This is a genomic window from Microvirga sp. GN3 (genome assembly GCF_055792825.1).
This window is the reverse complement of the sequence record NZ_JBVVAK010000001.1, coordinates 1-56116: the sequence shown is the minus strand read 5'-3', so window position 1 is coordinate 56116 and position 56116 is coordinate 1. Positions and strand designations below refer to the sequence as shown.

At 61.8% G+C, this 56116-nt stretch carries 51 protein-coding genes and 1 tRNA gene (1 of these 52 cut by a window edge); 17 read left to right on the top strand and 35 right to left on the bottom strand.

All coding sequences use genetic code 11. The features are described from left to right. Positions 1 to 1069 carry the 5' portion of a dipeptidase gene (locus ACS5Q1_RS00260; RefSeq protein WP_473096313.1) on the bottom strand. The gene continues 320 nt to the left of window position 1, outside the view, so the window shows 1069 of its 1389 coding nt (coding positions 1-1069); it begins with the start codon at positions 1067 to 1069; the stop codon falls past the left edge of the window. Positions 1070 to 1236: 167 nt separating this feature from the next. Between ACS5Q1_RS00260 and ACS5Q1_RS00255 the strand changes: the two genes are divergently transcribed. The 4 genes from ACS5Q1_RS00255 to ACS5Q1_RS00240 all read left to right on the top strand — a co-directional run bounded on the left by ACS5Q1_RS00255 (position 1237) and on the right by ACS5Q1_RS00240 (position 5871). Then, the gene (locus tag ACS5Q1_RS00255) at positions 1237 to 2430 is read left to right on the top strand and encodes an adenylate/guanylate cyclase domain-containing protein (protein WP_473096312.1); all 1194 of its coding nucleotides are present in this window, start codon (positions 1237 to 1239) and stop codon (positions 2428 to 2430) included. A 58-nt stretch (positions 2431 to 2488) separates the two neighbouring features. Beyond that, the gene (gene tam, locus ACS5Q1_RS00250; RefSeq protein WP_473096311.1) at positions 2489 to 3262 is read left to right on the top strand and encodes a trans-aconitate 2-methyltransferase; all 774 of its coding nucleotides are present in this window, start codon (positions 2489 to 2491) and stop codon (positions 3260 to 3262) included. A gap of 170 nt (positions 3263 to 3432) precedes the next feature. Beyond that, positions 3433 to 3990 (top strand): FecR domain-containing protein, encoded by a 558-nt coding sequence (locus tag ACS5Q1_RS00245; RefSeq protein WP_473096310.1) that lies wholly within the window; start codon positions 3433 to 3435, stop codon positions 3988 to 3990. 9 nt (positions 3991 to 3999) lie between these two features. After that, positions 4000 to 5871 carry a CHASE2 domain-containing protein gene (locus ACS5Q1_RS00240; RefSeq protein WP_473096309.1) on the top strand — a complete coding sequence of 624 codons (1872 nt, stop codon included), beginning with the start codon at positions 4000 to 4002 and terminating at the stop codon, positions 5869 to 5871. Positions 5872 to 5936: 65 nt separating this feature from the next. Here the strand turns inward: ACS5Q1_RS00240 and ACS5Q1_RS00235 are convergent, their stop codons facing one another. Further along, on the bottom strand, positions 5937 to 7817 hold the full coding sequence (locus tag ACS5Q1_RS00235) for a tetratricopeptide repeat protein (protein ID WP_473096308.1): 1881 nt from the start codon (positions 7815 to 7817) through the stop codon (positions 5937 to 5939). A gap of 168 nt (positions 7818 to 7985) precedes the next feature. Between ACS5Q1_RS00235 and ACS5Q1_RS00230 the strand changes: the two genes are divergently transcribed. After that, positions 7986 to 9056, top strand: a complete 1071-nt coding sequence (locus ACS5Q1_RS00230) for a GlxA family transcriptional regulator (RefSeq protein ID WP_473096307.1) — start codon at positions 7986 to 7988, stop codon at positions 9054 to 9056. A 50-nt stretch (positions 9057 to 9106) separates the two neighbouring features. Here the strand turns inward: ACS5Q1_RS00230 and ACS5Q1_RS00225 are convergent, their stop codons facing one another. The 8 genes from ACS5Q1_RS00225 to ACS5Q1_RS00190 form a co-directional block, all read right to left on the bottom strand. Continuing rightward, complete coding sequence (locus ACS5Q1_RS00225) at positions 9107 to 9319, bottom strand: hypothetical protein (protein ID WP_473096306.1); 213 nt, start codon at positions 9317 to 9319, stop codon at positions 9107 to 9109. Positions 9320 to 9455: 136 nt separating this feature from the next. Beyond that, positions 9456 to 10823 carry an FGGY-family carbohydrate kinase gene (locus ACS5Q1_RS00220; RefSeq protein WP_473096305.1) on the bottom strand — a complete coding sequence of 456 codons (1368 nt, stop codon included), beginning with the start codon at positions 10821 to 10823 and terminating at the stop codon, positions 9456 to 9458. Positions 10824 to 10827: 4 nt separating this feature from the next. Further along, a complete protein-coding gene (rhaM, locus tag ACS5Q1_RS00215) occupies positions 10828 to 11151 on the bottom strand; it encodes an L-rhamnose mutarotase (RefSeq protein ID WP_473096304.1) in 324 nt (107 codons plus the stop codon). Continuing rightward, the gene (locus ACS5Q1_RS00210; protein ID WP_473096303.1) at positions 11148 to 12194 is read right to left on the bottom strand and encodes an ABC transporter permease; all 1047 of its coding nucleotides are present in this window, start codon (positions 12192 to 12194) and stop codon (positions 11148 to 11150) included. The genes rhaM and ACS5Q1_RS00210 overlap by 4 nt, the downstream gene beginning before the upstream one ends. Continuing rightward, complete coding sequence (locus ACS5Q1_RS00205) at positions 12191 to 13210, bottom strand: ABC transporter permease (RefSeq protein WP_473096302.1); 1020 nt, start codon at positions 13208 to 13210, stop codon at positions 12191 to 12193. Before ACS5Q1_RS00205 ends, ACS5Q1_RS00210 begins: the two co-directional genes overlap by 4 nt. 30 nt (positions 13211 to 13240) lie before the next feature. Further along, the gene (locus tag ACS5Q1_RS00200) at positions 13241 to 14758 is read right to left on the bottom strand and encodes a sugar ABC transporter ATP-binding protein (RefSeq protein WP_473096301.1); all 1518 of its coding nucleotides are present in this window, start codon (positions 14756 to 14758) and stop codon (positions 13241 to 13243) included. A gap of 77 nt (positions 14759 to 14835) precedes the next feature. Continuing rightward, complete coding sequence (rhaS, locus tag ACS5Q1_RS00195; RefSeq protein ID WP_473096300.1) at positions 14836 to 15831, bottom strand: rhamnose ABC transporter substrate-binding protein; 996 nt, start codon at positions 15829 to 15831, stop codon at positions 14836 to 14838. 36 nt (positions 15832 to 15867) lie between these two features. Further along, a complete protein-coding gene (locus ACS5Q1_RS00190) occupies positions 15868 to 16680 on the bottom strand; it encodes a DeoR/GlpR family DNA-binding transcription regulator (RefSeq protein ID WP_473096299.1) in 813 nt (270 codons plus the stop codon). A gap of 244 nt (positions 16681 to 16924) precedes the next feature. Between ACS5Q1_RS00190 and ACS5Q1_RS00185 the strand changes: the two genes are divergently transcribed. Both ACS5Q1_RS00185 and rhaI read left to right on the top strand, forming a co-directional pair. Next, positions 16925 to 19030, top strand: coding sequence for a bifunctional rhamnulose-1-phosphate aldolase/short-chain dehydrogenase (locus ACS5Q1_RS00185; RefSeq protein ID WP_473096298.1), 2106 nt, complete (start codon positions 16925 to 16927; stop codon positions 19028 to 19030). A 130-nt stretch (positions 19031 to 19160) separates the two neighbouring features. After that, on the top strand, positions 19161 to 20456 hold the full coding sequence (gene rhaI / locus ACS5Q1_RS00180) for an L-rhamnose catabolism isomerase (RefSeq protein ID WP_473096297.1): 1296 nt from the start codon (positions 19161 to 19163) through the stop codon (positions 20454 to 20456). Between the two features lie 4 nt (positions 20457 to 20460). On the opposite strand, the gene ACS5Q1_RS00175 is transcribed toward rhaI, so the two are convergent. From ACS5Q1_RS00175 to coxB, 4 genes are read right to left on the bottom strand one after another with little or no spacing between them, the layout of a single operon-like run. Next, positions 20461 to 20988 (bottom strand): DUF421 domain-containing protein, encoded by a 528-nt coding sequence (locus ACS5Q1_RS00175; RefSeq protein ID WP_473096296.1) that lies wholly within the window; start codon positions 20986 to 20988, stop codon positions 20461 to 20463. Between the two features lie 25 nt (positions 20989 to 21013). Beyond that, entirely contained in the window at positions 21014 to 21367 is a 354-nt protein-coding gene (locus ACS5Q1_RS00170; RefSeq protein WP_473096295.1) for a hypothetical protein, read from the bottom strand. 1 nt (position 21368) lies between these two features. Then, complete coding sequence (locus tag ACS5Q1_RS00165; protein ID WP_473096294.1) at positions 21369 to 23936, bottom strand: cbb3-type cytochrome c oxidase subunit I; 2568 nt, start codon at positions 23934 to 23936, stop codon at positions 21369 to 21371. After that, the gene (gene coxB, locus ACS5Q1_RS00160) at positions 23933 to 24961 is read right to left on the bottom strand and encodes a cytochrome c oxidase subunit II (protein ID WP_473096293.1); all 1029 of its coding nucleotides are present in this window, start codon (positions 24959 to 24961) and stop codon (positions 23933 to 23935) included. Before coxB ends, ACS5Q1_RS00165 begins: the two co-directional genes overlap by 4 nt. Positions 24962 to 25006: 45 nt before the next feature. Between coxB and ACS5Q1_RS00155 the strand changes: the two genes are divergently transcribed. Both ACS5Q1_RS00155 and ACS5Q1_RS00150 read left to right on the top strand, forming a co-directional pair. Continuing rightward, entirely contained in the window at positions 25007 to 25990 is a 984-nt protein-coding gene (locus tag ACS5Q1_RS00155; RefSeq protein WP_473096292.1) for a cytochrome c oxidase assembly protein, read from the top strand. Continuing rightward, positions 25987 to 26529: a c-type cytochrome gene (locus tag ACS5Q1_RS00150; protein ID WP_473096291.1), complete on the top strand. Its 543-nt coding sequence runs from the start codon at positions 25987 to 25989 to the stop codon at positions 26527 to 26529. The genes ACS5Q1_RS00155 and ACS5Q1_RS00150 overlap by 4 nt, the downstream gene beginning before the upstream one ends. On the opposite strand, the gene ACS5Q1_RS00145 is transcribed toward ACS5Q1_RS00150, so the two are convergent. The 8 genes from ACS5Q1_RS00145 to ACS5Q1_RS00110 all read right to left on the bottom strand — a co-directional run bounded on the left by ACS5Q1_RS00145 (position 26526) and on the right by ACS5Q1_RS00110 (position 36563). Continuing rightward, complete coding sequence (locus tag ACS5Q1_RS00145; protein WP_473096290.1) at positions 26526 to 27476, bottom strand: hypothetical protein; 951 nt, start codon at positions 27474 to 27476, stop codon at positions 26526 to 26528. The genes ACS5Q1_RS00150 and ACS5Q1_RS00145 overlap by 4 nt on opposite strands. Further along, the gene (locus tag ACS5Q1_RS00140) at positions 27473 to 27964 is read right to left on the bottom strand and encodes a c-type cytochrome (RefSeq protein WP_473096289.1); all 492 of its coding nucleotides are present in this window, start codon (positions 27962 to 27964) and stop codon (positions 27473 to 27475) included. The genes ACS5Q1_RS00145 and ACS5Q1_RS00140 overlap by 4 nt, the downstream gene beginning before the upstream one ends. Continuing rightward, positions 27955 to 28494, bottom strand: coding sequence for a DUF3341 domain-containing protein (locus ACS5Q1_RS00135; protein WP_473096288.1), 540 nt, complete (start codon positions 28492 to 28494; stop codon positions 27955 to 27957). The genes ACS5Q1_RS00140 and ACS5Q1_RS00135 overlap by 10 nt, the downstream gene beginning before the upstream one ends. Further along, on the bottom strand, positions 28491 to 29804 hold the full coding sequence (gene nrfD / locus ACS5Q1_RS00130) for an NrfD/PsrC family molybdoenzyme membrane anchor subunit (RefSeq protein ID WP_473096287.1): 1314 nt from the start codon (positions 29802 to 29804) through the stop codon (positions 28491 to 28493). The genes ACS5Q1_RS00135 and nrfD overlap by 4 nt, the downstream gene beginning before the upstream one ends. A 4-nt stretch (positions 29805 to 29808) precedes the next feature. Continuing rightward, complete coding sequence (locus ACS5Q1_RS00125) at positions 29809 to 32712, bottom strand: TAT-variant-translocated molybdopterin oxidoreductase (protein WP_473096286.1); 2904 nt, start codon at positions 32710 to 32712, stop codon at positions 29809 to 29811. A gap of 5 nt (positions 32713 to 32717) precedes the next feature. Next, positions 32718 to 33368, bottom strand: coding sequence for a cytochrome c3 family protein (locus ACS5Q1_RS00120; protein WP_473096285.1), 651 nt, complete (start codon positions 33366 to 33368; stop codon positions 32718 to 32720). 91 nt (positions 33369 to 33459) lie between these two features. Then, the gene (gene fdhD, locus ACS5Q1_RS00115; RefSeq protein ID WP_473096284.1) at positions 33460 to 34254 is read right to left on the bottom strand and encodes a formate dehydrogenase accessory sulfurtransferase FdhD; all 795 of its coding nucleotides are present in this window, start codon (positions 34252 to 34254) and stop codon (positions 33460 to 33462) included. Then, positions 34251 to 36563 (bottom strand): FdhF/YdeP family oxidoreductase, encoded by a 2313-nt coding sequence (locus tag ACS5Q1_RS00110; protein ID WP_473096283.1) that lies wholly within the window; start codon positions 36561 to 36563, stop codon positions 34251 to 34253. Before ACS5Q1_RS00110 ends, fdhD begins: the two co-directional genes overlap by 4 nt. A gap of 257 nt (positions 36564 to 36820) precedes the next feature. Between ACS5Q1_RS00110 and ACS5Q1_RS00105 the strand changes: the two genes are divergently transcribed. After that, positions 36821 to 36896: transfer RNA gene (locus ACS5Q1_RS00105), tRNA-Lys, on the top strand. Between the two features lie 178 nt (positions 36897 to 37074). On the opposite strand, the gene ACS5Q1_RS00100 is transcribed toward ACS5Q1_RS00105, so the two are convergent. Then, the gene (locus tag ACS5Q1_RS00100; RefSeq protein WP_473096282.1) at positions 37075 to 38637 is read right to left on the bottom strand and encodes a 2-isopropylmalate synthase; all 1563 of its coding nucleotides are present in this window, start codon (positions 38635 to 38637) and stop codon (positions 37075 to 37077) included. A 437-nt stretch (positions 38638 to 39074) separates the two neighbouring features. Between ACS5Q1_RS00100 and ACS5Q1_RS00095 the strand changes: the two genes are divergently transcribed. After that, on the top strand, positions 39075 to 39404 hold the full coding sequence (locus ACS5Q1_RS00095; protein WP_473096281.1) for a hypothetical protein: 330 nt from the start codon (positions 39075 to 39077) through the stop codon (positions 39402 to 39404). Here the strand turns inward: ACS5Q1_RS00095 and ACS5Q1_RS00090 are convergent. From ACS5Q1_RS00090 to pdxY, 6 genes are all read right to left on the bottom strand, one after another. Further along, complete coding sequence (locus tag ACS5Q1_RS00090; protein ID WP_473096280.1) at positions 39395 to 40108, bottom strand: NUDIX hydrolase; 714 nt, start codon at positions 40106 to 40108, stop codon at positions 39395 to 39397. The two genes, ACS5Q1_RS00095 and ACS5Q1_RS00090, sit on opposite strands and share 10 nt — an antisense overlap. After that, entirely contained in the window at positions 40105 to 41010 is a 906-nt protein-coding gene (locus ACS5Q1_RS00085; RefSeq protein ID WP_473096279.1) for a PhzF family phenazine biosynthesis protein, read from the bottom strand. Before ACS5Q1_RS00085 ends, ACS5Q1_RS00090 begins: the two co-directional genes overlap by 4 nt. 178 nt (positions 41011 to 41188) lie before the next feature. Beyond that, complete coding sequence (locus tag ACS5Q1_RS00080; protein ID WP_473096278.1) at positions 41189 to 42211, bottom strand: ABC transporter substrate-binding protein; 1023 nt, start codon at positions 42209 to 42211, stop codon at positions 41189 to 41191. Between the two features lie 36 nt (positions 42212 to 42247). Continuing rightward, positions 42248 to 43039: an ABC transporter permease gene (locus ACS5Q1_RS00075; protein ID WP_203443123.1), complete on the bottom strand. Its 792-nt coding sequence runs from the start codon at positions 43037 to 43039 to the stop codon at positions 42248 to 42250. Then, positions 43039 to 43851: an ABC transporter ATP-binding protein gene (locus tag ACS5Q1_RS00070; RefSeq protein WP_203443122.1), complete on the bottom strand. Its 813-nt coding sequence runs from the start codon at positions 43849 to 43851 to the stop codon at positions 43039 to 43041. Before ACS5Q1_RS00070 ends, ACS5Q1_RS00075 begins: the two co-directional genes overlap by 1 nt. A gap of 140 nt (positions 43852 to 43991) precedes the next feature. After that, entirely contained in the window at positions 43992 to 44840 is an 849-nt protein-coding gene (gene pdxY / locus ACS5Q1_RS00065) for a pyridoxal kinase PdxY (RefSeq protein ID WP_473096277.1), read from the bottom strand. A 150-nt stretch (positions 44841 to 44990) separates the two neighbouring features. On the opposite strand from pdxY, the gene ACS5Q1_RS00060 reads away from it, so the two are divergent. The 3 genes from ACS5Q1_RS00060 to ACS5Q1_RS00050 all read left to right on the top strand — a co-directional run bounded on the left by ACS5Q1_RS00060 (position 44991) and on the right by ACS5Q1_RS00050 (position 46190). After that, entirely contained in the window at positions 44991 to 45512 is a 522-nt protein-coding gene (locus tag ACS5Q1_RS00060) for a DedA family protein (protein WP_473096276.1), read from the top strand. Between the two features lie 65 nt (positions 45513 to 45577). After that, entirely contained in the window at positions 45578 to 45733 is a 156-nt protein-coding gene (locus ACS5Q1_RS00055; RefSeq protein WP_203443119.1) for a hypothetical protein, read from the top strand. A gap of 109 nt (positions 45734 to 45842) precedes the next feature. Next, positions 45843 to 46190 (top strand): hypothetical protein, encoded by a 348-nt coding sequence (locus tag ACS5Q1_RS00050; protein WP_473096275.1) that lies wholly within the window; start codon positions 45843 to 45845, stop codon positions 46188 to 46190. A 24-nt stretch (positions 46191 to 46214) separates the two neighbouring features. On the opposite strand, the gene ACS5Q1_RS00045 is transcribed toward ACS5Q1_RS00050, so the two are convergent. Both ACS5Q1_RS00045 and ilvC read right to left on the bottom strand, forming a co-directional pair. Further along, the gene (locus tag ACS5Q1_RS00045) at positions 46215 to 47966 is read right to left on the bottom strand and encodes a patatin-like phospholipase family protein (RefSeq protein ID WP_473096274.1); all 1752 of its coding nucleotides are present in this window, start codon (positions 47964 to 47966) and stop codon (positions 46215 to 46217) included. 126 nt (positions 47967 to 48092) lie between these two features. Further along, positions 48093 to 49112, bottom strand: coding sequence for a ketol-acid reductoisomerase (ilvC, locus tag ACS5Q1_RS00040; protein WP_203443117.1), 1020 nt, complete (start codon positions 49110 to 49112; stop codon positions 48093 to 48095). A gap of 283 nt (positions 49113 to 49395) precedes the next feature. On the opposite strand from ilvC, the gene ACS5Q1_RS00035 reads away from it, so the two are divergent. After that, a complete protein-coding gene (locus ACS5Q1_RS00035) occupies positions 49396 to 49941 on the top strand; it encodes a DUF924 family protein (RefSeq protein ID WP_473096273.1) in 546 nt (181 codons plus the stop codon). A gap of 3 nt (positions 49942 to 49944) precedes the next feature. Here the strand turns inward: ACS5Q1_RS00035 and ilvN are convergent, their stop codons facing one another. The 3 genes from ilvN to ACS5Q1_RS00020 are packed head-to-tail and all read right to left on the bottom strand — an operon-like array spanning position 49945 to position 52986. Next, positions 49945 to 50490, bottom strand: a complete 546-nt coding sequence (ilvN, locus tag ACS5Q1_RS00030; RefSeq protein ID WP_203443115.1) for an acetolactate synthase small subunit — start codon at positions 50488 to 50490, stop codon at positions 49945 to 49947. Between the two features lie 28 nt (positions 50491 to 50518). Continuing rightward, positions 50519 to 51199 carry a glutathione S-transferase family protein gene (locus ACS5Q1_RS00025; protein WP_473096272.1) on the bottom strand — a complete coding sequence of 227 codons (681 nt, stop codon included), beginning with the start codon at positions 51197 to 51199 and terminating at the stop codon, positions 50519 to 50521. 14 nt (positions 51200 to 51213) lie between these two features. Then, entirely contained in the window at positions 51214 to 52986 is a 1773-nt protein-coding gene (locus ACS5Q1_RS00020) for an acetolactate synthase 3 large subunit (protein ID WP_473096271.1), read from the bottom strand. Positions 52987 to 53267: 281 nt separating this feature from the next. Here ACS5Q1_RS00020 and ACS5Q1_RS00015 point away from each other — a divergent pair, with 281 nt between their 5' ends. Beyond that, positions 53268 to 54095 (top strand): RMD1 family protein, encoded by an 828-nt coding sequence (locus ACS5Q1_RS00015; RefSeq protein ID WP_473096270.1) that lies wholly within the window; start codon positions 53268 to 53270, stop codon positions 54093 to 54095. On the opposite strand, the gene miaA is transcribed toward ACS5Q1_RS00015, so the two are convergent. Next, positions 54073 to 55005: a tRNA (adenosine(37)-N6)-dimethylallyltransferase MiaA gene (gene miaA / locus ACS5Q1_RS00010; protein WP_473096269.1), complete on the bottom strand. Its 933-nt coding sequence runs from the start codon at positions 55003 to 55005 to the stop codon at positions 54073 to 54075. The two genes, ACS5Q1_RS00015 and miaA, sit on opposite strands and share 23 nt — an antisense overlap. A 14-nt stretch (positions 55006 to 55019) precedes the next feature. Here miaA and serB point away from each other — a divergent pair, with 14 nt between their 5' ends. Beyond that, positions 55020 to 55928, top strand: coding sequence for a phosphoserine phosphatase SerB (serB, locus tag ACS5Q1_RS00005; RefSeq protein ID WP_473096268.1), 909 nt, complete (start codon positions 55020 to 55022; stop codon positions 55926 to 55928). The last annotated feature ends 188 nt before the right edge of the window (positions 55929 to 56116 follow it).

The following is a 56116-nucleotide window of genomic DNA, read 5'->3' as shown; positions in this document are numbered from 1 at the left end:
GGGCCCGCACATGGGCGCGGAAGGCCTCCCGGACCTTGGCCGGGTCCTGTCCCGTCACGAGGCGGAACGAAACCTTGGCGGAAGCCTTTGAGGGGATAACCGTCTTGAAACCCTCGCCCGTATAGCCCCCGACGATCCCGTTGATTTCGCAGGTCGGACGCGCCCAGACCTGCTCCAGCACGCTGCGCCCTTTCTCGCCGGCCGGAATGCTCAAGCCCACCTGTCCGAGGAAACCTGCCTCGTCGAACGGCAGGCGGTTCCATTGATCCTTCACTTCAGCGGGAAGCTCCTGCACGCCGTCATAGAAGACCGGCAGGGTGATGCGTCCATCGGCATCGCGCAACGTCGCGAGGATCTCGGTCAGGAGATGGATCGGGTTGCGTGCGGCGGAGCCGAACATACCGGAGTGGAGATCCTTGTCGGCACAGGTGATTTCCACCTCCTCCCCGACCAAACCGCGCAGCATGGTGGTGATCGCCGGCGTATCGTGGTCCCACATGTCGGTGTCGCAGACGAGAGCGACATCCGCCGCCAGTTCGTCTTTGTGAGCCTCCAGGAACGGCTTGAGGCTCGGGCTGCCGGATTCCTCCTCGCCTTCGAGAAGGACCGACACACGGACCGGCAACTCGCCCGATACCGCTTTCCAGGCCCGACAGGCTTCGATGAAGGTCATCAGGGCGCCCTTGTCATCCGACGCGCCCCGCGCGACGATCCAGGTATCGCCGTTGGGGGCTGCCACGAGAGTCGGCTCGAAGGGCGGCGTGTTCCACAACTCGATGGGATCGACAGGCTGCACGTCATAGTGGCCGTAGAACAGTACATGCGGCCCCTTGGCTCCTTGGGCCTGATGACCCACGACCATGGGATGGCCTTGTGTCGTGCGAGCCGAGGCCTCGAAACCCAGTTGCCGCAGTTCCGCCGCCAGCCATTCCGCCGCCCGACGGCAATCGTCCTTGTAAGCCGGATCCGTCGAGATGCTGGGGATGCGGATGAGTTCGAAGAGACGCTCGAGACTCTTGTCCAGATCGGCATCGATACGGTCGAGAACGGCAGGAAGCTGGTCGGTCACGGAAGGTTCCTCATGATACGCCGCGAAGAATTGGCAACAGCACCCGCGCTCAAGGCGGGACGCGCCGTTTTACCGCCTCCCCGTCGCAGGCAAAAGGGGAATCCTCGCGTCCACGTGAAGACATCCATCCGCCCGAATGTTTGCCAGAACTCCGTCGGGATGGTCAGATGGGTCATCATGGCGGGACAGGTACGAGCGCTATGGATCGAATTGATGGGATCGGGCGCTGGCTGGTCGATCAGGCGCCGCGCGAGAATGTGAAGGGTCTGTTTGCGGGCTTCTGCCGCGAGATCGTCCGGGCCGGATGGCCCGTCTGGCGCGCGTCCCTTGGTCTGGAGGTGCTGCATCCGGAAGTCAGCGGCTGGCAGCATGTCTGGATAGACGAGAGCCTTTCCGTGCGGGAATCCGACCGGGCCACGGCGGCAACATCACCGTCGTATCTGAACAGCCCGACCCGCATCGTGGACGAAACGAGCAGGCTCTTCCGTCGCAGGCTTGATGAGCCCTGTCCCGACATGCCACTGCTCGAAGAGCTGAGGCTATCCGGCGCGACGGATTACATCATGTATCCGTTGCCATTCCTCGATCAGACCCGCACGGCCGCCATCTCGTTTGCCACACAGGATCTGCAAGGATTCGATGAGGCAACCATCGACAACCTCGAACGCGCGGCGATGATGCTGAGCCCCTATCTGGAGCGCCATGTGCTGCGCCGCATCGCCATCGATCTGCTCGACACCTATGTCGGGCCTCGAACAGGTCAACGCATCATCGAGGGTCGGGTGGATCGCGGCGCGGTGGAGTTGATCGAGTCTGCGATCTGGTTCACCGATCTTCGCGGCTTCACCCGTTTGTCGGAGCAGGCACCGATTCCGGATGTGCTGGCCGATCTGAATGCCTGGTTCGGCATCATTGGGGAAGTCGTCGAAGCCCATGGCGGCGAGGTGCTCAAGTTCATCGGCGACGCCGTACTGGCAATCTTCCCGACGTCACCCGAGCAGGACAGCACGGCTGTGTGCCGGAACGCCCTTGCCGCTGCACGGGAATTCTGCCTGAGAACGGATGCCGAAAACCAAACCCGCGGATCGGCAGGCAGCGCTCCTCTGAGACATTCTCTCTCCCTGCATTTCGGAGAGGTCGCCTACGGCAATGTGGGCGCATCTCATCGACTGGATTTCACGGTCATCGGCCCCGCCGTGAACCGAGCAAGCCGGCTTTTGGATCTGGCGAAAGAACTTGATCGAAAGGTGATTGTCTCAAGGGCCTTTGCACGGGAGGTCGATCTGCCCCTCGCCGATCTCGGTCGCCATCGGCTGCGAGGCATTGATCGCCCTCAGCAGGTTTTCGCTCTCCTTGAATAGAGTTTTGCTGTAGGTGTCACATCCATGCTTTGCAGACTGGAATGAGGAGGGCTTTCCGTTGGCGGACTGGAATGCGGGACTATACCTGAAATTCGAGGACGAGCGCACAAGGCCATCCATCGATCTGCTCGGGCGCGTGCCCTTGGAAGAGGCCACGAGTTGCGTCGACATCGGATGCGGCCCCGGGAACAGCACGGAGTTGATCGCCAAGCGCTATCCGGCAGCACGCGTCCTTGGAATCGACAATTCGCCGGACATGTTCGCCAAGGCACGAGCACGGTTGCCGGATCTGCGCTTTGAGGAAGCAGACATCGCGAATTGGCAGACCGATGAACGTTTCGATCTGATCTTCGCCAATGCCGTCCTGCAATGGCTACCGGGACATCCCGGTCTTCTCAAACGCCTCGTCTCCTTCTTGAAAGACGGAGGATGTCTTGCCGTTCAAATGCCGAACAATCTGAACGAGCCCTCCCACCGGCTTATGGCGCAGGTTGCGCAAGAAACACCATGGGCAGAGAAACTGTCCTCCGCGATTAAGGCAAAAGAGACGATCGGATCGTTCGAGGATTATTATGGCTGGCTGCGGCAGGCCGGGTGCGCTGTCGATATTTGGCAAACGACCTATGTTCATCCCCTCGATGGCACCGAAGCGATCGTCGAGTGGTTCAAGAGCACCGGGCTGAAGCCTTATATCGACCCGCTATCGCCAGAGGAGCGCTCCGAGTATCTGCACCGATACCATGCTGCGATCGCGCAAGCCTATCCCACTCAGCAGGACGGGAAGGTCTTGCTGCGCTTTCCACGCCTCTTCTTTGTCGCACGGCGTCAATAGATAGAGGATCGGTGGACAAGAGAGGCGCCCTGCAGCATCCGTGGCTGGTCCAAGGCATGCTCAGGGCCTGTCCTTCCCTAGCCCTTCGCAAGCCTTCATAGTATTATAACCCATCAAAATCTGTATGCCTTTCACGATGACGGCCGGTCCTTTGGCGACGGAGTTACATCATGGCATGGGATCGGACAGGTCGTCGGGTGAGCGGCCTTGCAGTTATCGAGTACATCCTGCCTGTTCTTCTTGCTCTCTTTCTGTTTCCCGAGAAAGCACAGGCGCAGAATGCCGGGTGCGCGCTGCAGGCTGCAGCGGCGCCACAGAGGCAGATTCTTCGCTGTCGTGACGGGCTGACCATCGAGGCCGAGGCAGGAGCCGAATACAGTCTCGTCGATCGGAACAGGGATAACCAGCCCGATGCGATCAGCCTGCGGAGCCGCGCCATTTTCATCGACGCACCGGCACGAACCAGCAGGCAAGGATTCGAGACCCTGACCCCTCAGGCCATCGCAGCCGTGCGCGGCACGCAGTGGGCCGTCGATGTGGCTGGGGGCAAGACAGCCGTTTTCGTCGTGACCGGGCGCGTATCCGTCAGGCGGCCGAGCGGCAGAACGGCCAGCGTCAATCTCGGTCCGGGGGAAGGCGTGGATGTGGAACCGGGGACGGCACCTCTGGTCGTCAGACGATGGCCCGCCGCCCGCGCGTCCGCTCTCTTGGCACGCTTTGGGCGATAGAATCCGAAAATGGGTCGGCACCATGTCTTCACCCTGATCGCGGCGGTTTTGGCCGGTCTCTGGGGTGCAGGGCTTGCGCTGTCGCATTGGCAGGGCCACGCGTCCTTCCTCGACCGCGTGGAAGCGCCCCTCACAGATTTGCGCTTTCTGATCCAGGGCCCTCGCCCGGCTCCGGACGCGGTCACCATCATCGCCATCGATGACCAGACGGTTCACGATGCAGGGTCCTATCCCCTCTCCAGATCCACCATGGCCCGTCTTGTTTCAGCGCTCGGGCGCATGAAGCCGAAGGCGATCGCTCTCGACATCCTGTTCATCGATCAAGGTCCGGCAGAAGGCGACCTTGCACTCACCGGTGCCCTTCGCGAAACGCCGAGCGTTCTCGCCGCTGCCGGCCTGTTCAGGCGCGGCGCGCAGGATTCACCCAATTCCACCGGTGATAACCTTGAGGGGCTTCCTGCCGCGCAAAGTCTGCTTCTGCCGCTTGAAACACTGGCGAGTGTCGCGGCTCTCGGGTTTGTCAACATTGCGACGGATGCATCGGGCGTTCCGCGCCATATCCCTCTCCTGCTGCGGTCGGCCGGTCAGATCCTGCCATCCTTTCCTTTGCGGACCGTTTCCGTTGCCGTGAAGCAGGATCCTGTTCTTCACCAGGACGGTATTGACATCGGCGGTATACCGACGAGCACCGAGAGAGGGTACGCCCTGCCCCTGCGCTTCTACGGCCCTGGCGGCACTATTCGCACGATCAGCGCGGGTCATATCCTGAACGGCAATGTTCCGGACGATGCGGTTCGCGACAAGATCGTCGTGATCGGCGCGACGGTCACGGGCGGTGGCGACACTTTTCCGACCCCCTTCGATCCAGTCATGCCGGGTGTCGAGGTTTTGGCAACAGCCATCACGCATCTGATGGAAAGCGACGGGCTCGTGCGTGACCGTCACGTTCGCTTCGTCGATGCCATCATGGCGGTCATTCTGCCGGTTCTGTTCGTTGTCCTTCTCTCCTGGCATCGCAGCATCTGGGGATTTGCTCTCATCGCCGGCGTCGTCACTCTATGGATCGGAGTGACCGTCGTGGCATTCACACGCGGCATCTGGCTCAGTGCGACTCTGCCTCTTGCAGCAGCTCTGCCTCCTGCCATTCTGTTTGGAGCAGCGTGGCTCTGGCTTGATCGCAACCGGGCGGAGTTCTTGAGCGTACAAAGCAGGACCCTGCAGAGCTTCCAGCCGCCGAGTCTGACCGAGAGGCTGACAAAGGATCCGACCTTTCTCGTAAAACCAGTCCGTCAACAGGCCGCGTTGATCTTCATCGATCTGTCGGGATTCACAGGTCTGACCGAAATCCTTCCTCTCGACCAGACACGCGAGGTTCTTCGAAGCTTCCACACCCTTGTCGACCAGGAAACCGTGCGCAATCACGGCATCGTCGCCAGCTTCATGGGCGATGGCGCCATGATCGTGTTCGGGCTTCCGGACCCTTCTCCTCAGGATGCCGGCCATGCTCTGGCAGCCTGCGTTGCCCTTTGCATGCACATGGAGAGTTGGCTTGCGGCGCTGCCACAGCCGATCGCATCGCGGATCGGCTTCAAGATCGGCGCCCACTACGGACGGATCATCGCATCGCGGCTCGGAGGCGACAGCCACCAGCACATCACGACGACCGGCGATACGGTCAATGTGGCAAGCCGGTTGATGGAAGTGGCAGCCTCTCATCACGCCGATCTTGCTTTGAGCGATGCCCTCTACCAAGCCGCGGGGCCGGCGCGCTCGGTTCTTGCATCCGGGGTCCTCGATGGGCCATTTCCCACGACGATCCGCGGCCGGGCGGGCTTGCTTCCCGTCTGGTTCTGGCGGAGAGACACATTACGGATGACCTGATGGAGAAAGGCTCCGATGACATCCACCGGAGCCTTTCTCCATGATCGGAATCCGATGACGCTGGTTCAGAGTTGATCGGGTACCGGCATATCCGTGCCGAACCAGTTCTTCTGCATCAGCGTCTGTGCTTCCTCGACCGTTTTCTGATCACCGCGCGCCTTTGCAGCGAGAAGCAATCCGGCGGCTGCCCAGCCGTTGTTCGGTGAGCGCTGGAGCGCTGCACGGAAAGCGTCCTCGGCCTCCGCGGGCTTTCCCTGGGCCATCAGCGCCGCCCCGAGGGACTGATGCACCGGATAGTACCAGTATGGCGGCTCCATATAGGGCAGCCGATCCTGGATGGTGGCGGCCTCCGCGAACAACGTGGCGGCCTTGGCCTGATCGCCCGCCGCCTGTGCGATCCGCGCCTCGACCTCGCGGGCTGCAATGGTCAACACGTCAGGTCCGGGCACGCCGGCATCGGGCAGAGCCGTGACCTCCGGTCTCTTCGCCAAGGCGTCAATTGCAGCAGCTTCCGCACGCGCTTCATCCGCACGCCCGAGACGGGCCAGAGCAATCCCGCGCGCATAATGCCAAGCGGCCTCGACTAGGGGAAAGTCACCCTGCGGCCTAGGAAGTGCCAGCACATCCTCGGGCTTCGAGAACAGAGCATGGGCGTTATATGGCGCAGCAGCGATCGGCTGCGTCCACGGAACTTCCCGCTTGGCGCGATCCGAAACGATGCCGGACAGTTTTTGCGCTGCCTCGATAGCTGTCTTTCCATCGCCTCCCGTCAGGGCTGAGACCATGACGAAATGAACATTGTGAGCGTAATAGGCCTCGGAATAGAGGAGGCTCGCACTGTCCTGCTTCAGGAAAGCTTCATCGGCCGCCGCCGCACGCACATTCGCGTCGAGACTCTCGCGCCAGCGTCCGAGGCGATACCAGATATGGCTCGGCATATGCACCAGATGCCCGGCGCCCGGAATCAACTTCTCCAGCCGTTCCGCATGAGGCGCCGCCTGCTCCGGATGGTCCGAGGACTCGATGGCATGGATGTAGAGATGGATGGCGCCCGGATGATCGGGATCTGGCTCCAAAGGTCCGAGTTGCTTCGTCCCGAGAACGCCCTCGATCAGGGCAACCATCCGCTCCGTCTTTCCTTTCGGCGTCTTGCCGCCATCCGCCCAGTAATCCCATGGCGTGAGATTCATGATCGCATCGGCCGTGAGTAGTGCCACATGCGCATTCTGCGGAAAGCGGGCCTGCACGGCTTCCATGGCATCCGCATAAGCCTGGTCCAGCGCCTTGCGATCGGCCTTGGGATCGGGCGAGTGCCGCTTTGAAAGCGCTTCGATTAACGCAACCTGCAAATCGCCGCCGTTCGGTGCGAGGCTCCGCGCTTTCTCGAGCACGACGACCGCGCGCGCATTCGCATCGGCATCCATCGGATAGTTGATATGCGGACCGAGCACCCAGGCCTCACCCCAGAGACACATGGCGCAATTCGGATCGAGGTCCTGCGCGGCCCGGAAGGCGCGCGCCGCTTCCGCATGATTGAAGCCCCAGCCCAGCCGATAGCCCTGATCGAAATAAGCCTGAGCCTGCCCGTTATTGTCCTTGGTCACGGCCCAGGAGAACTGGCCGAGATTATCGTAAAGAGGCGGCTTCCCATCCGAGCGCGGGGCGGCAGCTCCCTTTGGCAAGTCACGGCTGTAAGTGCCGAGCTCTGTGCGCTTTGGCTGAGCCGCCTGCGGCTGCGATTGCAGTTGCGCGACATTCATATGATGTCCGGCGCCATGCTGGCCCGGCTTCTGCAGGGCATGCAGCATCCGCACGCGCGGGCTGTCGTGACTTCCGAGCGGACAGGCCGCGGCCGGCCCTGCCGCGAGAATGGCCAAGATGGCAGTTGCGGAGAGAAGGACGGATCTTGCTGAGAGACGGCAGCGCTGAGCGATGAAGGTCGTCATGAGCACAGATTCCCAGGTTGATGGAAAGGCGGAGCGCCCGCAGGCGAGATCGTCCGACGCCGGGCGACGAACGCGACCAACTCAGCCCGATTGTGCCTTGAAGTTCACTTGCTCAGGAGAGGCGATCATGACAACGTGAGAGGGCAAAACTGCCAAGGAGACACGCCGATGCTCCACGTGGTCGTTCTGTTCCTGAATGGCGGATGCGCCTCGACGGCCCTTCTCCCGATGGAGATCTTCCGCAATGCTGGCGTCCTTTGGAATCTTCTGAGCGGCAGAACCCCGGAACCCCGTTTCCGTGTCACAACGGCATCGCTCGGTGGCGGCCCTGCCGTCACCGATCAGCTGGTCTCACTTCTCCCGTCCTGTGCAATCGAGCGCGTCGAGCAACCCGATATCGTGTTTGTTCCCGCAGGCGGATTGCCGCTCGATACAATGATGCAGAAAGGTTATTCCATCGATGCCGTCATCGAGCGTAATGCCGGCATCATTCCGTGGCTGAAGACATGGGCCGATGCGGGAACAAAGGTTGCGGGCGTCTGTTCGGGAGTAGCCCTTCTCGCCGAGGCGGGATTGCTCGATGGAAAGCGCGCAACGACGCATTGGGGCTTGGCGGAAATCTACCGCAGGCGCTTTCCCGATGTGGATTGGCAGCCGGATTACCTTATCACCGATGAGGGCGACATCGCCTGCAGCGGCGGCATCAATTCGGCCGCCGATCTGAGCCTCTACCTGGTGGAGAGGTTTGCAGGCCGCGACGTGGCGCTGGAATGTGCCAAGGCCCTGCTAATCGAGATGCCGCGAACATGGCAGGTCGCATTCGCCGATGTCATGCTGCGCAGGGATCACAATGATGAATGCATCCAGCGCGCACAGGACTGGGTGCATAGGCATTTTCAACGACCCATCGGCGTGGACGCCATCGCGGCCAGGGTCGGAATGAGTCCTCGCAACTTTGTCCGCCGCTTCAAGGACGCGACGGGACATACCCCCTTGAGCTACATCCACACCATTCGCGTGACCATGGCGAAGAGATTGTTGGAAGGCGGACAGCAGACCATTCAGGAAGTCAGTCAGGCCGTGGGCTATGAAGATGTGATTTTCTTCCGGGACCTGTTCAAGCGTCACACGGGGGTGTGTCCCACGGAATACAGAACCCGCTTCGGAACGTCACCCATCACAAACGCTGTCAACCGGCGCGGCTCTCGCATCGAGGTTCCGGCAAGGCCCTCGTGGTGAGTGGCGACAAGCCGCGCCTTGGTTTCACGGCAGGATCGAATGCGTTGCGATCAAGCGCTCTGCTCTTCGGTCGAACGCTCGATCCGGATCGAACGCCTTCTCTCACGCCGCAGACGCTTCATCAAAGCAATCGATGCAACCATCGTGCGTTCAAGTTCGGACAGGATGGCATTCGTATCCACAGCGGGCGTTAGGTTCTTTCGTTCCAATTTCATCAGCAGCCTGTTTCGCTTTTCCAATGTTCCAACTGGATTGTTCTTCAAGCTAAGCGTTGCAGTGCGGCTGGAATATGGCAGGCCAAGAATGAGTTTAGTCGCTGATCTTGCGATAACGAGTTAATACTTTTTGAACGATTTAACGATGCATCGATATCGCCATTCGGATCTTGGATTTCTCCGATCAGCTCGTCTCCGGCAGAGCGTTCCACTCTGCACAATAGCGCGGAAAGCTTTCGGGGAGTTGATGGGAGGACGGCTCCCTGCCTTCCTGAGGTGAGCTTTGGGCTGAGGATTCAAGCGCGAGGAGAGCAGCACCAACGCTCGTTCCGGTCGAACTGGAAACGGCGATGACCGGGCGCCCGGTCGCCTTCGACAAGGCCTCTGTGTAAAGCGCATTCCGTGCAAAGGGTCCTTCCACGATAACAGGACCTGCCGCGCGCGTCAGGTCGAGGCAAGCCTTCGTCATGAGCGCCGCGTAGAGCGAGGCTGCGACATCGGTCTCGTCCGGGTTCAGGCTCGTCGAGGCATTGACGACGCGATGCACAGCATCGGGAAACGGTCCGCATCCAGACACGACGCTCGGGGTCAGGACAATGCGTTCCTCCACGACGCGACGAATTGCATCCGGCGTTGCCGTCCCCTGTCCTTTTGTTAGTAGCTCGAACTCACGCCCTCCCATGAAACGTGCGGATGGTACCACACGGCCCAGAGCGTCCACGTTGGCGAGCGTATCACGCTTCGGGTCGAGATGGTCGAGATCGCCGCCGACTGCGAAGATCACGACCCATGTGCCTGTCGAGATCACGGAGAATGGGGCTTCGTGCTGACCGAGATGGGGCAGGAGCGAGGCATTCGAGTCGTGAATGCCGCAATAGACGGGCACGGGTAGAGCAAGTCCGATCTTTGCGGAGATTTCCTCCGTCACAGACCCCAGAAGATCGGACGGCTTTCTGACAGGAGCCAGATTGTCGGCGATCCCGAGTGTCTCGACGAGCGAGGAGAAGCGCCCCTGCCTTGGCCTCCAGAGATCCGTGTGGCATCCGAGAGATGTCACCTCGGTGGCAGCAATTCCTGTCAGCCGCCAGCCCCAATATTGCGGGTAGGTGACGATGGTCTGCACTTTCTTGAAGGCGCCCGGAAAGGCGGTTTTCTGATAGTGCAGCTGCGCCCCGAGATTGAGGCCGCCGGGAAGGCGTGGCGAGAGCGTCTCTGAAAAATCCGGCCTGATCGCGTCATAGGCAGCTTCGATTTCTGCCGGGTAGCGGAATTCATAGTCGAGGACGGGAAGCGCCAGTCCTTCCGCACCCAAAAGCACGCCGCTCGCGCCATGGGCGGTGATCGAAATGGCATCGAACCCGAATTCCGCGTTGAGTTCCTTCAAGGACTGCAGGAGGAACGCGAAAATCCCATCCACGTCGAAATGCGGATAGAGTCCGTCGGGCAGAACTTTGTTGGGACGTGTCCGGGCAGCGATCTCGCGCCTTTCCCCGGCATCGACGATGACGGCCTTGACATTGGTCTTGCCGACATCGAGCACAGCGACTTTCATGAAATCATTCCATATGAAAGACGGTGATGAGCGGCTTATCGACCGGCGAGTTGTCGGGATTTGTCGCCATGATGTCGCCCATATGGGCCCACCAGCGTTTCATCACCGGATGGCTCGGCAGATCCGCCATGCGGTGATCCGCCCGCCGCCATAAAACCCCGAACAGAATGCCTGTCTCCCGGTCGAGATGGATCGAGTAATCCTCGACACCCGCCTCCTTCAGAAGCACGACCAGTTCCGGCCAGATCTCGTCATGCCGGCGGCGATACTCATCCTCCATGCCCGGATTGAGTTGCATCTTGAAGGCGTATTTCTCTTTCGTGCTCATGCGGCAGCCTTTGAACGGATGCGACGGATGACGATCGGCAGCGCAATCACGAGGATCAGCAGCAGGCCGATGAAAATCGACATGACGATGCCGGGGACGTTGAGAAGTCCAAGACCGAAGGTCACGAGGCCCATCACGATGGCGGCAAGCACCACCCCTGGAATGGTGCCCGAGCCACCGAGGATGCTCACGCCGCCGAGCACCGCCATGGTGACCACCTCGAGCTCCCAGCCTGCTGCGATGGTGTGACGGGTCGAGCCCAATCGCGATGTCAGGCAGACAGCCGCGAATCCGCTCATGAAGCCGGTCATCAGGAAGAGCATGAACTTGGTGCGCTGAACCGGGATACCGGAGAACTGCGCCGCAAAAGCGTTGTTGCCGATGGCGTAAATCCGCCGCCCGAAAGCGGTCCAATGCAGCAGGATGCCGAAGGCGAGAGCGACAATGACGAAGGCCACCATCTCGAAAGTGACGACTTCAAAGCCGGGAAGCGTCGGCCACCAGGAAAAATCCGACATATAACCCTGCCCGAACCACGCGAAGCTCGCAGGATAGCCGCCATAGGCCCGATCGCCGAGGACGATCTGGGCGATGCCCCGAAACAGGCTCATGGTCCCGATGGTGACGACGATGGATGGAAGTCCGACGCGGGCCACCAGAAAGCCGTTGAAGGATCCGCAGAGCAATCCGACACCAAGCCCGATCCCAACGAGAGACGGAGTCTGGAAACCGGCTTGCGCAGCGGCTCCCATGGCCGTTGAAGCCAGCGCAATGATGGCAGCCACCGAGAGATCGATCTCGCCCGAGACAATCAGCAATGTCATGGCGAAGGCGATCATCGCCTTTTCGGTGAAGTTGTAGGTCGCGTCCGACAGGTTCCACGGATCGAGGAAGTGAGGAGACGCCAGCGAGTTTGCGATGAAGATCGCAATGGCGACGGCGGCAAGCAGGGCCTCCCAGCTGCCGAGAATTCGTCCGGCCGGAGTCGAGAGCTTGTCGGGGATATGCCGTGTCGGCTGCTTCTCCAGAGTGAGTGTGCTCATGCGGCTGCTCCTTCGGCCTGCGCTTCCGTCAGCGTCGGACTGCGTTTCACGGCATCGCGAAGAATGAGCCGTCCTTTCCGTTTTTCCTGCCGCGCATTGAAGAGAACGGCGACGATGATCACGAAGCCAGAAATGGCCATCTGCCAGAACGGAGAGATATTGATCACCGGCAAAGCATTCTTGATCGTGCCGAGGAACAGGGCACCAAGGATTGTGCCACCGACGGACCCGATGCCTCCGAGCGTCGAAATTCCACCGATCACGCAGGCCGCGACCGTATCGAGTTCGAACCCGGCGGCGATATCGACATAGGCGACCGCATAGCGCGAGACCCAGAGATAGCCACAGAGGCCCGCCAGAGCGCCCGACAGAACGAAGGCGAAGAAGCGTGTGCGCCCGACATCGATCCCCGCATAGAGAGCAGCCGTCGGGTTGCCGCCCGCCGCGTAGAGGGCGCGTCCGAAAACCGTGCGTGTAAAGGCGAGACTGATAATCGCGATCACCAGGATCGCAGTCCAGCCGAGCAAGGGAAGTCCGAACACGTTGAGACGGGGCGTGTTGAGGAAGGCTGGCGTCATCTGGGTCTGATTGACCCAGGCTCCGCCTGAGAGCACGAAGGCCATGCCGCGATAGATCGTCAGCGTGCCGAGCGTCGCCACGATGGAGGGAATACCGATCTTCCACACCATGAGGCCGTTGATCGCGCCGAGAAACGCCCCGATTCCCATGGCCATCACGATGAGAACGGGCAGCGGGATCTGCGGATAAGCGGCGTTCATCATGGCGATGGCCATGCCGGTAAAGGACAGATTCGCAGCCACCGACAGATCGATGGACTTGGTAAGGATCACCGCCATCTGGCCGAGCGCCAGGATCATCAGAATGGAGGTGTCGTTGAAGATGTTGGCAAGGCTCTCCGGCGAGGCAAAGCCCGGCGCGCGATAGGAGAAGACCGCGATCAGGACGATGATGATCGCTGCCAGCAGGAGTTCACGATACTTCAGGATTCGGCTCATCGTCGGTTCCAGATTCCTTATCCCGCGAGGTCACATGTTACCCGTGGCGGCGCGCACCAGCGTCTCGGCATCGAAGCTGCCGCGCTCCCACAGGCCGGCCATTCGTCCCTCGCGCATTACCAATACGCGGTCGGACATTCCTAAGACTTCAGGCAGTTCGGACGAGACCATGATGACGCTCAGCCCCTCGCCTGCGAGCTCGCTCATGAAGGCATGCACCGCGGCCTTTGAGCCGATGTCGATTCCTTTCGTGGGCTCATCCAGGATGATGACCTTCGGCTTGGTGGCGAGCCACTTTCCGATCACCACCTTCTGCTGATTGCCGCCGGACAGGGTGCCGACAGGAACGGAGAGCGCTGCGGCGCGAAGGTCCAGCCGCTCGGCATAGCGCCGGGCCAAGGCGAATTCTTCTGCCTGACGCAGGAAGCCAGCCCTGGTCGTGCGATCGAGCGTCGCCATGGAGATGTTCTGGAAGATCGGCATCTGCAGAACGACACCATGACGGCCACGCTCTTCGGGCACATATACGATGCCAGCGGTCGTGGCATCCGCCGGAGAGCGGATGTCGATCCTGTGTCCTTCCAGTTCGATTACTCCGGCGCTGGGACGGGTGATGCCGAACAGTGCCTGGCAGAATTCCGAGCGCCCTGCTCCGACCAACCCATAGAGGCCTAGGATTTCTCCGCGCCGCAGGTCGAAGGAGATGTTGTCGAATTCCGTCGGATGCGAGTAGCCGGAAACCTTCAGAACGGTATTCCCGATCGCAACATCTACCTTTGGAAACACATGCTCGACGGAACGGCCGACCATCATGCGGACGATCTCGTCCTGCCCGGTCTGTGCCAGCAGACCGGAACCGATGGAGCGCCCGTCGCGGAACACCACGAATCGTTCGGCAATCTGATAGACCTCTTCGAACTTGTGGCTGATGAAGAGGATTGCCTTGCCCTGCTTCTTCAGCCGTTCGATGATCTGGAAGAGATCCTCCACCTCCTTGTAAGAGAGCGCAGCCGTCGGCTCGTCCATGATGACGACGCGGGCCTCGACGGACAGCGCCCGCGCGATGGCGACCAGATGCCGATGCGCGATCGAGAGGTCCTTCAGGCGCGTATAGGGGCTGATCGGTGCATCGATGGAGGTGAGCAGGGCCGCGGCGCGCGCGTTCATGGCTCCCCAATTGACGAGACCCAGCCGGTTTCTCGGCGCATGACCGAGAAAGATGTTCTCGGCGACCGAGAGCTCGTCGAAGAGCACGGTTTCCTGATGGATTGCCGTAATGCCGCTCCGGATCGCCGCCTCGGCATTGGCGAAATGCACGGAAACGCCATCGACGACAATCTCACCGCCATCCGGCTGATAGATACCGGTCAGGATCTTGACGAGCGTCGATTTGCCCGCGCCATTCTCGCCGATCAACGCCGTCACCGTTCCGGGATAGAGCGCGACGTCCACATGATCGAGCGCCTTCACTCCGGGAAACGACTTGGAAATTCCGCGCATCTCCAGAAGCGGAGTCTGGACCTCGGGAACCGCTTGAGCCACGGACATGGGAAACCCTGCCAAGTGCCGATGAGTGCAAGGAGGACGCAGCTATCCGCGCCCTCTCTCCGAGTGGCTTTACGATCTCAGAAGATCTTGGCGAATTCGTCGACGTTCTTCTTGTCGTAGACGAAGGGATCGGCCATCGCGGCCTCGCCGTTGTCGCCGATCTTGATCTTGCCCATGCGGCCGGCATTGATCTCGGAACCGGGCTTGCCGTCGGTTTCCCCTTTGACTATACGATAGGCGATCTGCGTGGCGGAATAGCCGAGGTCGATCGGGTTCCAGATCGCGAATTCCTTCGTCGCGCCGGAATGAACCGCACCGGCCATCTCGGAGGGAAGCCCGAGGCCCGTCACATAGACCTGCCCGATCTTGCCGGCATCCTTCACTACCTGCGAGGCGGCGAGCACACCGACCGTCGTCGGAGCGACGATCACCTTCACGTTCGGATGCGACTTCAGCAGGCCTTGCGCTTCACGATAGCTCTTGTCCGCCAGATCGTCGCCATAGACGGTGGTGACGAGGTTGAGCCCGGGATATTTCGGAAGCTGCTTCTTCATCTCGGCGATCCAGGTGTTCTGGTTGGTCGAGGTGGAGGTGGCAGACAGGATCGCGAAATCGCCTTTGCCGTCCGGCAGATGGGATGCGGCGAGCTTCAGGCACATGTTGCCGATGAGCTCGTTCGACGACGGGTTGAGGTGCACGATCCGCCCGTCCTTGCCGACGGCGGAATCCCAGGAGATCACCTTGATGCCGCGCTGCGCCGCCCGCTTCAGCGCCGGAACGACCGCATCGGGATCGTTGGCCGAGATCGCGATCGCGTCGACGCGCTGAGCGATGAGGGCGTTGATCACCTCAATCTGCCCTTCGGCCGTGGTGGTCGTCGGTCCGGTATAGATGACCTCGACGCCGCCGAGCTCCTTCGCCGCCTCCTGCGCACCCTTGTTGGCGGCCTCGAAGAAGCCGTTGCCGAGGGACTTCACCAAGAGACCGATCTTCACATTCTGAGCGCTTGCGGAACCGGCGAAGAGAGCCAGGCCCAGCGCCGTGCCGAGGGCAAGCTTTGCAAATGCCTTCATGTTCTTCCTCCCTTTTCAAACACCTCTCGCCGGCTCTCAGGCCGCCGATGAGGATTCCACAGACTGATCGGCGGCCGTCGTTCCGGCGATGATCAGTTTGATTCCGGCATTCTCGATCATGGTCCTGGCCGAATCCAGGATGGCGTCATCGGTAATTAGCGTGGAGACACGGTCGAGGGGACAAAGGATGAGGCTGGAGCGGCGCTGGAACTTGGTGGAATCCACCATCAGCACCAGCTCGTCGGCCTGATTGATCAGCTTCTGCTCGGCCTGGATGATCAGGGCATCCTGCTCCATGACGCCGAGCGCGCCGACGCCTTGGGCGCCCATGAACATGCGCCGCGCATAGAAATTGCGCGTCACGTCATTCTCGAACGGCGAAAGAATGATGCTCTGGTCGCGATAGATCGAGCCGCCCGGCAGCATCACCTGGTTCTTGGAATGTTTCACGAGGTGCTCGGCGATGGCGAAGGAATTCGTAAACACCTGCAACCGGCGAGCGGTCAGATAATGCACCATCTGAAACGTCGTGGTGCCGCCATTGATGATGATGGCGTCACCCTCAGTGCACAAAGCCACGGCCTCCCGGGCAATAGCCCGCTTCTTCGCGATGTTCTCGCTTTCCGACACGCGAAACGGCTTGGCGGCCAGACTTCCGATCTGAGCTGGATGGAGTGCCTCCGCTCCTCCGCGGACGCGGCGCAGGCGCCCTTGAACGTGCAGGGCCGCGATATCGCGGCGGATCGTGGCTTCCGAGGCGGAAGTCAGTTCCACAAGATCCTGGACTGTTGCGACCGGCTTCTCCTGGACGGCGCTCAGGATGATCCGGTGCCTTTCACGTTCGTGCATGGGTCCTCAACAAGGCAGATCGACGTTGATCGGAAGGATCAAATACCTTTCAGATTCACGCAAGCTATGGCCGTAGACTGCGCATCTAACCGATCACAGTCAATCAATATCATCATACCACCTTGGTATCATGATCATTATTGATCAAATTTGATCGTTTCCTGGTTGACAAGAACCGGGGCTCCCGTCACCTTTCGGCTCAAATCCGGGGCGTGTGCGCCTCACGAGCGGACAGGAGGAAACCGTGGACACCGCGACCCAAGCCGTCAAACTCCTCGAAAATCACTGGGATGACGCGAAGGCGGCCAAGCTCGATGAGCCGGGTCTCCTGCTCTACCGCTCCAATCTTCTCGGCGCCGATAAGCGGATCACCAATTACGGCGGCGGCAACACCTCGGCGAAGGTGATCGAGATCGATCCGCTGATAGGCGAAAAGGTCGAGGTTCTCTGGGTCAAGGGCTCGGGCGGCGACGTCGGCACGATCAAGCTCGACGGCTTTGCGACGCTCTATATGGACAAGCTGCGGTCGCTGAAGACTCTCTATAAAGGCGTCGAGGACGAAGACCGCATGGTCGGTTTTCTCCCTCATGCCACCTTCAACCTCAACACGCGTGCAGCCTCGATCGACACGCCGCTCCACGGCTTCCTCCCCTACAAGCATGTCGATCACATGCACCCGGACGCCATCATCGCGATTGCGGCCTCCAAGAATTCCCGTGAATTGACGAAGGAGATCTTCGGCGACGAGATCGGATGGCTGCCCTGGCGCCGCCCCGGCTTCCAGCTCGGTCTCGATCTCGAAGCTTTCGCCAAGGCCAATCCCAAGGCGAAGGGCGTGGTGCTCGAAAGCCACGGCCTCTTCACCTGGGCCGACGACGCGAAGGAATGCTACGCGCTGACGCTGCGCATCATCAATCAGGCCATCCAATGGTTTGCCGAGAGGACCGCAGGAAAGCCGGCCTTCGGCGGTGCCGTTACTTCCAGCCTCTCGCGAGACGAGCGCCGCAAGATCGCAGCGCGTCTCATGCCGGAGATCCGCGGCAAGATCGGCCAGGCGGAGCGCAAGCTCGGTCATTTCGACGATCAGGACGCGGTGCTGGAATTCGTCAATTCCGCCAACCTGAATCCCCTCGCCCAGCTCGGAACCAGCTGCCCTGACCACTTCCTGCGTACGAAGATCCGCCCTCTCGTCCTCGCCTTCGATCCGAAGACGCCTGACGTCGATAAGGTACTAGCCGGCCTCGATGCGGCGCTCGAGGCCTATCGCGCCGACTACGCGCGCTACTACGAGCAGTCGAAGCATCCAAACAGCCCGAAGATGCGCGATCCCAATCCGGTGATCTTCCTGATCCCTGGCGTCGGCATGCTGTCCTTCGCCCGTGACAAGGCGACGGCGCGCATCGCCAGCGAGTTCTATGTCAACGCCATCAACGTGATGCGCGGCGCTTCCACGGTGTCAGAGTATCAGGGCCTTCCCGAGCAGGAAGCTTTCGACATCGAATACTGGCTGCTTGAGGAAGCCAAACTCCAGCGCATGCCGAAGCCGAAGAGCCTCGCGGGCCGCGTGGCTTTCATCACCGGCGGCGCCGGCGGCATCGGCCGTGCCACGGCCGAGCGGCTGGTGGGCGAAGGCGCCTGCGTGGTGCTGGCAGATATCGACCAGGACTCGCTGACCACAACGGTGGAGGATTTCTCCAAGCGCTTTGGGCAGGACGTGGTGCGCGGCGTGAAACTCAACGTCACAAGCGAGCCGGAAGTGCTCTCGTCCTTCGTCGAGGCCAGCGTCGAATTCGGCGGCATCGACATCCTGGTGTCCAATGCCGGCATCGCCTCCTCGGCTCCGGTGGAGGACACCGATCTCGCGATGTGGAACCGCAACATCGACATTCTCGCAACAGGCTATTTCCTTGTCTCGCGGGAGGCCTTCCGGCTGTTCCGGCGCCAGAAGCTCGGCGGCAATGTGGTCTTCGTCTCGTCGAAGAACGGCCTTGCCTCCTCGCCCAACGCATCGGCCTATTGCACCGCCAAGGCCGCGGAAATCCACCTTGCCCGCTGTCTGGCGCTGGAAGGAGCCGATGCAGGCATTCGCGTGAACACCGTCAACCCGGACGCGGTGCTGCGCGGCTCCAAGATCTGGACCGGCGAGTGGCGTGAACAGCGTGCAGCGTCTTCAAAGCTCGCCGTCGACGAGCTGGAGGAGCATTACCGCAAGCGCTCCCTGTTGAAGCTCAACGTCTTCCCGGAGGACATCGCCGAGACGATCTACTTCCTCGCCTCCGATCTGTCCGCGAAGTCGACCGGCAACATCATCAATGTGGATGCAGGCAACGCGACATCGTTCACGCGATAAGCTGTGCACTAGCGCATCGTGCGGACCCAGAGGTCCGCTTCGAACGATGCGCTGCTTAAGGAATTGAGCATCGGATTGGATCCTAAAAGTGCAAGTCCACTTTTGGGTCCGATGCTCCAGGGAGGACGCCATGACCGAACAAAGGATTGCGGGAGAGATCGTCTCCGCCGACAACGAGAAGCGCATGAGCGCCTTGAAGGCGGATTACGATGCTCTGGGTGCCAAGCTTGCGCGTGACGGCATCGATATCAATGCCGTCACGCGCAAGGCTGCACAGTTCTTCGTGGCTGTTCCCTCCTGGGGCGTCGGCACCGGGGGCACGCGGTTCGCGCGCTTTCCCGGCATCGGCGAGCCGCGCAACATCTTCGACAAGCTCGACGATTGCGCCGTGATCCACCAGCTCACCCGTGCGACGCCGACCGTCTCGTTGCATATCCCATGGGACAAGGTCGACGATCCGAGGCGGCTCAAGACCCATGGCGATGCGCTGGGACTCGGCTTCGACGCCATGAATTCCAATACCTTCTCCGATGCGTCAGGCCAGGAGAAGAGCTACAAGTTCGGCTCTCTGAGCCACACCGATGCGGCAACGCGCCAGCAGGCCATCGAGCACAATATCGAGTGCATCGAGATCGGACAGGCCATCGGCTCCAAGGCGCTGACGGTGTGGATCGGCGACGGTTCGAACTTTCCGGGACAGACGAACTTCACCCGGAGTTTCGAACGCTATCTCGATGCCATGAAGGCGATCTACAAGCGGTTGCCGGAGGATTGGCGCATCTTCTCCGAGCACAAGATGTACGAGCCGGCCTTCTATTCCACCGTCGTGCAGGATTGGGGCACCAATTACCTGATCGCGACGGAACTCGGCGACAAGGCCTATTGCCTCGTCGATCTCGGCCACCACGCGCCGAACGTCAATATCGAGATGATCGTCGCCCGCCTGATTCAGTTCAAGAAACTCGGCGGTTTCCATTTCAACGATTCAAAATACGGCGACGATGATCTCGACACCGGCACCATCGATCCCCATCGCCTTTTCCTCGTCTTCAACGAGCTGGCGGATGCCGAACATCGTGGGGCTATAGGCTTCCACCCGGCCCATATGATCGACCAATCACACAATGTGACCGATCCGATCGAGAGCCTGATCCGCAGCGCCAACGAGATCCGCCGCGCCTATGCCCAGGCGCTTCTCGTGAACCGCAAGGCCCTTGAAGGCTACCAGAACGACAATGATGCCCTCATGGCCTCGGAGACCCTCAAGGCAGCCTACCGGATCGATGTCGAACCGATTCTGGCGATGGCGCGCCTGCAGGCCGGCGGTGCCATCGATCCGATTGCTGCCTACCGCGCCAGCGGCTATCGGCAGGCTATAGCAGCGGAGCGTCCGGCCGTAATCGGCGGTGGTGGAGGTATCGTCTGAGGGTTTAGCTTATTCCCTTCAGCGACTCAGTGCTCTCTCCGGTCTCGGCCTTGTCTTTCCGAATGATGCTGATCGTTCCATCGCCCTCGATATAGGCTTTTTTCACATCGGAGCAGTGCTCGATGCCCTGCTGTCGAAGTTCACTGTTGAGCTCTTCCGTCGTGATCATCTCCTGCCGCATGTTCCGGGGCAGCATCTTGCCGTTGTCGATCAGCAGAAGCGGCGGGGGACGGGTGAAGCGCTGGAATGCGGGGAAGTGGAAGCCGAGCCAGTCGATGGCATAGTTCCAGAAGACGATGGTAAGAACGAGAACGCCTCCCTCGGTGATCGACTTGTGATCGCTCGACATCGCATTCTGCGCCGCATCGGCGATGAGAACGATCACGAGAAGGTCTGCGACCCCGATCACGCCCGTCTGCCGCTTGAGCAGAAACCTCATGATCAGGAACAGCATGATGTAGGTCACTGTCCCGCGCACGATCATCTCGGTGATCGAGTGAACGGGTACGAACATTTCCTGCCAGTCGATCATCGTATGACCCCGTGGTATCAAAATTCTATGCACAGGCCGGAAGGATGAGGGCCGGAATCCCCTGCCACAGGATCACGAGAAGCGAGAAGCCGTTGATCAGGGCGCCCGTGTAAGTCATGAAACGATCTGCTGTGGAGGTTTGATCCCCTATCTGCGCATGTGTCCGCAGAGACCATGCCAATGCGATGGTGGTGACGACGAAAGCCAGGATAGTGGTGGCAAGAATGATCGCCTGGACGTTGCCCATCCAGAGCATCGTCGCGCCTGCCCATTCGCGGCCGCACAATGTCGATGTCGCGCCATAAATGAGCGTGAACTGGATTGCCCATGCGATAAGACCGGCCAGCATGAGCATGACCTGTCCTGTCCGTCCGGTCATGCTAAAGGCCCCCCGTCAGGTGCGGGAAACTATAGACGACCGTGAGACCGACAAGGCCCTGGCCGACCGTGTAGTACCAAAACAGCATCGTGTTATCGAAGGTCGTGCGGCGAACGCTGTCGAGCTTGCCGGCAAGCCAGCGGGCAATCGTGTAGCCCCCCATGAGGAGCGTCGTCAGCACGAAGAAGATTTGCAACGACACGATGGCGTAGACGGCGGCGCCATAGGCATGGGTCGATGGGCTTAAGGCCGATTGCCGCTGCGCCCAGAGATCGACCGCCGACGCGCCGCCGACAAACAGGAGCGCTACGGCGATGAGAAGCGGTACGGAGCGTGGACTGTGACGGTCATCTCCTCGCAAAGAGCGGCTGGCATAGGCGATGAGCGCGGCGCTGACGACGTAGAGAGCGGCGGCAAGGAAGGGCCAGATCCGTTCGGGCAGTTGGACGCCTTGGGGCGGCCAGGCGCCGGGATTTACGAGCCACAGGAAGAGATAGGAGAAGATCAGGCAGGTGAAGACCATACCGGCGACGACCATGAGGACGATCATCGCCCACCATGAATGGTTCATGGGCCCGGTGACATAGACCGGGAGAACGACGCCGCCGCCGATATCGGCCGGTGGGCGGATCGGGCCGGGGTCAGTCTCCCACAGCCACCAGATCACGAAGCCGATTGCAAGCACACCGCAGATCGCCGACGGGAACACCATCTTGACAGTCAGGAGCAGAAAGAACGCTGCCGTGAACACAGCGGCGAGCAAAGGCTGCCATCCGGGACCAGGGATCTGCAGGATATATTGCGGGCGCGCATCGAACGGGCTCGTCACCAGCGCCTCGCGCCCGCCCGTGACCGTGCCGGGCATGTAATAGCGGCCATCCTCCACGTCCTTCGGCAGGTTCGGCTGATCCCATAGAGGATCGCGGCTGACGACGGATGGAATGCTGCGCGTGGCATAATTGCCGTTCGGCAGCCATTCGAGAGTGCCGGCATTCCAGACATTGCCGGCATTGTCCTCGCTCGCGAACCGGAACTTACGGGCGAGATCGTAGACGAAGATCGTGACGCCGGCCGCGATCATGAAGGCGCCGATGGTGGAGACGAGATTGAGCGCGTCCCATCCCATACCGACCGGATAGGTGTAAACGCGCCGGGGCATGCCGATCAGGCCGGTGATGTGCATCGGCAGAAAGGTCACGTTCACACCAAGGAACATGAGGCCGAACACCCAACGCCCGAACTGCTCGGACAGAGCATGTTTGCTCGCCACGGGTATCCAGTAATAGAAGGCGGCGAAGAGCGGAAACACCATGCCACCGATGAGTACGTAATGCAGGTGCGCCACGACGAAGTAACTGTCATGCGCCTGCCAGTCGAAAGGCGCCATCGCGACCATCACGCCGGTGAGGCCGCCCAGCGTGAAGATGAACAGGAAGCCGATGATGAAGAGCGAGGGCGTTGTCAGCTTCATGCGCCCCGACGCGATGGTGGCTATCCAGGCGAAGACCTGGATGCCGCTCGGCACCGCCACCGCGGTGCTGGCCGCCGAAAAGAAGCTCAAGGACATCTTCGGCAACCCCGTCGCGAACATGTGGTGCACCCACAGGCCGAAGGACAGAAAGCCGGTCGCGACGAGCGCGAGCACGATCAGGCGGTAGCCGACGAGCGGCGTCTGCGCCATGGTCGGAACGATCATCGACACCATGCCGGTCGCCGGCAGGAAGATGATGTAGACCTCCGGATGTCCGAAGAACCAGAACAGGTGCTGCCACAGGAGCGGATCCCCACCCCTCTCGGCAATGAAGAACGGCCAGTCGAAGGCGCGCTCCATCTCCAACAGCAGCGTGCCAAGGATGATCGCCGGGAAACCGATGACGATCATGACGGCGAAGACCAGCATAGCCCATGAATAGACCGGCAGCTTGTCGAGGCTCATGCCGACCGCGCGCGTCTTCATGACACCGACGATGATCTCGATGGCGCCCGCGATGGCGGAGATCTCGATGAAGCCGATGCCGAGGAGCCACCAATCCGCGTTGTCGGCGGGCGAGTACTTGGTTCCCGTGAGGGGCGGATACATGAACCAGCCGCCATTGGGTGCGAGACCGAAGAAGATCGTGCCGAAGAAGACGAGGCCGCCGACGAAATAGGCCCAGAAGGCATAGGCCGAGAGGCGAGGAAACGGCAGGTCGCGCGCCGCCTGCATGTTCGGCAGGAGATAGACGCTCGCCGCCTCCACGGCGGGAACGGCGAAGAGGAACATCATCACCGTGCCGTGCATGGTGAAGAGCTGGTTGTAGAGATCGTGGCCGACGAGGTCGCTTTCCGGAACCGCCAGCTGCGCGCGCATGATCAGCGCGAGGATGCCCGCCAGGATGAAGAACAGGAACGCGGTGCCGACATACCATATACCGACATAGGTGTTGTTGACGTCCGTGATGAAGCTGAGACCGCGCGGGGATTCCCACGTTTTCTTGAGTGCCTCGAACTCGCCTTCGGGGCGCGGCAGCGAATTGGGGAGCTCGGGCTGCCGCGGCTCGAAGGATCTGGGGCGCTCGGGTGCGTTCATTTCAAGCTCTCCAGATAACCGGCCAATGCCCGCAGATCCTCCCCCGTGAACGAGCCATAGGACGGCATTCGCGCTCCTGGTTTGATGTGCTGCGTGTTGGCGATCCAGCCGGCGAGCGTGCCGATGTTATTGGGAAACTGGCCTGCCCCGATGGTGCGGCGGCTGCCCACATGAGTCAGGTCGGGGCCGAACCACCCATTGGCCTCGGTTCCACGCACCACATGGCAGGATCCGCATCCGCCCATGCGAAAGAGTTCGCGGCCACGCACGAGAAGCGGAAGGTCCGGCTCCGCAGCAGGCTTGGCCTGCGCTGCTCTCCAGGCATCGAAGGCGACCGGCTCCATCGCCACAACATCGAAGGCCATGCGCGCATGCTGGTCGCCGCAAAATTCGGCGCAGACGCCGCGATAGACACCGGGCCGTTCGGCCGTGAAGTTGAGCCGGTTGATGCGGCCCGGGATCATGTCGATCTTGCCACCGAAATTCGGAATCCAGAAGCTGTGGATCACATCGGCCGCGGTGACAGAAACGGCAATGGGCCGCCCGATGGGAACGACGATTTCGTTCGCCGTCGAGAACTCGGGCTGTCCGCGCTCGGCCGAATATTTCACCCGCCACCAATATTGCTCGCCGATTACCTCGATGGGAAGCGCGCCCCTAACCGGAACATCCGTGTCGCGCATGACGATCAGGCCGTAGGGCAGAAGCATCGACAGCACGACGATCGGAAAGGCCAATCCACCATAGACGATGGTCCGGCGGCTTCCGAGCCAGGCCCTCCGCTCGGGCGGGGCAAAGACCGCATAAAGCACGAGACTCGTAACAACAAGGAAGATGAGGATGGCCCCCGCCGTCATGATGACGGTAAGCCAATAGATCCGAAGAGCATCACCACCCGCCGGATCGAGCGCCGATTGCACGCCGCTGCAACCCGCAAGGGCCAGGACACAGGCAATCGCATTCACACACCTCGTCCAGGTGCGCAGCCACCATCGCAGGCTGTGCCGGGTCGCCTCGAGTTCCATTCGCCCTACATCGGTCTTGCATGCATTGAACGGATAAGCTTGGCCGTGAGCGTTGGTTCCCTCGAAATATCACCCAGCCGACACAGAAGACACGGGCTCAGCCTCGTCACTGGATTAGCCGTCCTTCTGTTCAGCTGCCCTGCCCTCGCCCATGGGACGGCACCTCACGGCCCTGGGGACCTTTGGCATTCCTGGGCGGCCGATCCACTGGTCACGATCCCGCTCATTGTTTCAAGCGTCATGTTCGCCCTCGGCGTATGGCGTCTGCGGCGAAGCCTCGGGCGCCTTCTGCCGGGATTCGGCATGCCGCAGATCCTCAGTTTCACCGTGGGGATCACGATGCTGGTCATCGCCCTTCTCTCCCCGCTTGAGGGCCTCTCCAAGCCGCTTCTCTCGGCTCACATGGTCCAGCACATTCTTCTGATCGCCGTTGCGCCGCCACTCCTCGTTCTCGGCAAGCCGGAGGTCGTGTGGCTCTGGGCGCTGCCCGAGCACTGGCGGCGCGGACTGGCTCGCAACGGACCGATGAGATCGACCCTCGCCTTCCTTGCGCCCTGTGCAAGACCGGTCTCGGCAGCGATGATCCATATGGCGACCCTGTGGGTCTGGCACAGCCCGACGCTCTTCGATGCCGCCGTTGCCTCCGACTTCATCCACTGGCTGGAACACCTCATGTTCTTCGGCACCGCGCTGCTGTTCTGGCGCGGCATCATCAAGGCAAGGACAGGACGTGAAGCAGCGGTGGCGGCACTGATCGCATGCTTCGTCACGCTTTTGCAGAGCGGATTGCTCAGTGCGCTCCTCAGCTTCGCGCGCGAGGCTTTGTATCACACGCCAGATACGGCCAAGTGGGGTTTGACCGCGTTGGAAGATCAGCAATTGGCGGGCGCGATCATGTCCCTTCCCATGTGCGGGATCTATCTCATCGCCGGATTGATCATGACACTCAGGCTCGTGACGCCGCCAGGACGGGAACGGAGGAAGCCGTTGCCGGTTGCCACATCGGACCTCGTCAAGCAAAGTTCATGATCGGGCACATACTCCTCCGCATCGCAATCATCACCGCCGTTGCAGGACTGGCCGCATGCAGCGACCCGCAGGAGAAATTCGTTGCGTCGCACATCGAGGGCGGAGACCCCAAGCAGGGGCGTGCCTTGATCCAATCGTATGGCTGCGGCACCTGCCACGCGATCAGCGGGGCCAGAGGTGCGAGAGGCCGGGTCGGCCCGGAACTGAAGGACTATGCACAGCAGCACCTTCTCGCCGGATTCCTGCCGAACACGCCGCAGAACCTGATCGCGTGGCTGGTCGATCCCGTGGCGCTGAAGCCCAGCACCGGCATGCCGTCACAGGGCGTGACGGAGGCCGAAGCCCGCCATATCGCGAGCTATCTCTATACCCTCGGCGATAGCGGGGCCCGGGTCTATCCCCCGGAGCCGCCGCTTCCGCTCCGCGGCGAGGAGACGGCGGTCGATCTCCCGGAGCCGGCGCTCACTCCGTCGGAGACGGAGCCCCGGACACGCCGCATCGTCCCGAATCAGACCACAGGGCCAGACGCGAAAAGTTAGGGCTCGGCTGCTCCTTCCTCCGCGTAGGTGGGACGAAGCTGCATGACGATCGCGAGGGCTACGATCCAGAGAACGGCGAGGATGGCGATGAGACCGAGATCGAACCAGGAGGGCTCAGCCCTGGGCTGAAGGATCCAGATGATATGCGTTCCATGGTGCAGGAGAGCGAGTGCGCTTCCAACGATCATGCCGATGCGGCTCACGCCTGAGGGAACCAGCACGACGATTGCAACCAGCATCAGGCCATATGAGACCTTGAGAAGAGCGAGGCTTTCCGTATCGGAACGCCTCAGATACCACTCGGCGCCATCCGGCAGATTGGCGAGCCAGACGATCAGGAACTGCGCGAACCATGTCCAGACCGTGAGCAAGGCGAGCGTCAGCAAAGCACGCTCAAGGCTCTTCATGCGCTTCGGCGAAGCATGCCTCGGCTTGAGCATGGTCACGAGAATCGCAATGGCCAGGGCGGCGAGAACCTGGCTCAGGCCGAAGGCAAAGCCGAACAGACTCGACCACCAATGCGGCTCACGCGACAGAACCCAGTCGTAAGCGGCAAAACTCATGACAGGCGTTAGAAGAGCCAGGCCAATGGCGCTGGCGCGGCGTACATGTCGCGTCCGGATCAGCCAGAATGCCAGCCCAGCGCAGACCGCAAGATAGCCGACACTTCGCGCGAGATAGAAGGCAGGGCTCAGAAAGGCTGCCCGCAGTGGCGGCAGACCCGCTCGCCCGGTAACCCACGGAAAAAGCTCTGCGAGACCGAAGGCGAGAGGAATGCCAAGAAGAAGCAGCAGGGGCAGCGTCAGCGCCGCGGCCTCGATCTCCGCCCGCACGTGAGCAAGCCAATGCTCGTCCATGAGATGGCCGATCATGAGCGCCGCGAGGCTGCCCATCGCGACCCCGGACAGGGACACGAATACGATATAGAAAATTTCCATCGTATTCATGGGTGCGTCGCCTCCGGAGCCGCGCCGGACTCACGGGCCTGCAAGGTTTTGACGTAATGGGCGATGGCCCAGCGCTCCTCCGGGAGCACGCGGTCCGCGTATGGGAACATGCGGCCCTTGCCGTGGGTGATCACCTGCACGATCTGCTCCGGTGCAAGCGCGAGCAGGCGCTCCTCATGATAGGAGGGCGGTGGCGGGAAGCCACGTGCGACCACCGTTCCATCGCCGCGCCCGCTGGCGCCATGGCATGGGGAGCAGAAAGCGCGGAACCGTTCTTCGCCCCGTGCCATGAGCTCTTGCGTCACCTCCGGCCCTGGTGCTGCAAGAGCGGCCTGCCGTGCCGCCGTGCCCCTGGCGATGGTGCCTGGAGGAACGGGCAGATACGGCCTTTGAATGGCGCGGGTCGAGGCGACGGCATCCCGCTGCTCCGTGCCGGTATCGCAGGCCGCTAGAAGAAAGGCAGCGATGGTGGCCGCCGCTAATCGCATGCGGGAACCTCCCGCACGATCTGCGGCGACAATGCCTCCAGGAAGTTTCGCGTGGCTTCGCTCTCGAAAAGCGGATCCTCGCTGAGAATGCAGAGGAAGAACCGGTCGTTGGAAGCTCGTTCGAAGCCGTGCACCTCGAAGACCGGATGGTGCAATCGCGGCAAGCGTAGAATCAGAAGCAGGCCGATCAACGCCGCCGCGCCCGCCCACAGAATGGCGACGATCAAGGTGGATGGAATGAAGGCGGGCCAGCTGTCGAGAGGGCGACCGCCGACATTCAAGGGATAATCAACCGCGTTCATCCAGTACTGGGAGCCATACTGGATTCCGGCGCCGATCAGCGCCGCAACGAACGCGATCCAGGGAATGATGGTCGTGTGGATCCCAAGCTCTTCCGCAAGGTCGGACAGCGGAAACGGGCTGAACACTTCGAGTTTGTTGAACCCGACACGTTTCGCCGCCCTGACGGCCTCCACCAAGGCTTCTGGTTTCCTGAATTCGGCCATGATGCCATAGAGGCGCTGCGTCATGAGGACTTCTCCAGATGCTCGTCATGCCGGGTCTCGAACATGGAGACTACGGGGAGAAAGCGCACGAACAATAAGAGAAGAGCCGCGAACAGGCCGACGGTTCCGAGAAAGAGTCCTGTCTCCGCAAGGGTCGGCGTGTAAGTTCGCCAGACTGACGGCAGATGATCGGTCTGGAGCCCGCCGATGATGATGGAATACCGGTCGAACCAGATGCCGATACCGATAGAGAAGCCGACAAAGACTCCCGCGATGGTGCTTTGCCGCGCAGCCTTCAGCCAGAGAAGCTGCGGGATCACGACGCTGTAGACGACAGCCGTCCAGTAAAGACCCGCGTAGTCGCCAATCATGCGGTTGAACATGGCTTCCTGCGTCAATCGATCCGCGAGAAGGGCCGAAGCAATCTCGTCAAGATAGAGATAGCCCGACACCAGAGCGCTCGCGAGGACGAGCTTGCCCAGAAGATCGATATCGCTTTCATCGATGTAACGCCCCAGCCGCAGGCCCCAGCGCAGCAGCATGGCGACGAGGAGAACGATGGACAGGCCCTGGGCCAGGCCGGTGGCCACGAAGTGAAGCGGTTGGCGCGTCTCGTGCCAGTCGGGCACCAGTGTCACGGCGAATTCGAAGGCCACTGTGCTCTGCATGATGAGGATCAGCGGTAGCACCAGGATGGCGACGAGGCGATAGGCACGTTGGTGATAGGCCCAATGGCGCAGGGAACCGCGCCAGCCCAACGCAAGAACACCGTAGATGCGCTTCGATGTCCTGCGGCGGGCCCGGTCACGCAGGGTCGCGAGGTCGGGAATGAGGCCGACATACCAGAGCAGGCTCGTGACGATGGCATGGGTGCTGATGGCCCAGAAATCCCAGGTCAGGGTGCTGCGGAACTGTGGCCAGACCTCGAAGGTCGCAGGATAGGGAAACACCCAGTAGAACAGCCAGGGACGCCCGAGATGGAAGATCGGGAAGATTCCCGCACAGATCACGGCGAAGAATGCCACGCCCTCCGCGAAGCGATTGACTGCCGTGCGCAGATCGTGCCGACGCAGCACCAGGATGGCCGCGAAGAGACTCGCGCCATTGGCGATGCCGATCCACCAGGCGTAGTTGATGAGGTCGAAGCCCCACACGAAGGGAATGTTCACGCCCCAGACGCCCACCCCGATGATCGTGACGGACACCAGCGTATAGCCGAGGAGCAGCACGAGCGCGGCGGAGGCTAGGAGCGCGATCCACCACATCCAGCCGAAGCGGCGGGTGAGCGGAACCTCCGCGACCGTGCTCGTAACGGCTTGGGCCTCGCTGGTCATCGGGCTACCCGTTCTCCAATGGGGATTCGATGCGGGCGAGATAGGTGGTGCGTGGCTTCGTGTTCAGTTCGCCGAGCAGCGCATAATTGTGCGGGTTCCGCTTGAGCCGACTCACGGCGCTGTCGGGATCGTTCACATCGCCGAATACGATGGCCTGCGTCGGGCAGGATTGCTGGCAAGCCGTAATGATCTCACCGTCGCGCAGGCGGCGGCCCTCGACGCGCGCGCCGGCGCGAGCTGTGCCGATGCGTTGGATGCAGTAGGTGCATTTCTCCATGACGCCGCGATCCCGAACCGTCACCTGGGGATTCATGGCATCGGCAGAGGCGCTGTAATCCGTTCCCTGATAATCGATGAAGTTGAAGCGCCGCACCTTGTAAGGGCAATTGTTCGAGCAGGTCCGCGTGCCGATGCAGCGGTTATAGACCATGTCGTTGAGCCCCTCCGACGAGTGCACCGTGGCGTTGACCGGGCACACGACCTCGCAGGGTGCCTTCTCGCAATGCATGCAGAGCACGGGCTGGAAATAGGTGTCGGGATTGGCAGGATCGCCGGCATGGTAGCGATCGATCCGCAGCCAATGCATCTCGCGCCCCTTCGCCACCTCCTCCGGACCGACGACGGCGATATTGTTCTCGGCCTGACAGGCAATGACGCAGGCATTGCAGCCGATGCAGGCATCAAGATCGATCGCCATGCCCCAGGCATGGCCATCATAAGGCCATTCCGGATAGAGCGAGGGATGATCCGTTCGCTCCAGAGCGGGAGCCTGATCGGGCGTCACGACCCGGACGATGTCGCGGCCCTGCAGCGAATGGTGTTGCTGTGTGGAAATGACCGGGATCCGCTCACCGACCTTCCTGATCTCGCCCACAGCGATCCAGGGCTGCCGCGAGGGACGCACCGCGTAGGCATCGAATCCGATGCCGTTGCCGATCCTGCCAGCGAGCTTGCGGCCATAGCCCAGGGTCAGCGTCACCGCACCTGGCGCATGGCCCGGCAAGATCCAGACGGGCGCACGGACAACACGCCCTTCGACCGTGAGATCGATGCCATCGCCCGACGACAGGCCGAAGACGGCGGCCGTCTCCGGCGCGATGAGTGCCGCGTTGCCCCAGACCTGCTTCGTCAAAGGCTTCGGCAATTCCTGCAGCCAGCCATTGTTCGCGTAGGAGCCATCCCAGATGGACGGATCGGGAGCGACGGCCACGTCGATGCCACCCGATGAAGAAGGAGCGGCAGGCTCGACATTCCAATCGGATCGCACGGTGACATCGATAGCCGGTAAAGCCGATCCCTCGATCGCGCCATCTTCGAGCGAGCGCGCCCAGCGCTCCTCGAAGTCCTCGTCCCAGGCCCCGCGCCACGTCGCCTGAACGAGGGCATGTCCATGGAGATTCTGCCCCGCCATGAGACCGAGGAACTCCTCCACGCTCAATCCCGGCTTCAGCGGCATCGTCGCAGGCTGACGCAAACCCACCGTGCCGTCGAAGGCCCGCAGGTCACCCCAGCTTTCAAGCGGATGAGCTTCGGGGATGTGCCATTGACAGACGGAAGCCGTCTCGTCGCGATGCTGGCCGAGATGCAGAGACAGCGGCGCGCGTCGGATGAGCGATGCCAGATCGATGTCCGCCGGAGCGGTATAGACCGGATTGCCACCAAGCATGACGACGTGGGATACCCCACCGGCATCGATGGCCCGTGCAAGATCCGCGAGCGTGCCCATGTCGCTCGCCATCGGTCGGACCGGTTCGATGGTGCGGATCGTCGTGCCGAAAGCGCCGAGGCCGGCATTGATCGCATGCACGAGAGCATGAACCCGCACCGATTGCTCGCGCCCCGCCGCGACAAGGCTGCGGGAGCCTGCGCGGCGTAATGCGTCCACGAGCTTCGCGACAGATGGATGTGGTGGAGAGACAGGCGCGGAATCCGTTCCGAGCGCAGCCGCGAGCGCTTGAACGAAGGCGTCGAAATCTCTCGGCCGCAGCGGAATACGCTCGTCCGCGCGAGCACCGGCTAGGCTCGGCCGGGTCTCGACCGCATAGAGACGCGGCAATGCGCGATCCTGCATTCTCCGCCGCGCCTGATAATCCGCCGCATAGCGCAGATGCCCCGGTTCTTCGGCGAACAAGTCGCCGCCGAGGGTGACGATGGTATCGGCTTGAGTCAGGTCGTAGACGAGATCGAGGTCCCGCCCGAACGCGGCCATGGCGGCTTCTCGCCTGTTGTCATCGTCGATGGGCGCGAACACATGCCATCGTGCGTGGGGAAAGAGCTGCCGCGCCTGTGCCGTCAGCCTTTGCAGAGTTGGCGACGAGGTCGGCGGCATCAGGATGTGCAATCCCCGCCCCTCTGCCACAACCATTTCATTGCGCACGGGTCGGATGAAGCTCGTGAGTTCCTCCCAGCTTCGTACCGCGCCATTCTGAACCGGCATGTCGGACCTGTCCGGATCGTAGAGGGAAAGGATGTCGGCCTGTGCGAACACATCCGTTGCACCGAGGCTTGCCGGATGGAGCGGATTTCCCTCGATCTTGATCGGCCGCCCCTCCTGCACCTTGACGAGAACGCCCCGGCCGTAGCCGTTCAAAGGCAGCGATGTGGCAATGGTGAGCGGCGCGCCTGGCGTGTAGCCTGGCATGTTGCGGCTCTGCGACAGAAGCGGTGCGTCCGTGCGGACGTTACAGGCGGCAACACCTCCAAGCGCGAAAGAAGCGCTCATGAGCCGGAGCAAGGTCCGCCGGTCGATAGAGGACGCCTGCACGATGTCCGGGAATTCGGCCTCCACATAGCGGCGCACCTCCGGCCTATCGGCCAGTTCCTCCAGACTGCGCCAGAGTCTTGGCCCTTCCTCGGTGGCGAGGCGGACCTTCACGGCGTCGAGATCGAGTGGCGTTCCTTCACGCATCGCGTCTACCGGTGGCACGTGTTGCAACTGGTGAGGCGTCGCGATGCCTCCTGATAGAACACGCGCACGTCTTCCGGCAGGTCCTTTCCGTGCGGCTCGTAACCCATCTCGAACACGGCCTCTCGTGGTCGCAGTTGCGGCACGGGATCGCGATGACAATCCAGGCACCAGCCCATGGACATGGTCTCAGTCTTCACTGTCTTCGGCATCTGATCGACGCGCCCGTGGCACGTCTCGCAGGCCACCCCTTTGGTCACGTGAACGGCGTGATGGAAATAAGCGTAGTCCGGCAGGCGATGAACGGAGATCCACTCGATCGGCTGACCGAGGATGAAGCTCGATCGGACCGGTTCGAGGACACTTGCTCCCACCCACACCTGCGAATGGCACGACATGCAGGTCTGGGCGGACGGCATGCCCGCATCGGCCGCACGCTCCACACTCGAGTGGCAATAGCGGCAATCGATGGCGAGCGATCCGCTATGGAGATCATGCCGGAAAGGGACTGGCTGCGATGCCGGCTTGCCCACATTCCAGGTGCTGCCGGAGCGCGCCCAGACATAGGCCATGACGCCGGCAGCGACGACGCCTAAGCTAATGAGCACGATGGCCACCCGAAACAGAGTGGTTGCCGCCGGTGTGAAGAGCTGCGCCATCGCCCGTGCCGCGTAACCTTTCCTGATCAGGCACTGCGCCCGAGATGAAGCTTCGCTGTTGACACAATCGGTTCAGCGCAGCTTCGTTCCCTCAGAATGCTCGAAGGTCGATGCGGTCTGGATGGGTGAACACCTCGAAGGCGTCGCCCCGGGCGATTGCCACCAGGGTGATGCCGCAGCTCTCCGCCACGCGGACGGCCAAAGCCGTGGGCGCGGAGATAGCAACCAGGATCGGCGCACCCATGCGGGCGGCCTTCTGCACCATCTCGACCGAGACACGGCTGGTCAGCAGCACCAGACCGTCGGAACATGTCTCCGATGCTCCAGCCAGGGCTCCGGCCAACTTGTCGAGCGCGTTATGCCGGCCGACGCCCTCCCCCGGACGCCAGAAAGCCGCGGCATGAATGGCTCGCGCCTCCCTGTTCAGGCGCTGAGCCTCGGAAAGGTCGGCCATGGCCGCCTTGATGGCGGCAGGCGGTAATCTAAGTTGACCTGTGACCGGCTCGACAGGACGAGCGGCCTCAGCCAGGGATTCCACGCCACACAAGCCGCAACCGACAGGACCTGCCAATGCGCGCCTGCGTACCCGGTAGGCGCGACCGCAGCGATCCGACAGCCACATCCTGATCTCGCATCCGAGATCGTGCTCGACAATGTCCATCGACAAAAGATCGGCGGGATCGGAAATGATCCCCTCCGACAGGCTGAAGCCAAGAGCGAAATCTTCCAGATCGGAAGGGCTTGCCATCATCACCGCATGGGTCGATCCATTGTAAGTCAGAGCAATCGGCGTTTCCTCCGGCACAATGCGTTCTCCGGAGGCACAGGCATCCTGTGCCACGCTCATGCGCGGCAGGCTGATAATGGGCGACAAGTGCAGGGTCATTCTGCCGCCTCCGGCTGTTGGCGCTGCAGAAGATCGATGCGGATCGGAATGGATTTCGCAGCCGGCACCTTGCTCTGATCCGCATGATGCCAGACCGGGATCAGTGGATTGCACTCCGGATAATAAGAGGCACAGCAGCCTTCGGGAATCTCGTAGGGCGTGATGCGCAATCCGCTCACCTGACGCACGACGCCATCATCGACGGCGGTCGTCAGCGTCACGAGGTCTCCCTCCGCCAGCTCTAGGCGAGCAATATCGTTGCGGTTCATGAAGAGCACCATGCGGGTGCCGCGAACGCCTCTGAATCGGTCGTGATAGCCGTAGACTGTCGTGTTGAACTGATCGTTGGAGCGTACTGTCATGAGCCTGAAGACATTAGGGTCATGCTCCTCGATGCCGAGATCTGCTTCCAGGCTCTTGGGGGAGATGAAGTTGGCCTTGCCCGTCTTGGTCTTCCATTGCCGCTCGCGGGCTGCGATGGGGCGATGGAAGCCGCCGGGTTGCCACATGCGCTCGTTGAAGCCGCGGAAATCATCCGGATAGGTTTCCTCGATCGCATCGCGAACGAGAGCATAATCGGCCACCCATTCATCCCAGGGAACCTTGTCGTTTGCAGGCAATGTCGCCTTCGCAATCTCCGCGATGATGCGCGGCTCCGACAGAAGATCGGGACTTGCGGGCTTCGCCACGCCCTTGGAGCCGTGGATGCAGGCCGTCGAATCCTCGACGGCAACGGCCTGCGGCCCGGTTTCCTGTTCGTCGACCTCGATGCGCCCGAGGCACGGGAGGATGTAGGAAATCTCACCCGGGATCAGGTGATTGCGATTGAGCTTGGTCGAGATCTGCACTGACAGGCGCAGGCGTGTCCAAGCCTCCTCCAAAGCTGCTGTTTCCGGCGCAGCCCGCACGAAGTTTCCGCCGAGCGCCACGAAGGCCTTCACCTCGCCCTTGATGATGCCCTCGCAGACCTCGACCGTGGTCATGCCCTTCCAACGCGGCGGCTCGAAACCGTACTGCTCCTTGAGCTTGTCGAGAGGCACCAGCTCGGGCTTTTCCGCAATGCCGACGGTGCGCTGTCCCTGCACGTTGGAATGCCCGCGCACCGGGCAGATGCCGGCGCCCGGCTTGCCGATATTGCCGCGCAGGAGCAGCAGATTGACGAGCATCTGCACGTTCTCGACACCGGCTTTGTGCTGGGTCAGCCCCATGCCGTAGATACCGATGACCGCATTTGCCTGGGCATAGACATTCGCCGCGGCTTCCAGTGTGGTTTGAGGGAGGCCGGAGCGGCGTTCCAGCTCGGGCCACGACGCCTGCCGGGCGGCCCGGGCGAATTCCTCGAAGCCATGGGTGTGCTCGGCGATGAAGGCATGGTCGAGAACGGGCCTGCTCGCGACCTGCCGGGCTCTATCGTCGGCTTCGATCAGGGCCTTGGCCATCCCCATGAGCGCCGCGATGTCGCCACCGATCTTGACCTGGTGATATTGCGACGAGATGCGCGTCTCAGATCCCGTCAGCATCTCCGTTGGTGCCTGAGGATTGGTGAAGCGCTCGAGACCCCGCTCCTTCAGAGGATTGAAGGTGATGATGGGGACACCGCGCTTCGAGGCGTCCTGGAGGGGATGCAGCATGCGCGGGCTGTTGGTACCGACATTCTGGCCGAAGAACAGGATGCAGTCGGCTTTCTCGAAGTCGTCGAGGATCACGGTGCCCACGGAAACGCCGATGCTTTGTGGGAGAGCCACCGAGGTGCTCTCGTGGCACATGTTGGAGGAATCCGGCAGGTTATTGGTACCGTAGAGCCGGGCGAACAGCGCCCACATATAGGACGTTTCAAGGGACGCTCGGCCGGAGGCATAGAGCACCACCTGGCGCGGATCGAACCCTTTCAGCTCCTGGCCGATCTCGTGGAACGCGTCGTCCCAGCTTACGGGAACATAGGTATCGGAGGCCGCGTCGAAGCGCATGGGATGCGTCAGGCGTCCAGCTTCCTCAAGGTCGTGATCGGTCCAGGTTCTAAGCTCGGAGAGAGTATGCTCGCTGAAGAACTCGGGTGTCACCCGCTTGGTGGTCAGCTCCCACGCCGTGGCCTTGGCGCCGTTCTCGCAATATTCGAACGGGTGCGGCTCCGCCGGCTTGGCCCAGGCGCAGCTCACGCAGGCATAACCGTCCGGCTTGTTCTGCTTGAGCAGGATCGCATTGCCGCTGACGAGCCGGCCCTCCCTCGTCAGAATGGTCTCGACGGATTTGAGGGATCCCCACCCGCCCGCAGGACCAGGATAGGGTTCGATCTTCGGCACATCGTTCATGGGGCCAGCCTCCCGCTTGCCGCCGTTCACGCGCGGCGGTCGACATAATCCATGTCAATGATCGGAAAGCCTGACCGTTCCGCCGGATCCGACTCACACGATGGGAAGGCACGGGAAGGAGGTCGGCGGAGGCGCCCCGTTAAAATCTGCAATCCGAGGCCGAAAACCGCATCAAACGGGCTAGACAGGGGGCAAGCGGTTTGTTACACGCACGGCCTCTTCAGCGGACATCGCGCCGCTGAACTCGCTTCGGCGATGGGTGTGTAGCTCAGTTGGTAGAGCAGCTGACTCTTAATCAGCGGGTCCAAGGTTCGAATCCTTGCACACCCACCAATCTCTTCAAGATAATCTTTGAGCAGCTTGAGCGGATCTAACCGCACTCACGGCCAAGCTGCGCGCGGCCATTTCTCAGACAGGTTCGAACCGCCAGCGGAAGCGCCCGCAATCTGAAGCTTTGCCGATAGCAATACACCCCCGGCGCGAACCGGGGATGCATCAGGATGAAGGAATGTTACTCCGCCGCGTGCTGGGCGTGGAGACGAGCTCCTCGGCTCATGAGTTTGTTGAGGGCGCCGAGATAGGCCTGGGCTGAGGCCACCAGGGTGTCCGGATCGGCCGCGCGGGAGGTCACGCTGCGGTTGTCGGCGGAGAGGCGCACCGAGACCTCGGCCTGGGCGTCCGTGCCCTCGGTCACCGCGTGAACCTGATAGAGCTCCAGAACCGCCTCGTGGGGCACCAGGGCCTTGATGGCGTTGAAGGTGGCATCCACCGGGCCGTTGCCCTCCTGCTCCTCGATGACGATCTTGTCGTCGACCTGGAGCCGCATGGTGGCGCGCTGCGGTCCGCGGGTTCCGGCGACGATGTGGAGCGAGACCAGCTTGATGCGGTCATGGGCCATGGCGATGTTCTGGTCGACCAGGGCCTCGATGTCTTCGTCATAGACGTGCTTCTTGCGGTCGGCGAGTTCCTTGAACCGCTCGAAGGCATCCTGGAACTGGTTGTCGGAGAGGCTGTAGCCCAGTTCCTCCAGCTTGTTGCGGAAGGCCGCGCGGCCCGAATGCTTGCCCATGACCAGAGAGGTCTTGGACACGCCGACGCTTTCCGGCGTCATGATCTCATAGGTCTGGGCATTCTTCAGCATGCCGTCCTGGTGGATGCCGCTCTCATGGGCGAAAGCGTTCCGTCCGACGATGGCCTTGTTGTACTGCACCGGGAACGAGGTGGCAGCGGAGGCCAGCTTTGAGGCCCGGGTCAGCATGGTGGCCTCGATGCCGGTCTCATAGGGCAGCACGTCGCCGCGGGTCTTGATCGCCATGACGATCTCTTCCAGGGCCGCATTGCCCGCCCGTTCGCCGATGCCGTTGAGGGTGCACTCGATCTGTCGGGCGCCGCCTTCCAGCGCAGCCAGGGAATTGGCGACCGCAAGGCCGAGATCGTTGTGGCAATGCGCGGAGAAAATCGCCTTGTCGGCATTCGGCACACGCTCGCGCACGGCCCGGAACATGGCGCGATATTCGTCGGGCGTCGCATAGCCCACCGTGTCGGGCAGGTTGATGGTGGTGGCGCCAGCCTTGATGGCAGCCTCGACACAGCGGCACAGGTAGTCGATGGGAGTACGGGTGGCGTCCATGGCGGACCACTCGATGTCCTCGACCAGGTTGCGTGCCTGGGTCACCGTGTTGGTGATGATCTCCAGAACCTCTTCCTCCGACTTGCGCATCTGGTGCGCCAGATGAATCGGCGAGGTGGAGACGAAGGTGTGGATGCGGGGACGGACTGCATGACGCACCGCTTCGCCGGCCCGGGCGATATCGGCAGAAATGGCGCGGGCGAGTCCGGCGACAGTTGCCCGCTTGACCTGCTTGGCGATGAGCGAAACCGCCTCGAAATCGCCATTGGAAGCGATGGGAAAGCCAGCTTCGATGATGTCGACACCCATGGTGTCGAGCAGTTCCGCAACCTCGAGCTTCTCCTCCAGGGTCATGGTCGCGCCAGGGCATTGCTCGCCGTCGCGCAGGGTCGTGTCGAAGATCAGAACGCGGTCCTTGGAGGAGCCGGATACGGAAGCGGTCATTAGTCTAGTCCTTCTCGGAGGGAGCGGGCCTTGGGATATGGGCCTCGGCGCTCAAGGTTGTTTCTGCTGGTCCAGAACCCCTGAGAGCCCAGGCGGCAACGCCCAGCCGACCCTCAGGGGCAGCTAAGGAGAAGGAGGCCAAGAAGACGCGCACGATCGGCCGCAGGAGCGGAGCCTTTCATCGATGCGCTGTGGGAGCCGATGATCATCGCTGCCCAAATCCTCCTCGGCCGCGGGCATGAAGCCGCGAACAACGGGCCCGTTTGTAACGGGGCTTCTGTAAGATGGCAAGCCGTTGAAACAAACGAAAAGACAAAGCTCGACTATCGTATGGGTTATAACTCGAAGCTCGGCAGGGCTGGCCTCTCTCCAAACTGCTCAAGATCGGATGAAGCTTGGCCTTTATTCCTCGCTTCTACGTCTCCAGGAGTGTTTCCATGAGAACAGCGATCCGTTCCCTCTGTCTGACGGGATTGCTGGCGCTGCCGCTGGCCGCCTGCAATCAGACCGCCTCAGCCCCTACCCCCGCGAGCACCAGCATCACGCCGCCCAGCTTTCGCATGCCCGAAGGATCGGGCTGCAAGGGCGAGATCGACCGCTACCGCGCCGTGATGAGCAACGATCTTGCCATGGGGCATGTGAACCAGTCGGTTTATAACCGGGTCGACCGGGAGATCGGTCAAGCGGAGATCGCCTGCGCGGCCGGGCGCGATGCGGAAGCCGTGCGCATGGTCAACGCCACGAAATCCCGCCACGGCTATCTCTGATCGAACATCCACGCAAAGAAGGATTGCAGGAAGAGCGGCATCCGTTCCGGATCGATATCCTCTTTCCCGCGGACAATGCGCACATCCTGCAATTCAGGTTCGTGCTGGGCCGCGATGTTGGCGCGGATCTTCGCCGCGCCCTCCTCTGCCATGACCGGCAGCGTCACCATCCGCAGGAGCGCGATGGTCGGCCAGCGCTGGACGATGATCCACTCGTCGTCCACATGGTAGTCGCTCTCGGAAAGACCTGTCTCTTCTTCAAGTTCGCGAATGAGGCTTCCTGCAAGGTCGACGGAACCGTCCGACCTCAGATCCTCGCGATCCGGCGTCCCAGCGGGGAAATAGACCCGGCCCGCATTCGTCGTGCCGTTCCCCATGACCCCGCAGATGAAAGCTCCGTCGGAACCGCGCAACGCGCCCATGGCGAAGCCGTTGGCGATGGCGGGGTCCGGATAGCCCTTGTCGATCCAGGCGACGAAATCCGCGTAATCGACCTCGAAATAGGTGCTGCGGCACAGATCCTGCTCGAACGCGACATCCTGGAGCAGAAGCACCCGCCCGTTGAACATCTGCGGCTTGCCCGCCGTGCGGCGCTTCCAGTTCTCCGCGATAAATTCCCGGTTATGCTTGGGCCATTCCCAATCCAGCGGACGATAGGATGCTTCGACACGGGTGACGCGTCGGATCTGGGGCTCACGGTTCATGCGAGGATCTCGCCGCGGCTCACCATCACGGCCTTTCCGCCGATCTCGGCTGAGACCAACGCCCCACCCTTGATCGTCATCTGCAGGGAGATCTCGCTCGGGCGGCCCATCTCGACGCCCTGCTCAATGATGATGTTGTGCTCGCCATCGCCCAGGGGTTCGCATTGCATGAGGGCGCCCGCAAAGGCCGCCGCGGCAGAGCCGGTGGCCGGGTCTTCGGCGACGCCCATACCGGGACCATACATGCGTGCGCGAAACCTCAGGCCCTCCGCATCGGGAACGCGGGCATAGACATAAGCTGCCGGATGATCGCTGTCGTTGAATGTCTTATCGAAGGCCTCGCCTTGCGGCTTGGAGCGTGCCAGGGCCTCGAAGGACGAGACCGGCACGAGATCGTAGGCTACGCCAGCCGAATGGCGGCTCGGAATATGCTGGCCGAAGCCGATCTCCGTCGGGTCGAGGCCGAGCGCCCATGCACAGTCCTTGGTCTCCTTGCCCTCGCCCCAGACGAAGGGCAGGCGCGGCAGGCGGAACCGAGCCGAACCGCTCGTCCCGTCCACCACATCGACGACACAGGGAACGATCCCGACCTGCTCCTTCAGCCCGAATACGACGGCACCCGGCTCGCCGTTCTGATCGAGAATGGCCAGGAGCACTGCCGTTCCGACGGTGGGATGGCCGGCGAAAGGCAATTCACGGGCAGGCGTGAAAATACGAATATCGGCCCGCTGGCGCGGCTCGGAGGGCGGGAAAACGAAGACGGTCTCGGAGAGATTGAACTCCTTCGCAATCCGCTGCATTCCGGCCGTATCCAGCCCGTCCGCCTCCAGGACGACGGCAAGAGGATTTCCGGCGAAGCGCTCGCCCGTAAAGACATCGAGGGTGACAAAGCGACGGGACATGCGGAGCAGACCTCTTCGGGAGCCTTCGGGGATACGAGAACACCGATTCTTCAACACCGGATGAGGTACCGTCAGGCGCCCTTCTGTCAACCGAGCGGGCGCGCTGCCGGTGCAGAGGCAAAACCATGTCGCCGGCACAGGTGGCATGCCGGCGACATCTTTCCGAAAGCCTTCCGGCTTATATCGCAGCCTGCCGCACGAAGCGGTCGTTGAAGGTCGCAGCGAGATCGACCTTGGCATCCTTCAGCTCGGGATCGAGCTGGCGCAGCATATCGAGCACGCTCTGCATGCCGCTCGTCTGAATGATGCCGTCGCGCGAATAGCTCTCGAGCGAGTTCTGCACGGCCTTGAGGTAGAGTGGCTTGTCACCCAGGTAATATTCCTCCGGCACCGTGGCGGCGATATCCTCAGGCTTCGCACTCTGGATCCACTTCAGGCTCTTCACGAATGCGTTGACGAGGCGCTGCGTGGTCTGCGGATTTTTCTCAATGAAATCCTTCCTCATGTAGAGCGTCGCCGCCGGGTTCGAGCCGCCGAAGAGCTGGCGGGTTCCGGCTTCGGTGCGGGTATCGATGAGAATCTGAATGTCTCCATCGGCCTCGAGTTTGGCGATGACCGGATCGAGGTGGGAGATCACGTCGATCTCGCCCTTCTTCATCGCGGCCACCGCACTGGCTCCGGAACCGACGCCGATGATGGCCGCATCGGATGGCTTCAGGCCCGCTTTCACCATGGCATACTGCGCAGTGAGCGCGGTTGATGATCCTGGAGCGGTAACGCCGATCTTGAGACCCTTGAAATCCGCGGCCGACTTGATCTGCCCAGCCTTGTCCTTCTTCACCGCAATCACGATCGCCGGGAAGCGTCCGAGCTCCGTGACGGCGACCACGTCCTGTCCCTTGGCCTGCATGCGGATCGTGTGCTCGTAGGCTCCGGTCACCACGTCGACGGAGCCGCCGATAAGCGCTTGGAGCGACTTCGCACCACCGCCGAAATCATTGATCTCGACCTCGAGGCCCTGCTCCTTGAAGAAACCCCGCCGCTCGGCGATGGTGAGCGGCAAATAATAGAGCAACGGCTTGCCGCCGACGCCGAGCGTCACTTTCGCCTTTTCCGGCGCTCCCTGCGCAAAGGCCTTCGTTCCAAAAGCCGCCGAGAGTCCAAGGGCTCCTGCGGTCTTCAGAAATGTACGGCGTTCCATGGCGTTTCTCCCTGTTTTGATTGGGTCGTTTTCATCCTAGGTTCGTGCAGCCAGAGAGGCTTGCGGCCGCCAAACCAGGAAGCGGTTTTCGATTCGCGTCACGAGCATGTCGATAAGAATGACGAAGACGGAAAGGATCAGCATGCCGGCGAAAACGCCCGTCACGTCGAAGACGCTCTCCGCCTCGTGGATCTTGTAGCCGAGTCCGGCGGAAGACCCGAGATATTCGCCGACGACGGCACCGACGAGCGCGAAACCCACTGACGTATGAAGCGACGAGAACACCCAGGTCAGCGCGGAAGGCCAATAGACGTGCCGAAGTAATTGGCGTTCGTTCATGCCGAGCATGCGGGCATTGGCGAGGACGACCGGCGAGACTTCGCGAACGCCCTGATAGACATTGAAGAACACGATGAAGAATACGAGCGTGAAGCCAAGCGCCACCTTCGACCAGATGCCGAGCCCGAACCATAGCGCGAAGATCGGGGCGAGCACAACGCGCGGCAGCGCATTCGCCGCCTTGATGTAAGGATCGAAGATCGCGGCGAGCAGTTCCTTTCGCGCGAAGAGGAATCCGAAGATGATGCCGCCGCCTGCGCCGATCAGAAAGGCCAGGATAGTCTCGACCAACGTGATCCAGAGATGGCCCCAGATCTCTCCGCTGGCGAAGAGGGTCCAGCACCGTTTGAGAACGTCGAGCGGCGTCGAGAAGAAGAACTGAACCTGCTTAGGCGTTCCTGAGATCGGATAGACGGTCAGCACATGCCACAGCAGAAGGAAGATCAGGCCCACGCCAATCTGGAGAACGGTCAGTTTCAGGCGTGGCATCAGGTCCCCTCCCCCTGGCTATAAGCCTTCTGAACCTCGGTACGCAGGCTTGCCCAGATCTCCTTATGGATGTGGTGGAACGTCGGCTCCAGCCGGACTTCCGCAATGTCGCGAGGTCGCGGCAACGCCACGGGGAAATCACCGATGATCCGCGCGGCCGGCCCTGCCGACATCAGAACCACACGGTCGGCCAGGGCAATCGCCTCTTCCAGATCATGCGTGACGAACATCACCGCCTTGCGGTCCGCGGCCCACAAACTCAAAAGCAGATTGCCCATGATCTGCCGCGTCTGCGCATCGAGTGGCCCGAAGGGCTCGTCCATCAGCAAAATCTCGGGATCGCGGATCAGAACCTGAGCCAGCGCCACGCGCTTGCGCTGGCCGCCGGAGAGCATGTGCGGATAGCGGTCGACAAAGGCCTTAAGCCCGACACGTCCGAGCCAGTCCCTTGCACGCTGCAAAGCATCACGGTGCGCAACACCCTTCGACTCAAGAGCGACAGCCACATTGTCGAGAGCCGTCTTCCACGGCATCAGCGCGTCCTGCTGGAAGAGATAGCCGGAGCGCAAATTGAGGCTGGAAAGATCGTTGCCGAAGATCCTGACCCGCCCCTCCGAGGGCTTCAGCAGGCCAGCCGCCGCATTCAGGATCGTCGACTTGCCCGAGCCCGTCGGGCCGACGATCGCGACGAATTCGCCTGGGCGAACGGAGAGATCGATTCCGCTGACGGCCGTGTAACCACCCACTTTCGGCCCGAACGTGATGGCGACATCGTTGAGCGCCACCGCCGCAAGGGAGGTTGCCTGATCCATTCCGATCCTCATGGTCCCTCTTTCGGGCGGCATTCTAGGACCGCCTGAAGAGGGATCGCAAGGCAGGTCGGCTTCGCCCTTCGACCTATTGGCTCCTCATGTCGGCTTCGCCGAATCAAGCCCAGAGGAGCGGAATCGACCTAGACTTCTTCGGCCTCGAAACGGTGGGTGGGCGAGACGAACTCATCCTGCGCTGCGATGGTCAGAATCTCGCGGGAGCCCGCCTCTTCGGTACGCTTGAGCAGGCCGTAGACAGAGGCCGAAGCTTCGGCCAGCGCCTTCGGGGCTGAGTGCGAGCGGGCATAATGAACGAAGAAGAGCGCCGCGATGGCGTCCCCCGCCCCGTTGACGGAGAGCGACAGCTTCGGCGTCCGCACGCGCCAGAAGCGTCCGCCTTCACCCGCGACGAGATCGACGCTGTCGGCGGGCGTTTCCTTCGTCTCGACCGAGGTCACGAGCATGACCTTGGGGCCCATGGCTTGCATAAGCGAGATCGCCTGTTTCACATCGTCCAGGGCCTGTGTTGTCAGACCGGACAGGTAGTCGAGCTCGAACTGGTTCGGTGTAATGATGTCGGCGGCAGGCACCGCCTGCTCGCGCATGAATTCCGGAATGCCGGGTCGCACGAACACGCCGCGCCCCACGTCACCGATCACCGGATCGCAACAATAGAGCGCATCCGGATTGAGCTCCCGCACCCACGCCACTGCGGAGAGGATCGCGTTGCCTATATCGGCGGAGCCCATATAGCCTGAGAGAACGCCATTGCAGCGCTCGAGCATGCCACGCTCCGCGATGCCCTCCACGAGATCCTCGATGGCAGGCCCATCGAAGACGCGACCTTTCCAGGAGCCGTAGCCAGTATGGTTGGAGAACTGCACCGTATGAATGGGCCAGACCTCGACGCCGAGGCGCTGCATCGGAAACACGGCGGAGGCATTGCCCACATGACCGTAGGCGACATGGGATTGGATCGAGAGAACGTTCATGGTTCTGGCCCCTTTCGCCCTTCGGTTAGCGCAACAAACGCCCCGCTTCAAATTGCCTGATGTGATCTCATTCATCACGAAGGCAGTTGGTTCTTTCCGAGATGCCTCGTATTGACCAATCCTAGCCGCAACAGGACCTCCATCGGTACCATGGATATCGAGTTTCTGAAGACCAGCATTGTCGAATTCGTGCAGACCCATCAGGCCTTTGCCCCCCTGGTGCTCAGCCTCATGACCTTTGCCGAGTCGCTTGCCTTCGTCTCCCTGCTGCTGCCGACCACGGCGATCCTGATCACCGTCGGTTTCGTGCTCGCTGCGGCCGATATTCCCTTCTGGCAGATTTGGGCGGGAGCAGCCTGCGGCGCCTATCTCGGAAACTGGGTCTCCTATGCCATCGGCCGGCGCTACAAGAAGGCCGCCTATGAGAGTTGGCCTCTGTCGCGCAGTCCCAAGCTAATCGCGCGGGGAGAAGATTTCTTCCAGCGCTTCGGCCCCTGGGCTGTGTTTCTCGGACGCTTCATCGGCCCGATCCGTGCCGTAATCGCCCTCATTGCCGGCATCTTCCTGATGCCACCGGTGCTGTTCCAGGCGGCCAACATGGCATCGGCATCCGCCTGGGCCTTCCTCGTCCTCGGGCCCGGGGCGAGCCTCGTTCATCACTTGCCCTGGTAGGACCAATCGCCCGGGAACCTGGTCTCCCAGGGCTCATTAACCCCCGACACCAAAGGAGGTTACCTATGGGCAAAGGCAAGATGAGCGGCGACAATTCCGGCGAGAGCAAGAAGCATCCCGGCGATCACATTCGCGGCTCGGGCGGTACGATGAAGAACCGCGTCGACCCCGGCAAGCAGAGCAACAACAAAGCGCAGAACACGAAAGGCAATCAGCAGTAAAATCCGGCGGCTCACCCACGAGTGAGCCGCCACTCCCCTCCGTTTCCAGAGGTGGCAGCAACCCTCCGTGATGTTAACAGAATAGATATAACATCACGGAAACCTTGTTGTGACTCTTCCTTCTCCCGCTTCTTTCGAAGAGCTTGATTCCGTTGCGCCCCTGACCGAGGCAATCGATCCGCTGAGAACCGGCCTGCCGGCCGCATGGTGGCCCTCCGTCGTGGGAATGGTATGCCTTGTCTTCTCAGTCTTCTGGATGATGGAGAGTTGGAAGGACGCCGATCCGCTGCGGGGTCCGACGAGGGTGAACTACCTCACTCAGGATCTCGCAGGCCTCTTGGCGACCCTTTCCTGCTCCTACGCCATCTATCGGTTCTGGAAGCATCGCTCGGAAACGCTCGGCATCGTCCTTGGCCTCCTGATAGCTGCCGCAGCTATGACGTGGCATCGCCTGTGAGCTGAATGGCCCGGCCTGCCCATCTCAGGTGATCCTGAATGCATCGAGCCCTCCTGCCTCGATGCGCTCCTGCGTGTGACGGTAACCGATTTCGACCACCTTCTCGAACTGCTCCCAGCCTCTTAGCGGCACATCGGCGAGAGGGGGATGGATGACGAGGGCGGCGTGGGCGCGTGCCTTCAGGGTCTGGGCATCGCTGGAAATCGTGGCCGAGCGATAGAGCAGGCTGACGATGTCCGGAGCGTTGGCCGGCAAGCCTAGAATCCTGCGCAGCAATCGTGCCTTCTTCTCTTCGTCGCCTGGAGAGGTGAAGGCGACGTCCCGCGCCACATCGATGCCGAGCACCGGCCCCCTCTGGAAGTCGGCCATCACATCGGCCGGCAGATTGTTCATCATGGCTCCGTCGACGAGCACGCCCTCCGGCTCGACCACGGGCGGAAGCAGTCCGGGAATGGCGAGGCTTGCCCGCAAGGCCTTCCAGAGCGTTCCCTGACGATGCACATGGGTCGTTCCCGTGGTCAGGTTGGAAGAGACACAGAAGAACGGCAGCCAGAGATCCTCGATATTGCGCTGGCCGAAATGCTCGATCAGCCGTGCATCGACCTTGAGGCCTCGGATCAGGGCGATGAGCGGCAGGGTATAATCGTTCAGCGGCGGGCTTCGAACGAAGGCCTTCATCATGAGATCGCGGGCCTCGTCGAGGCTAACCTGTATGGCACAGATAGCTGCCATAACGGCACCGATGCTGGTTCCACCGACAAGATCGATAGGGATGCCATGTTCGCGCAGGGCCCTGATGGCGCCGAGATGCGCAAAGCCGCGCGCCCCTCCTCCGGCCAGAACGAGGCCGATGGCCTTTCCACTCGAGGTGCGGATAAGCCGCTGAAGATCGGACAGGTTCTTCTCACGCACCTGAATGCGCTGATCGACGGGAAGCCGCTGCAGCGAAGGATGTGCCGGCGCAGGTCGCGTGGCATCCGGTTTTTGCAGCAGAACGAGGTCGTGACGACGCCAGGACGACATGGCACCGGTCAGCGCCTCGGCCTCGCAGGTCAGCGGCTCGCCAGGGCGCGCCAGCAGCACCACATGGTCGGCATGGCGGATGCACCTCTCCGTCCAGGCGCCCGACGATTCCGGGGCGACATAGATCACGCGCTCGCGGCTCACCTCGAAGCGGGAGAACCAGGTCTCGTCCTCGTGGGTCGGCATGGCAGCGATCAGATCGACTCCGGCCCCATGGCTGCGTCGCATTTCCGCGAGAAAGGCTTGCGCGAAGTCCGAGACCGCTACGCCCTGCGTGACGGGAACGATGGCAAAGGTCGTTGGCGAAAAGGTCGCGGGCGTAAAGCGTGTCGCCGCGCGAAGGCGATCGGCCATCAGCTTCGACAGATAGAGCGTGACGGAAGGCCAGCGCTCGATCAGGTGCTCGAAATCCGCTCGGGCCAGCATGAGTAGGACAGAATCCCTGAGAGCTGTCACGGTTGCCGAGCGAGGCGCATGGGAAATGAGAGCCATTTCGCCAATGGTCTCAGGCGGGACGATGCGGGAAATGCGCCGCTGCTCGCCATGGCTCCCCTGCACCGACACGCCGAGTGCGCCGGAGACGAGCATGTAGACGGTATCTGCCGGATCGCCCTCCCGGAAGAGAATTTCGCCGCCGGGAAGCATGATGTGCTGCAATTTCGACTGAAGCTCAAGGCGCGCAGCCGGATCCAGTCCGGCCCATAACGGCAGGTCGAATTCCGACAGTTCTTTCAGCAGACTCGTGGCACTCATCGCAACAAAAGAGCATCGAAGGGATCCCTTCGATGCTCTAGCGCTGTTGAGCCAAACTGACAAATCGGCATTCAGCTTGGCTTCAAGCGGACGGCACGGACCGGCCGCGCCGCCCGAAAAAATGGCTTAGTTCCGGCTCTTGTCGACCAGGGCCTTTTCCTTGATCCACGGCATCATATCGCGCAGGCGGGAACCGACATCCTCGATGGGGTGAGCGGCGTTGCGGGCGCGGGTCGCCTTGAAGGAGGTCTGGTTGACCTTATTCTCGAGCATCCAGTCGCGGGTGAACTTGCCGCTCTGGATGTCCTCCAGAACGCGCTTCATCTCGGCCTTGGTCTCGGGCGTGATGATGCGCGGGCCGGTGACGTATTCGCCGTACTCGGCCGTGTTGGAGATCGAGTAGTTCATGTTGGCGATGCCGCCCTCGTAGATGAGGTCGACGATCAGCTTCACCTCGTGGAGGCATTCGAAATAGGCCATTTCGGGGGCATAACCCGCCTCGACCAGGGTCTCGAAGCCCGCCTTGATGAGCTCGACGAGACCGCCGCAGAGCACCACCTGCTCGCCGAACAGGTCGGTCTCGCACTCTTCCTTGAAGGTGGTCTCGATGATGCCGGCGCGGCCGCCGCCATTGGCGGAGGCATAGGACAGCGCGACGTCATGGGCGTTGCCCGTGGCGTCCTGATGGATCGCGATCAGGGTCGGCACGCCGCCGCCGCGCTGATACTCGGAACGCACCGTGTGGCCGGGGCCCTTCGGGGCGACCATGAGCACGTCGAGGTCCTTGCGGGGTTCGATGAGGTTGAAGTGCACGTTGAGGCCGTGGGCGAAGAGCAGTGCCGCACCCTGCTTCATGTTGTCGTGAAGCTCGTTGCGATAGATATCGGCCTGCAGCTCGTCCGGGGTCAGCATCATGACCACGTCGGCCCACTTGGCGGCCTCGGCCACCTCCATGACCTTGAGACCAGCCTTCTCGGCCTTGGCCGCGGAGGGCGAGCCCTTGCGGAGCGCCACGACGATGTCCTTCACGCCGGAATCGCGCAGGTTCAGGGTATGGGCATGGCCCTGGCTGCCGTAGCCGACGATGGCAACCTTCTTGCCCTTGATCAGATTGATGTCGGCGTCGCGATCGTAATAGACACGCATGGTCCTCAAGTCCCTTATCTCAAAGGGGGTTTTCCCCCGTCCTCGTCCCTGCAGCACCGTCCCGGAAAGGGATTGCGCAACATTTGTTTTATCAGGCGCCGCTTTTAGCGAATAAAACTGCGCTGACAAGTTGTCGTTTGTAGCAAAACTGCGGACCCCGCCTGCGTTGAATGCAAGGGTCTGTCCATTTCTGCCGACAAACGATCAGAACCTGGAGAGTTCAAACCTCTCTCCAATGCTCTAGATTGACGTCTCGATTCTCCACCGTGAAGGATGACGCCGCATGCAGCGCCTTGCCACTCCCGACGAAGTTGTCACGTTCTGGCGCAAGGCCGGACCGGAGAAGTGGTTCTCGAAGGACGAAACCTTCGACCAGATCTGCCGCGACCGTTTCATGCCCACCTATGAGGCCGCCGCGCGGGGCGATCTCAACGAGTGGGAACTCATCCCGGAAGGTGCGCTTGCCGTCATCCTCCTCCTCGACCAGTTCCCCCGGAACATGTTCCGGGGACAACGCGAAACCTACAAAACCGACCCGGTCGCCCTGATGGCCGCAGACCGTGCCATCGAGCGCGGCTTCGACAGACAGGTGGAACCCGATTTCCGCCGCTTCTTCTACCTGCCCTTCATGCACTCCGAGTCCTTGGCGGACCAGGAGCGCTCGGTGGCCCTGAACGAAGCCCTCGGCGAGGACTCTTCCAAGTGGGCACGCCACCATCACGAGATCATCGCCCGCTTCGGCCGCTTCCCTCACCGCAACACCATCCTCGGCCGTGAGACAACGACGGAGGAGGAAGCGTTCCTGAAGGAGAACGACTTCAGGGGCTGACCCTTACATGATCCCTTCCGCGCCACGCGCCATGGCTGCGACGCCGGTGCGGGAAACCTCCACGAGGCCGACTGCTGTCATCAGCTTGATGAAGCGCTCGACCTCGTCCGTCGTGCCGGTCAACTCGTAGACGAAGGAGGTCAGCGTCGCGTCCATCGTGCGGGCACCGAAGGCCGAGGCGAGACGCATCGCCTCCACCCGGTGATCGCCCTTGCCCACCACCTTCACGAGGCAGAGTTCGCGCTCGACGGCTTCGCCGGTGAGTGTGAGATCCACGACACGGTGCACGGGCACGAGGCGCTCCAACTGGCTCTTGATCTGCTGGATGATGCTGTCGGTGCCCGTCGTCACGATGGTGATGCGTGAGATATGCGCCTCGTGCTCCGTCTCGGTGACGGTCAGGCTCTCGATGTTGTAGCCGCGGCCCGAGAACAGGCCGGCGATGCGCGCAAGGACGCCCGGCTCGTTATCGACAACGATGGCGAGTGTGTGTCGATGCGCAGGCTCGACACGAGTCGCATCGGGATAATGGGTTTTCATCTGAAGCATGGTCTGGTTTCCCGATTTTTCTAAATTCTCAAGCCGCTTTGCGATAATTTTCGATGGCGTCCTCATCAACCTCGTCGGCGTCGACGATCCATTCTTCCTTCAAGGCGGCGGAGCGCCATTCCTGGAAAGCGGGCAACGAGAGGATCGCATCCACATAAGCGCGGGTGGTGGCATCGAGCGCGATGGAATAGGTCTCAAGACGCGTTACGAGCGGCGCATACATGGCATCGGTGGCCGAAAAGGTGCCGAAAAGAAACGGCCTGCCAGCACCGAAGCGCTCGCGCGCCTGGCGCACGATCTCGCTGAAGCGGGCGACATCACGGGCAACGGCTTCGCCGCGATCCTTCTGCGCGTATTTCTTGCCGAGATTCATCGGGCATGCAGAGCGCAAGCCTGTGAACCCAGCATGCATTTCTGCCGCAATCGAGCGTGCCATGGCACGGGCCCTGCGATCCTCGGGCCAAACGGGAGCACCATAGGCCTCGCCGACATATTCCATAATGGCGATAGACTCCCACACGGTCACATCGCCATCGATCAGGACCGGCACCTTGCCGGCCGGCGAATGCTTGAGCACCTTCACCTTCGTGTCAGGTAGGTCGAGCGGAATGGTGATCTCGTCGAACGCGATCCCAAGCTGCTTCATCAGCAGCCAGGGACGCATAGACCAGGACGAATAGCACTTATTGGCAATGACGAGGGTTGGCATATCTCAAATCCTCATCAAACCAGCATCTTGCCCTTCTCGTCGATCACGGAGCCGATATCGGCTCCGGTCTCGCCGAGATAGTCGTTGAGCAGCATCTCGTTATGCGCCTTGCCCGACGGGATCATCGGGAAGCAGTTCTCGGTTTTGTCGACGATGCAGTCGAAGATGACCGGGCGGTTCACGTTGATCATCTCGAGGATCTTCGCGTCGAGTTCACCGGGCTTGTCGCAGCGGATGCCGACGCCGCCATAGGCTTCGGCGAGCTTGACGAAATCGGGCAGCGATTCCGAGTAGCTGTGCGAGTAGCGTCCGCCATGCAGCAGCTCCTGCCACTGGCGCACCATGCCCATATATTCGTTGTTGAGGATGAAGACCTTGAGCGGCAGGTTGTATTGCAGGGCTGTCGACATTTCCTGCAGCATCATCTGAATCGAGGCTTCGCCGGCGATGTCGATCACCAGCGCATCTGGATGTGCCAGCTGCGCGCCGACGGCTGCAGGCAGGCCATAGCCCATCGTACCGTGGCCGCCCGAGGTCATCCAGCGGTTCGGTTCCTCGAACCTGAAGTACTGGGCCGCCCACATCTGATGCTGTCCCACTTCCGTCGTGATATAGACATCGCGATCCTTGGTCAGTTCATAGAGACGCTGGATCGCGTATTGCGGCTTGATGGTCTCGGTAGAGTTGCGGAAGGCCAGGCAATTGCGTGTGCGCCAGCCTTCGATCTTGGTCCACCAATCCGTGACAGCCGCCTTGTCCGGCTGGTGAGCGTTCTGCCGCCACAGGCGCAGCATGTCTTCCAGCACATGCGCGCAATCGCCGACGATCGGAATGTCCACCTTCACGGTCTTGTTGATGGAGGACGGATCGATGTCCACGTGGATGCGCTTGGAGAACGGCGAGAAAGCATCGAGACGTCCCGTGATGCGATCATCGAAGCGCGCCCCGATATTGATCATCACGTCGCATTCATGCATCGCCAGATTGGCCTCGTAGGTGCCGTGCATGCCGAGCATGCCGAGCCACTGCTTGTCGGAGGCCGGATAGGCGCCAAGGCCCATCAGGGTCGAGGTGATGGGAAAGCCCGTGAGCCGCACGAGTTCGCGCAGCAGCGTCGCGGCATGCGGGCCCGAATTCACCACGCCGCCGCCGGTATAGAACACCGGACGCTTGGCATTGGCCATCAGCTCGACGGCGGCGCGGATGTGATCCAGGTCGCCTTTGACGATCGGGCGATAGGTCTTGTGCTGGTTGCTCAAGGGCCGTGCATAGGAACCGGTCTTGAACTGAATATCCTTCGGCAGATCGACGACGACCGGACCCGGACGGCCGTTCTGCGCCACGTAGAAGGCTTCATGCAGGACGCGCGGCAGGTCCTCGATCGATTTGACGAGGTAGTTGTGCTTCGTGCAGTGGCGCGTGATGCCGACGGTGTCGCATTCCTGGAAGGCATCGGAGCCGATGAGATGGGTCGGGACCTGGCCGGTGATGCAGACCAGCGGGATCGAATCCATCATCGCATCGGCAAGCCCCGTGATCGCGTTGGTGGCGCCGGGACCGGAGGTCACCAGAACGACGCCCGGCTTTCCGGAGGAGCGGGCATAGCCTTCTGCCGCATGCACAGCTCCCTGCTCATGGCGGACGAGAACATGGCGAACCTTGTCCTGGTGGAAAAGCGCATCGTAGATCGGAAGCACCGCGCCGCCCGGATAACCGAAGATATGTTCGACTCCCTGGTCCTGCAGGGCTCGGATCACCATTTCGGCTCCGGTCATCGTCTCGCTCATCTCACTCGCTCCCTGGGGTCTTTCGCATCACTGTCTTGGAATTTAGGCAATAAAAAAGGCCCCTGAGGGGGCCTGTGCGCCATCGCCGGACCTGCGGGTCAATCCCGCTCCGTCGATGGCGCTCGTACTACGAGAATAAGCTTGCGCATGTGGGCAGCTCTCGGTTCAAAAGTTGCGCCGACGCTAAACGATCCGTTTCATTCGGTCAAGCGGGGGCGACTTGGCTCGGAGCTGCTTAGCTTCTACCTTATGCCCCCTATTTTAGTTGTATGACCATGACGATGACCGAGACTACCTCCTCGACCGGAGCGCCGATACAGAACCTGCGCCTCACGGCCCGTGCCCTCCTCCTGGGCGACCGCCTCGATGTGGCGGGGCTGGAGCGCAGCGACGTGCTTTCCACCACCCCTCTTGCCTTCCGGGCCGGTCAGGATGGTTTCGTCGCCCTCTTCCGATACGGCGTCGCCGTTCTCGTCGGCCTCACACCGCTGGAAGAGGACGAGGTCATCCGCAGCGTGCGCCAGCGCATCCGGGGCGAGTTCGCCCGCCACGAGGAGGAGACGGCGATCATCGAGATCTCGCCGGATCGGGACGACCAGATCCCGCCGGGAGGCCCGATCTATATCAAGCAGCTCTCCACCGAGCGCCTGATCGTCATCGCCGACGCCTTATCCAAGAGCGCAACCCTCGCCCGCGACGAGCGGGAGGCCGCCGCCGCCTTCGAGCTGGTGGAACCATCCGTCCAGCACCTCGCCGAAAAGGGCCGACGCCCCCGGGACCGCCGCAGGATCCTCCAGCAGGTCGGCCAAGCCCTTCTGGTCCGGCAGCGCATGTCAGGCGGCGTCGCTGTGGAGGAAAAGCCGGATGTCCTCTGGGACCGCCCGGACCTCGAGCGCCTCTATGCCCGCCTGGAGGACGAATACGAGCTGAAGGAACGCGCCACGGCGCTCCACCGCAAGCTCGAAGTACTCGGCGACACGGCCCAGGCCCTGACCGACATCATCGACACCGAGCGATCCTTGCGCCTCGAACTGATCATCGTCCTCCTGATCGTGTTCGAGATCTTCATCACCTTCTACCAGATGTTCACGGGCGCGCCGGGGCATTGAGCTGAGCCATCACGGCCTCGAACCCCTTCTCGGGCTCGACCCATTGCCAATCGGGCAATTGGTGGCGAAACCAGGTGAACTGGCGCTTGGCATAGCGGCGCGTATCGCCCTGTCCTTTGGCGATGGCTTCATCGAGCGAGATCTCGCCACGCAGATAGGCCAGAAGTCCGGGGACACCGTGGGCCCGCATGGCCGGGAGCATGGGATCAAGGTTGCGCTCGCCCAGGGCACGCACCTCATCGAGCGCCCCTTGCTCCATCATGGCGAGGAAACGTGTATCGATGCGTCGGCGCAGCTCGTCCCTGTCGGGGGCAAGGAAGAGCTTGACGACTGAAGCGTCAGCCAAAGGTCCCGGCTGGCGGGCTCCATGGAAGGAGATGAGTGGCTGGCCGGTCGCCGCGAAGATCTCAAGAGCGCGCTGGACGCGCAGGCGGTCGGAGGGACGCAAGGTTCGAGCCGTCTCGGGGTCGCGCTCTGACAGGAGGCGGTGGAGCTCGGGCGTTTCCAGCCCTTCGCTGTCCCGGCGCACCTGCTCGCGAACCTCGTCGGGAACGGGCGGCATGTCGGACAGCCCCTCCGTCAGAGCCTTGAAGTAGAGCCCGGTCCCGCCGACGAAGATCGGGAGCTTTCGTCCCTGGACCTCACTCAGGACCTGGAGGGCGTCGGTCACATAACGCCCGACGGAAAAGTTCACCGCGGCATCCACATGGCCGTAGAGCCGGTGGGGAGCTTCTGACTCCTCCTTGAGCGTCGGCCGGGCCGTGATGATCCGCAGGTCGCGGTAAACCTGCATGGAATCGGCATTGATCACTACGCCATCGAGTCCTTGAGCCAGCTTGATGCCCAATGCGGACTTGCCTGATGCGGTCGGCCCTGCGATGAGAACCGCGCCGATCTTCAATCCACTCACAGCCAGGTTCCCCAATGGCGTCTTCCCAAAATTCCCTCGTTGCGACCCTCATCGCCAACCCGTCTCAACCGGTTGTCACGGACGAGGTCGTGGCGCGGGCGGCAACATCGCTTGGACAAGAGACGGAATGCTCCATCCTGGCAAGGGGAATCGCAGCGGATCTCATCGTCCCGCTCCCGGCCGAGGCGAAAGCCGTCGAAGACACTCTGCGCCAAGCCTTGGACGGCCAGCCCATCGACATCGTGGTGCAGCCCTTAGGCACCCGCCGCAAGCGCCTGTTCCTGGCGGATATGGATTCCACCATGATCGGCCAGGAATGCATCGATGAACTGGCTGATTACGTCGGACTGAAAAAGGAAGTCTCGGAGATTACCGAACGGGCCATGCGCGGCGAGATCGCCTTCGAGCCCGCCCTGCGCGAGCGCGTGGCGCTGTTGAAAAACCTGCCGGTCAACGTGGTCGACGAGATCATCGAGAAGCGCATTACGCTTACGCCCGGCGGCCGGGCGCTGGTCCAGACCATGCGCGCCAACGGCGCCTATGCCTGCCTCGTCTCCGGCGGTTTCACCCTGTTCACCGGCCCCATCGGCGCCAAAATCGGTTTCGACGAGCATCGTTCCAACCATCTAATCCTCAATGGCGAGAAGCTCGCCGGCACAGTCGAGGAGCCGATCCTGGGCCGCGAGGCGAAGCTCGCGACCTTGATCGAGCTACGCGCCCGCTTCGGCTTAGGCCACCATGAGACCATGGCCGTGGGCGACGGCGCCAACGATCTCGCAATGCTGGGAGAAGCCGGACTCGGCATTGCCTTCCACGCCAAGCCCGCGGTTGCCGCTGCAGCCCATGCGCGGATCGACTACGCGGATCTGTCGGCGCTGCTCTACGCGCAGGGCTACAAGGCCGAGCAGATCGTCAGCGCCTAGAGCATTTTTCGGCGAAGTGGACCCGGTTCGCCGTCAAAAATGCGGCGAACCAAAGAAGAGAGATGATTGAACGAAGCCGCTGACGCGGCATTTGGTGCCCGGGGATGCGGATGATGCTTCTGTTTTGAAGGATTGCGGCTGTTGAAGCGCAATTCCAGAACAGGAGATCAAGATGGTCGAGTTGAGCC

What these genes read in the sequence shown, in the direction of transcription:
- ilvN (WP_203443115.1), bottom strand. Translation starts at nt 50,490, where the DNA reads ATGCTTCAGATGAAAACCCATTATCCCGATGCGACTCGTGTCGAGCCT.
- ACS5Q1_RS00070 (WP_203443122.1), bottom strand. Translation starts at nt 43,851, where the DNA reads ATGGATCAGGCAACCTCCCTTGCGGCGGTGGCGCTCAACGATGTCGCC.
- ACS5Q1_RS00210 (WP_473096303.1), bottom strand. Translation starts at nt 12,194, where the DNA reads ATGAGCACACTCACTCTGGAGAAGCAGCCGACACGGCATATCCCCGAC.
- ACS5Q1_RS00220 (WP_473096305.1), bottom strand. Translation starts at nt 10,823, where the DNA reads ATGAAAGTCGCTGTGCTCGATGTCGGCAAGACCAATGTCAAGGCCGTC.
- ACS5Q1_RS00080 (WP_473096278.1), bottom strand. Translation starts at nt 42,211, where the DNA reads ATGGAACGCCGTACATTTCTGAAGACCGCAGGAGCCCTTGGACTCTCG.
- rhaI (WP_473096297.1), top strand. Translation starts at nt 19,161, where the DNA reads ATGACCGAACAAAGGATTGCGGGAGAGATCGTCTCCGCCGACAACGAG.
- ACS5Q1_RS00150 (WP_473096291.1), top strand. Translation starts at nt 25,987, where the DNA reads ATGATCGGGCACATACTCCTCCGCATCGCAATCATCACCGCCGTTGCA.
- ACS5Q1_RS00120 (WP_473096285.1), bottom strand. Translation starts at nt 33,368, where the DNA reads ATGGCGCAGCTCTTCACACCGGCGGCAACCACTCTGTTTCGGGTGGCC.
- ACS5Q1_RS00235 (WP_473096308.1), bottom strand. Translation starts at nt 7,817, where the DNA reads ATGACGACCTTCATCGCTCAGCGCTGCCGTCTCTCAGCAAGATCCGTC.
- ACS5Q1_RS00175 (WP_473096296.1), bottom strand. Translation starts at nt 20,988, where the DNA reads ATGATCGACTGGCAGGAAATGTTCGTACCCGTTCACTCGATCACCGAG.
- ACS5Q1_RS00090 (WP_473096280.1), bottom strand. Translation starts at nt 40,108, where the DNA reads ATGAACCGTGAGCCCCAGATCCGACGCGTCACCCGTGTCGAAGCATCC.
- ACS5Q1_RS00255 (WP_473096312.1), top strand. Translation starts at nt 1,237, where the DNA reads ATGGGTCATCATGGCGGGACAGGTACGAGCGCTATGGATCGAATTGAT.
- ACS5Q1_RS00045 (WP_473096274.1), bottom strand. Translation starts at nt 47,966, where the DNA reads ATGAGTGCCACGAGTCTGCTGAAAGAACTGTCGGAATTCGACCTGCCG.
- ACS5Q1_RS00125 (WP_473096286.1), bottom strand. Translation starts at nt 32,712, where the DNA reads ATGCGTGAAGGAACGCCACTCGATCTCGACGCCGTGAAGGTCCGCCTC.
- ACS5Q1_RS00075 (WP_203443123.1), bottom strand. Translation starts at nt 43,039, where the DNA reads ATGCCACGCCTGAAACTGACCGTTCTCCAGATTGGCGTGGGCCTGATC.
- rhaM (WP_473096304.1), bottom strand. Translation starts at nt 11,151, where the DNA reads ATGAGCACGAAAGAGAAATACGCCTTCAAGATGCAACTCAATCCGGGC.
- ACS5Q1_RS00035 (WP_473096273.1), top strand. Translation starts at nt 49,396, where the DNA reads ATGCAGCGCCTTGCCACTCCCGACGAAGTTGTCACGTTCTGGCGCAAG.
- ACS5Q1_RS00170 (WP_473096295.1), bottom strand. Translation starts at nt 21,367, where the DNA reads ATGACCGGACGGACAGGACAGGTCATGCTCATGCTGGCCGGTCTTATC.
- ACS5Q1_RS00200 (WP_473096301.1), bottom strand. Translation starts at nt 14,758, where the DNA reads ATGTCCGTGGCTCAAGCGGTTCCCGAGGTCCAGACTCCGCTTCTGGAG.
- ACS5Q1_RS00190 (WP_473096299.1), bottom strand. Translation starts at nt 16,680, where the DNA reads ATGCACGAACGTGAAAGGCACCGGATCATCCTGAGCGCCGTCCAGGAG.
- ACS5Q1_RS00230 (WP_473096307.1), top strand. Translation starts at nt 7,986, where the DNA reads ATGCTCCACGTGGTCGTTCTGTTCCTGAATGGCGGATGCGCCTCGACG.
- ACS5Q1_RS00020 (WP_473096271.1), bottom strand. Translation starts at nt 52,986, where the DNA reads ATGAGCGAGACGATGACCGGAGCCGAAATGGTGATCCGAGCCCTGCAG.
- ACS5Q1_RS00060 (WP_473096276.1), top strand. Translation starts at nt 44,991, where the DNA reads ATGGATATCGAGTTTCTGAAGACCAGCATTGTCGAATTCGTGCAGACC.
- ACS5Q1_RS00095 (WP_473096281.1), top strand. Translation starts at nt 39,075, where the DNA reads ATGAGAACAGCGATCCGTTCCCTCTGTCTGACGGGATTGCTGGCGCTG.
- ilvC (WP_203443117.1), bottom strand. Translation starts at nt 49,112, where the DNA reads ATGCGTGTCTATTACGATCGCGACGCCGACATCAATCTGATCAAGGGC.
- nrfD (WP_473096287.1), bottom strand. Translation starts at nt 29,804, where the DNA reads ATGACCAGCGAGGCCCAAGCCGTTACGAGCACGGTCGCGGAGGTTCCG.
- ACS5Q1_RS00025 (WP_473096272.1), bottom strand. Translation starts at nt 51,199, where the DNA reads ATGCCAACCCTCGTCATTGCCAATAAGTGCTATTCGTCCTGGTCTATG.
- ACS5Q1_RS00055 (WP_203443119.1), top strand. Translation starts at nt 45,578, where the DNA reads ATGGGCAAAGGCAAGATGAGCGGCGACAATTCCGGCGAGAGCAAGAAG.
- ACS5Q1_RS00085 (WP_473096279.1), bottom strand. Translation starts at nt 41,010, where the DNA reads ATGTCCCGTCGCTTTGTCACCCTCGATGTCTTTACGGGCGAGCGCTTC.
- ACS5Q1_RS00140 (WP_473096289.1), bottom strand. Translation starts at nt 27,964, where the DNA reads ATGCGATTAGCGGCGGCCACCATCGCTGCCTTTCTTCTAGCGGCCTGC.
- ACS5Q1_RS00240 (WP_473096309.1), top strand. Translation starts at nt 4,000, where the DNA reads ATGGGTCGGCACCATGTCTTCACCCTGATCGCGGCGGTTTTGGCCGGT.
- pdxY (WP_473096277.1), bottom strand. Translation starts at nt 44,840, where the DNA reads ATGAACGTTCTCTCGATCCAATCCCATGTCGCCTACGGTCATGTGGGC.
- ACS5Q1_RS00205 (WP_473096302.1), bottom strand. Translation starts at nt 13,210, where the DNA reads ATGAGCCGAATCCTGAAGTATCGTGAACTCCTGCTGGCAGCGATCATC.
- serB (WP_473096268.1), top strand. Translation starts at nt 55,020, where the DNA reads ATGGCGTCTTCCCAAAATTCCCTCGTTGCGACCCTCATCGCCAACCCG.
- ACS5Q1_RS00110 (WP_473096283.1), bottom strand. Translation starts at nt 36,563, where the DNA reads ATGAACGATGTGCCGAAGATCGAACCCTATCCTGGTCCTGCGGGCGGG.
- ACS5Q1_RS00245 (WP_473096310.1), top strand. Translation starts at nt 3,433, where the DNA reads ATGGCATGGGATCGGACAGGTCGTCGGGTGAGCGGCCTTGCAGTTATC.
- ACS5Q1_RS00015 (WP_473096270.1), top strand. Translation starts at nt 53,268, where the DNA reads ATGACCGAGACTACCTCCTCGACCGGAGCGCCGATACAGAACCTGCGC.
- fdhD (WP_473096284.1), bottom strand. Translation starts at nt 34,254, where the DNA reads ATGACCCTGCACTTGTCGCCCATTATCAGCCTGCCGCGCATGAGCGTG.
- ACS5Q1_RS00135 (WP_473096288.1), bottom strand. Translation starts at nt 28,494, where the DNA reads ATGACGCAGCGCCTCTATGGCATCATGGCCGAATTCAGGAAACCAGAA.
- rhaS (WP_473096300.1), bottom strand. Translation starts at nt 15,831, where the DNA reads ATGAAGGCATTTGCAAAGCTTGCCCTCGGCACGGCGCTGGGCCTGGCT.
- ACS5Q1_RS00145 (WP_473096290.1), bottom strand. Translation starts at nt 27,476, where the DNA reads ATGAATACGATGGAAATTTTCTATATCGTATTCGTGTCCCTGTCCGGG.
- ACS5Q1_RS00100 (WP_473096282.1), bottom strand. Translation starts at nt 38,637, where the DNA reads ATGACCGCTTCCGTATCCGGCTCCTCCAAGGACCGCGTTCTGATCTTC.
- ACS5Q1_RS00165 (WP_473096294.1), bottom strand. Translation starts at nt 23,936, where the DNA reads ATGAACGCACCCGAGCGCCCCAGATCCTTCGAGCCGCGGCAGCCCGAG.
- coxB (WP_473096293.1), bottom strand. Translation starts at nt 24,961, where the DNA reads ATGGAACTCGAGGCGACCCGGCACAGCCTGCGATGGTGGCTGCGCACC.